The sequence below is a fragment of the Micromonospora marincola genome (assembly GCF_056150385.1).
Map to the genome: position 1 here is coordinate 56,804 of NZ_JAXCFT010000011.1, position 57,671 is coordinate 114,474.

General features: G+C 72.2%; 47 protein-coding genes (2 of these 47 running past the window's edge). 23 read left to right on the forward strand and 24 right to left on the reverse strand.

What is annotated here, in order from left to right:
• The 8 genes from SM450_RS21880 to SM450_RS21915 form a co-directional block, all read left to right on the forward strand.
• Nucleotides 1-135, forward strand: the end of a protein-coding gene (locus SM450_RS21880; protein WP_474621618.1) for an MmgE/PrpD family protein. The gene continues 1,185 nt to the left of window position 1, outside the view; only the last 135 of its 1,320 coding nucleotides appear in the window; its start codon lies off the left edge, out of view; it ends in the stop codon at nt 133-135.
• Entirely contained in the window at nt 132-1,010 is an 879-nt protein-coding gene (locus SM450_RS21885) for a DUF3891 family protein (RefSeq protein ID WP_474621619.1), read from the forward strand. Before SM450_RS21880 ends, SM450_RS21885 begins: the two co-directional genes overlap by 4 nt.
• Complete coding sequence (locus SM450_RS21890; protein WP_474621620.1) at nt 1,010-1,531, forward strand: hypothetical protein; 522 nt, start codon at nt 1,010-1,012, stop codon at nt 1,529-1,531. The genes SM450_RS21885 and SM450_RS21890 overlap by 1 nt, the downstream gene beginning before the upstream one ends.
• Nucleotides 1,528-1,881: an EthD domain-containing protein gene (locus tag SM450_RS21895; RefSeq protein WP_474621621.1), complete on the forward strand. Its 354-nt coding sequence runs from the start codon at nt 1,528-1,530 to the stop codon at nt 1,879-1,881. The genes SM450_RS21890 and SM450_RS21895 overlap by 4 nt, the downstream gene beginning before the upstream one ends.
• Nucleotides 1,878-2,480: a hypothetical protein gene (locus SM450_RS21900; RefSeq protein WP_474621622.1), complete on the forward strand. Its 603-nt coding sequence runs from the start codon at nt 1,878-1,880 to the stop codon at nt 2,478-2,480. Before SM450_RS21895 ends, SM450_RS21900 begins: the two co-directional genes overlap by 4 nt.
• Entirely contained in the window at nt 2,477-3,412 is a 936-nt protein-coding gene (locus SM450_RS21905; RefSeq protein WP_474621623.1) for an LLM class flavin-dependent oxidoreductase, read from the forward strand. Before SM450_RS21900 ends, SM450_RS21905 begins: the two co-directional genes overlap by 4 nt.
• Entirely contained in the window at nt 3,409-4,773 is a 1,365-nt protein-coding gene (locus SM450_RS21910; RefSeq protein ID WP_474621624.1) for an MmgE/PrpD family protein, read from the forward strand. Before SM450_RS21905 ends, SM450_RS21910 begins: the two co-directional genes overlap by 4 nt.
• Nucleotides 4,774-4,852: 79 nt before the next feature.
• Nucleotides 4,853-6,100, forward strand: a complete 1,248-nt coding sequence (locus SM450_RS21915) for a PP2C family protein-serine/threonine phosphatase (RefSeq protein WP_474621625.1) — start codon at nt 4,853-4,855, stop codon at nt 6,098-6,100.
• On the opposite strand, the gene SM450_RS21920 is transcribed toward SM450_RS21915, so the two are convergent.
• Complete coding sequence (locus tag SM450_RS21920; RefSeq protein WP_474621626.1) at nt 6,076-7,149, reverse strand: LacI family DNA-binding transcriptional regulator; 1,074 nt, start codon at nt 7,147-7,149, stop codon at nt 6,076-6,078. The two genes, SM450_RS21915 and SM450_RS21920, sit on opposite strands and share 25 nt — an antisense overlap.
• A 479-nt stretch (nt 7,150-7,628) precedes the next feature.
• On the opposite strand from SM450_RS21920, the gene SM450_RS21925 reads away from it, so the two are divergent.
• The 4 genes from SM450_RS21925 (at nt 7,629) to SM450_RS21940 (ending at nt 13,576) form a co-directional block, all read left to right on the forward strand.
• A complete protein-coding gene (locus SM450_RS21925; protein WP_474621627.1) occupies nt 7,629-9,686 on the forward strand; it encodes a cellulase family glycosylhydrolase in 2,058 nt (685 codons plus the stop codon).
• Between the two features lie 130 nt (nt 9,687-9,816).
• Nucleotides 9,817-11,073, forward strand: coding sequence for an ROK family transcriptional regulator (locus tag SM450_RS21930; RefSeq protein WP_474621628.1), 1,257 nt, complete (start codon nt 9,817-9,819; stop codon nt 11,071-11,073).
• Nucleotides 11,074-11,092: 19 nt separating this feature from the next.
• The gene (locus tag SM450_RS21935; RefSeq protein ID WP_474621629.1) at nt 11,093-11,953 is read left to right on the forward strand and encodes a LacI family DNA-binding transcriptional regulator; all 861 of its coding nucleotides are present in this window, start codon (nt 11,093-11,095) and stop codon (nt 11,951-11,953) included.
• Nucleotides 11,954-12,028: 75 nt separating this feature from the next.
• Nucleotides 12,029-13,576 carry a cellulase family glycosylhydrolase gene (locus tag SM450_RS21940; RefSeq protein WP_474621630.1) on the forward strand — a complete coding sequence of 516 codons (1,548 nt, stop codon included), beginning with the start codon at nt 12,029-12,031 and terminating at the stop codon, nt 13,574-13,576.
• Nucleotides 13,577-13,634: 58 nt separating this feature from the next.
• Here SM450_RS21940 and SM450_RS21945 read toward each other — a convergent pair whose 3' ends face one another.
• Entirely contained in the window at nt 13,635-14,765 is a 1,131-nt protein-coding gene (locus tag SM450_RS21945) for a glycoside hydrolase family 53 protein (RefSeq protein WP_474621631.1), read from the reverse strand.
• Nucleotides 14,766-14,788: 23 nt separating this feature from the next.
• Nucleotides 14,789-15,979 carry a cellulose binding domain-containing protein gene (locus SM450_RS21950; protein ID WP_474621632.1) on the reverse strand — a complete coding sequence of 397 codons (1,191 nt, stop codon included), beginning with the start codon at nt 15,977-15,979 and terminating at the stop codon, nt 14,789-14,791.
• 144 nt (nt 15,980-16,123) lie between these two features.
• Here SM450_RS21950 and SM450_RS21955 point away from each other — a divergent pair, with 144 nt between their 5' ends.
• On the forward strand, nt 16,124-20,350 hold the full coding sequence (locus tag SM450_RS21955; RefSeq protein WP_474621633.1) for an FG-GAP-like repeat-containing protein: 4,227 nt from the start codon (nt 16,124-16,126) through the stop codon (nt 20,348-20,350).
• Between the two features lie 52 nt (nt 20,351-20,402).
• Here SM450_RS21955 and SM450_RS21960 read toward each other — a convergent pair whose 3' ends face one another.
• The 3 genes from SM450_RS21960 to SM450_RS21970 all read right to left on the reverse strand — a co-directional run bounded on the left by SM450_RS21960 (nt 20,403) and on the right by SM450_RS21970 (nt 23,801).
• Nucleotides 20,403-21,176 carry a hypothetical protein gene (locus tag SM450_RS21960; protein ID WP_474621634.1) on the reverse strand — a complete coding sequence of 258 codons (774 nt, stop codon included), beginning with the start codon at nt 21,174-21,176 and terminating at the stop codon, nt 20,403-20,405.
• A gap of 103 nt (nt 21,177-21,279) precedes the next feature.
• Nucleotides 21,280-22,746, reverse strand: a complete 1,467-nt coding sequence (locus SM450_RS21965; RefSeq protein ID WP_474621635.1) for an endo-1,4-beta-xylanase — start codon at nt 22,744-22,746, stop codon at nt 21,280-21,282.
• Nucleotides 22,747-22,934: 188 nt separating this feature from the next.
• Nucleotides 22,935-23,801 (reverse strand): methyltransferase domain-containing protein, encoded by an 867-nt coding sequence (locus SM450_RS21970; protein WP_474621636.1) that lies wholly within the window; start codon nt 23,799-23,801, stop codon nt 22,935-22,937.
• 141 nt (nt 23,802-23,942) lie between these two features.
• Between SM450_RS21970 and SM450_RS21975 the strand changes: the two genes are divergently transcribed.
• A complete protein-coding gene (locus SM450_RS21975; protein WP_281590239.1) occupies nt 23,943-24,572 on the forward strand; it encodes a helix-turn-helix domain-containing protein in 630 nt (209 codons plus the stop codon).
• Between the two features lie 56 nt (nt 24,573-24,628).
• Here SM450_RS21975 and SM450_RS21980 read toward each other — a convergent pair whose 3' ends face one another.
• The 13 genes from SM450_RS21980 to SM450_RS22040 are packed head-to-tail and all read right to left on the reverse strand — an operon-like array spanning nt 24,629 to nt 40,705.
• Nucleotides 24,629-25,720 (reverse strand): alpha/beta hydrolase, encoded by a 1,092-nt coding sequence (locus SM450_RS21980; protein ID WP_474621637.1) that lies wholly within the window; start codon nt 25,718-25,720, stop codon nt 24,629-24,631.
• Nucleotides 25,721-25,725: 5 nt separating this feature from the next.
• A complete protein-coding gene (locus SM450_RS21985; RefSeq protein WP_474621638.1) occupies nt 25,726-26,724 on the reverse strand; it encodes an LLM class flavin-dependent oxidoreductase in 999 nt (332 codons plus the stop codon).
• Nucleotides 26,721-27,050, reverse strand: a complete 330-nt coding sequence (locus tag SM450_RS21990; protein WP_474621639.1) for a TIGR04076 family protein — start codon at nt 27,048-27,050, stop codon at nt 26,721-26,723. The genes SM450_RS21985 and SM450_RS21990 overlap by 4 nt, the downstream gene beginning before the upstream one ends.
• Entirely contained in the window at nt 27,047-28,051 is a 1,005-nt protein-coding gene (locus SM450_RS21995; protein ID WP_474621640.1) for a zinc-binding dehydrogenase, read from the reverse strand. Before SM450_RS21995 ends, SM450_RS21990 begins: the two co-directional genes overlap by 4 nt.
• A complete protein-coding gene (locus tag SM450_RS22000) occupies nt 28,048-28,461 on the reverse strand; it encodes a nuclear transport factor 2 family protein (protein ID WP_474621641.1) in 414 nt (137 codons plus the stop codon). The genes SM450_RS21995 and SM450_RS22000 overlap by 4 nt, the downstream gene beginning before the upstream one ends.
• Nucleotides 28,458-29,723, reverse strand: a complete 1,266-nt coding sequence (locus SM450_RS22005; RefSeq protein WP_474621642.1) for an amidohydrolase family protein — start codon at nt 29,721-29,723, stop codon at nt 28,458-28,460. The genes SM450_RS22000 and SM450_RS22005 overlap by 4 nt, the downstream gene beginning before the upstream one ends.
• Nucleotides 29,720-31,390, reverse strand: a complete 1,671-nt coding sequence (locus SM450_RS22010) for a hydantoinase B/oxoprolinase family protein (RefSeq protein ID WP_474621643.1) — start codon at nt 31,388-31,390, stop codon at nt 29,720-29,722. The genes SM450_RS22005 and SM450_RS22010 overlap by 4 nt, the downstream gene beginning before the upstream one ends.
• Nucleotides 31,383-33,071: a hydantoinase B/oxoprolinase family protein gene (locus SM450_RS22015; RefSeq protein ID WP_474621644.1), complete on the reverse strand. Its 1,689-nt coding sequence runs from the start codon at nt 33,069-33,071 to the stop codon at nt 31,383-31,385. Before SM450_RS22015 ends, SM450_RS22010 begins: the two co-directional genes overlap by 8 nt.
• Nucleotides 33,068-35,119: a hydantoinase/oxoprolinase family protein gene (locus SM450_RS22020; RefSeq protein WP_474621645.1), complete on the reverse strand. Its 2,052-nt coding sequence runs from the start codon at nt 35,117-35,119 to the stop codon at nt 33,068-33,070. Before SM450_RS22020 ends, SM450_RS22015 begins: the two co-directional genes overlap by 4 nt.
• Nucleotides 35,116-37,137, reverse strand: a complete 2,022-nt coding sequence (locus SM450_RS22025) for a dipeptide ABC transporter ATP-binding protein (protein ID WP_474621726.1) — start codon at nt 37,135-37,137, stop codon at nt 35,116-35,118. The genes SM450_RS22020 and SM450_RS22025 overlap by 4 nt, the downstream gene beginning before the upstream one ends.
• Nucleotides 37,138-37,139: 2 nt before the next feature.
• Nucleotides 37,140-38,024 (reverse strand): ABC transporter permease, encoded by an 885-nt coding sequence (locus SM450_RS22030; protein ID WP_474621646.1) that lies wholly within the window; start codon nt 38,022-38,024, stop codon nt 37,140-37,142.
• A complete protein-coding gene (locus tag SM450_RS22035; RefSeq protein WP_474621647.1) occupies nt 38,024-39,034 on the reverse strand; it encodes an ABC transporter permease in 1,011 nt (336 codons plus the stop codon). Before SM450_RS22035 ends, SM450_RS22030 begins: the two co-directional genes overlap by 1 nt.
• Before the next feature lie 15 nt (nt 39,035-39,049).
• Nucleotides 39,050-40,705, reverse strand: a complete 1,656-nt coding sequence (locus SM450_RS22040; protein ID WP_474621648.1) for an ABC transporter substrate-binding protein — start codon at nt 40,703-40,705, stop codon at nt 39,050-39,052.
• 267 nt (nt 40,706-40,972) lie between these two features.
• Here SM450_RS22040 and SM450_RS22045 point away from each other — a divergent pair, with 267 nt between their 5' ends.
• A complete protein-coding gene (locus SM450_RS22045; RefSeq protein ID WP_474621649.1) occupies nt 40,973-42,190 on the forward strand; it encodes a cellulose binding domain-containing protein in 1,218 nt (405 codons plus the stop codon).
• 78 nt (nt 42,191-42,268) lie between these two features.
• Here the strand turns inward: SM450_RS22045 and zwf are convergent, their stop codons facing one another.
• Complete coding sequence (zwf, locus tag SM450_RS22050) at nt 42,269-43,762, reverse strand: glucose-6-phosphate dehydrogenase (protein WP_474621650.1); 1,494 nt, start codon at nt 43,760-43,762, stop codon at nt 42,269-42,271.
• A gap of 259 nt (nt 43,763-44,021) precedes the next feature.
• Between zwf and SM450_RS22055 the strand changes: the two genes are divergently transcribed.
• Nucleotides 44,022-44,861 carry an SAM-dependent methyltransferase gene (locus SM450_RS22055; protein WP_474621651.1) on the forward strand — a complete coding sequence of 280 codons (840 nt, stop codon included), beginning with the start codon at nt 44,022-44,024 and terminating at the stop codon, nt 44,859-44,861.
• Between the two features lie 12 nt (nt 44,862-44,873).
• Here SM450_RS22055 and SM450_RS22060 read toward each other — a convergent pair whose 3' ends face one another.
• On the reverse strand, nt 44,874-45,257 hold the full coding sequence (locus tag SM450_RS22060) for a VOC family protein (protein WP_474621652.1): 384 nt from the start codon (nt 45,255-45,257) through the stop codon (nt 44,874-44,876).
• Between the two features lie 621 nt (nt 45,258-45,878).
• Here SM450_RS22060 and SM450_RS22065 point away from each other — a divergent pair.
• Genes SM450_RS22065 through SM450_RS22095 form a run of 7 tightly spaced genes read left to right on the forward strand, consistent with a single transcriptional unit; the run spans nt 45,879 to nt 53,481 of the window.
• Nucleotides 45,879-47,060 (forward strand): aminotransferase class I/II-fold pyridoxal phosphate-dependent enzyme, encoded by a 1,182-nt coding sequence (locus tag SM450_RS22065; RefSeq protein ID WP_474621653.1) that lies wholly within the window; start codon nt 45,879-45,881, stop codon nt 47,058-47,060.
• Nucleotides 47,057-48,043: a UbiA prenyltransferase family protein gene (locus SM450_RS22070; RefSeq protein ID WP_474621654.1), complete on the forward strand. Its 987-nt coding sequence runs from the start codon at nt 47,057-47,059 to the stop codon at nt 48,041-48,043. The genes SM450_RS22065 and SM450_RS22070 overlap by 4 nt, the downstream gene beginning before the upstream one ends.
• A gap of 1 nt (nt 48,044) precedes the next feature.
• A complete protein-coding gene (locus SM450_RS22075; RefSeq protein ID WP_474621655.1) occupies nt 48,045-49,094 on the forward strand; it encodes a thiamine-phosphate kinase in 1,050 nt (349 codons plus the stop codon).
• Nucleotides 49,094-50,089, forward strand: coding sequence for an NAD-dependent epimerase/dehydratase family protein (locus SM450_RS22080; RefSeq protein ID WP_474621656.1), 996 nt, complete (start codon nt 49,094-49,096; stop codon nt 50,087-50,089). The genes SM450_RS22075 and SM450_RS22080 overlap by 1 nt, the downstream gene beginning before the upstream one ends.
• Entirely contained in the window at nt 50,076-50,996 is a 921-nt protein-coding gene (locus tag SM450_RS22085; protein ID WP_474621657.1) for a diacylglycerol/lipid kinase family protein, read from the forward strand. Before SM450_RS22080 ends, SM450_RS22085 begins: the two co-directional genes overlap by 14 nt.
• A gap of 20 nt (nt 50,997-51,016) precedes the next feature.
• On the forward strand, nt 51,017-52,333 hold the full coding sequence (locus SM450_RS22090) for a glycosyltransferase (RefSeq protein WP_474621658.1): 1,317 nt from the start codon (nt 51,017-51,019) through the stop codon (nt 52,331-52,333).
• Complete coding sequence (locus SM450_RS22095; protein ID WP_474621659.1) at nt 52,330-53,481, forward strand: acyltransferase family protein; 1,152 nt, start codon at nt 52,330-52,332, stop codon at nt 53,479-53,481. The genes SM450_RS22090 and SM450_RS22095 overlap by 4 nt, the downstream gene beginning before the upstream one ends.
• On the opposite strand, the gene SM450_RS22100 is transcribed toward SM450_RS22095, so the two are convergent.
• From SM450_RS22100 to SM450_RS22110, 3 genes are all read right to left on the reverse strand, one after another.
• Nucleotides 53,468-54,805, reverse strand: coding sequence for a cytochrome P450 (locus tag SM450_RS22100; protein ID WP_474621660.1), 1,338 nt, complete (start codon nt 54,803-54,805; stop codon nt 53,468-53,470). The two genes, SM450_RS22095 and SM450_RS22100, sit on opposite strands and share 14 nt — an antisense overlap.
• A 211-nt stretch (nt 54,806-55,016) precedes the next feature.
• Nucleotides 55,017-56,672, reverse strand: coding sequence for a glycoside hydrolase family 43 protein (locus tag SM450_RS22105; RefSeq protein ID WP_474621661.1), 1,656 nt, complete (start codon nt 56,670-56,672; stop codon nt 55,017-55,019).
• 156 nt (nt 56,673-56,828) lie between these two features.
• On the reverse strand, nt 56,829-57,671 hold the 3' portion of the coding sequence (locus tag SM450_RS22110; protein ID WP_474621662.1) for a sensor histidine kinase. 420 nt of this gene lie beyond the right edge of the window; only the last 843 of its 1,263 coding nucleotides appear in the window; its start codon lies off the right edge, out of view; it ends in the stop codon at nt 56,829-56,831.

Below are 57,671 nucleotides of genomic sequence, written 5' to 3' on the forward strand. Positions count from 1 at the left end.
CGGGCCAAGGCCCGGCGGCTGCTCGACCACCGCTTCCCCGGGCACGCCGACGCCGTGCTCGCCGCGGTCGACGGGCTGGCCGCGGGCGGCGACGCCCGGTCGCTCGGCGCCGCGCTGCGGGCGGCGGCCACATGATCGTCACCCGGCGCGACGGCGCGCTGCGCCTGGTCGAGCAGGTCGAACACGGCCGGGTCGCCGGGGAGCTGGCGGCCGTGTGGGGCAACGACAGGTTCGAGCCGCCGACGCCGGGCCCGCCGGTGCGCACCGCGGCCACCCGGCACGACGAGGGCTGGCGGGCGCGGGACGCCCGGGTGCTCTTCCACGAGCTGGACCGCCGGCCGCTGCACTTCCTGGAGATCGACGCGGCCGAACACGTGCGGCTCTACCGCCAGGGCGTCGAACGGGTGGCGCTCGGCGACGTGTACGCGGGCGTCCTGGTCGGGATGCACTGGACCGGCCTCTACCGGGGCCGGTGGTCGACGCCGGGCGCCCGGGGCCGGCTGGACCTCGGCGCCGACGGCCGGGCCGCGCAGGACGCGGCGGTCGACGCCGAGGAGCGGCGGTGGATCGCGGCGAAGCGGCTGGCCTGGGCGGCGAACGAGCCCCGGGCCGCGTTCGAGACCCGGCTCTGGCACAACTACGAGCTGTTGCAGCTGTGGGACCTGCTCTCGCTCTACCTGTGCGTGATGCCGCCGCAGCCGACCGCCGAGCCGGGTCCGGCCCGGCCCTGGGGTCCGCAACTGGCCGCCCTCGACCATCCGGCCGAGGACGCGCTGCTGCCGCCGGTGCGCACGAACCCGTTCGGCCCGACCGAGCGGATCACCGTGGGGGTCCGGGAGCCGGGCGTGCTCCGGCTGGACCCGTACCCGTTCCGCCGCGCCGGCGTGACCGTCGACGTGTGCGGCGTGGTCGTGCCGGACCGGGCGTACACGCACGCCGAACTCGCCGCCCGGGTCGGCCGGACGCCGGCCACCGTGACGACCTGGCGCCTCGCGCCGTGGAGCAGCTGATGGACCTCGCCACCGCCCGCGCCGCCGCGTACGCCTTCGTGTTCGGCGAGGCCGGTTTCGCGCAGGTGACCACGATCGACCCGGACGGCTTCCCGGTGGGCCGCACGATGACCGCGTTCCTCGAACCGGACTGGTCGGTCAGCCTGGTGCAGCGCGCCGGCCACCGGCGGCTCGACCAGTGGCGGCGGGACCCGCACACGCTCGTCTCCTGGGTCGGCGCACCCGCGCCCGGTGCGACGAACGAACGTCCGCACGTCTTCGACATCGGCCGGCTGCCGCCCCGCGCGGTGGCCGTACGCGGGACGGCGTCGGCGATGCCCCCGGAGTGGACGCTCGCGGTCTACCGGCGGGAGGTGGCCCGGCAGCGGGCGGCCGGATGCACCAGGGCACCCGTGCGGACCGACGACGAGGTGGCCGCCGAACTGGCCGGGGTGCGGATCGAGCCGGCGCGGGTGCGGTTGGAGGGGTTCGGCGTGGGCGCCGAGTCCCATCTGTGGACGGTGAGGAGAGGAACCGCATGATCAAGACCATCCTCGGTTACGAGATCGAGGAGGGCGTCAGCCCGCAGGAGTACGAGCGCTGGCTCTTCGAGGTGCACGCGCCGGACCTGCTGGCCAACCCCCACCTCGACCGGATCGTCTTCAACAAGGTGCTGCGCCCGGTGCGGCAGGCCTCCGGCGGCACGGCGCACGTGCCGGAGGGCCTCTCGTTCTATCGGATCGCCGAGATGCACTACGCCGACGAGGAGGCGTACGCGAACTACCTGCGCTGGTTCGAGGAGCACCCGCTGCCGGCGGAGCGCGGCCCGGCCGGCCGCACGAAGTTCGTGTTCTACCTGGTCACCGACAGCACCGAGGTGACTCGGGGATGACCGCCGCCACCGTGCTGGCCGGGTTCGCCGCGCTACCGCCGCCGGAGGGCTCCCTGGCCGCGTGGGCGGCGCGGGTCGGCGTCCCGGACGGGGAGTTCCCGCTGATCGGCGCCGGCACCCGGGCGGAGACGTACGTCGCGTTGCGGTGGAACGGCGAGCGGTGCGCGGCGCTCGGGCCGGCGGTCGGGCCGACGCTCGCCGGTCTCGCGGTCGGCGGGGCGCGGCGGCGGACGGTGGCGGAGCTGTCGGCCGCCGTCGACGCCGGGCTGGCCGCCGCGGTCGGGTGGTCGGCGCCCGCCGTGCCGGTGAGCACCGGCGTGCTGGCCGCCACCGTCTGCGCGGCGCGGCTGGCCGGGGTGCCGGCACGCGACCTGCCGGCGCTGCTGGACCTCGCGGCGAGCCTGATGGTGATCGGTCCGCCCGGGGTCGTGCCCGGGCACGACCCGGCCGCCGCCTGGCTCGCCCTGCGCGCCTGGGACGCGGGCATCACAGGCATGCCCGGCGGGCTGGCCCACACCCTGTCGGTGGTGTCCGACGGGCTTCCCGACCGCGTGCCGGCCGGCCAGGACGTCGCCGGACTCGTCGAGGCGCTGCGATGATCGTGCTGAACGTGGCCCGGCCCGCCGGCGAGGCCGACCCGGTCGACCTGGCCGGCGCCGCGCTCGCGGCGGGGCTCGACGGTGTCGCCCTGGCCGACAGCCCGCGGCTGTTCCCCGACTGCCTGGTGGAGACCGAGCGGGTGCTCGCCGCCACCCCGGCCCGCCTCGCCGGGCCGTGCGTGCTCAGCCTCGGGCTGCGGCACCCGGCCACGGTGGCCGGCGCGGTACGTACCCTGGACGCGCATCATCCCGGCCGGCTGCTCACCGTGGTCGGTCGGGGCGAGAGTTCGGTCCGCAACGAGGGGCTGACGCCGCCGTCGCTGCGCGCGTACGAGTCGGCGCTCGACACGCTGCGCGAGCTGACGCCGGCGTCGGCGCTGCTCCTCGGCGCCGCGTCCGGGCCGCGCACGATCGCGGCCACCGCCGCCCGGCTCGGCGGCGTGCTCGTCGACGCGGGCGCGGACCCGGCGATCGTCGGCAGGGCGGTGGCGCTGGCCCGTTCGGCGCGGGCGGACGTGCCGGTCTGGATGTTCGTCCGCGCGGTGGTGACCGGCGGCGACACCGACGCCGAGGCCGCCGCCGCGCCGGTGCTCGGGTCGTGCGCGGCCCGGCTGGCGCAGGCGCCGGACTGGTTCGACGTGCCGGACGCGATGCGCCCCGGCGTCGCCGCCGTCGCCGAGGCGCACGACTACCGGCGGCACGGCACCGCCGACGCCCGTGCCGGCGGCACGGTGCCGGCCGGGGCGGACCGGTTCGTCCGCGACCGTTTCGTGGTGACCGGGGATCGGCACGCGGTCGCGGACCGGTTCGCCGCGTTCCGCGCGGCAGGCGTCGACGGCGTGGTGCTGGCCGGCGCGCTCGACGGGGTGCTGGAGCGGCTCGACGACCTGGGCCGGGCGGTCCGCGACGGGATGACGGGGGACGGACGATGACCGGGATCGACACCGCGCGGATCGCCGCGTTCGCCCACCACGCCCGGGTCGACGACGTTCCGGGCGAGGTCGTCCGCTTCACCCGCGCGCTGCTGCTCGACACGCTCGGGGCGCTGCTTGGTGGCCTGCGCTACCCGGCCGTGCGGGCGCTCGGCGACGCGCTGCGCCCGTCGGTCGCCACCGACCTCCCGTTCGGCCGGCTGCTCACCCTCGGCACGGCCGCGACCTGGCTGGACGCCGACTCCGGCGGGTCCTTCCATCCGCAGGGCCACCGGCTGCCGCCGGTGGCGACGGCGCACCCCGCGCCGCACTCGCTGCCCGTGCTGCTGCACGCCGCCGGGAACGGGGTCGACGACCGGCGGCTCGTCGAGATCTTCCTGATCGCCAACGAGATCGGCATGCGGTTCGGCGTCGGCACCACCCTCCGGCCCGGACTGCACCCGCACGGCATCCACGGCCCGATCGCCGCGGCGGTCGCCACCGCGCTGCTCGACGGTCTTCCCCCGGCCGCCACCGCCACCGCCGTCGAGCTGGCCGGCTCGGCGCCGATGGCCGCGACTCTGGCCGTGCCGATGCGCGGCGGCACCGTCCGCAACCTGTGGACCGGGCTGGGCGCCTGGCACGGCGCCGCCGCCGCCCGTCGCGCGGGCGACGGCGCCACCGCGTCGGCCGCCCTGCTCGGGGACCTGCTCGACGGCCTGGTCTGCACCGACCTGTCCGCCGCGGAGCTGACCTCGGGCCTGGGCAGCAGGTGGCGACTCGTCGACAGCTACCTCAAGCCCTACGCCTGCGCACGCTGGGTGCACCCGGCTCTGGACGCGTTCCGCGCCGCCGTCGCGGGCGTGCCGGACCCGGTACGCGACCGCGGCGGCCTGGCCTCGATCGAGGTCGACACGTTCGCCTTCGCCGCGTCGCTGTCCGCCGCCGAGGTCTCCTCGGACCTGCACGCGCGGTTCTCGGTGCCGGTCAGCCTGGCCACCCTGGCCCTCGACGGCGAGCTGGCGGCGGCCGGCTTCCTGCCCGACCGGCTGGCCCGCCCCGAGGTCGGCACGCTCGCCGCGCTGGTCCGGCTGCGCGAGGAGCCGACGTTCACCGCCGCCCTGCCGCACGAGCGTCCGGCGACGGTCACGGTCGGGTGGCGGGACGGCGGCACGGCGTCGGCCACCGTACGCAACGCCCGCGGCAATCCGAGTGACCCGCTCACCGTCGACGAGGTGGTCACCAAGTTCCGCCGCAACGCCGAGGACGTGCTCACCCCGGCGACCGCCGACGCGGTGGTCGCCGGGCTCCTCGACGACACGGCCGCCGGCGACACCCTGACCCGGGTGGCCGCCGAGGTCGTCGGCAGGTTCTGCCCCTGACCCCCTGCCTTCCTGTCGGTGCCGTCCTGTCTAATGGCTGAGCCACCCCTGCCCCGGGGTGACGCCGGAGAGGACGCGCGTGAGCAGCCTGGAGTCGCTGCGGCAGTTGCTGCAGCAGTCGCACCACGCCCGCCCGGACGACCTGCCGGAGATGGCGATGCGGGCCGCGCACCTGCTTGACGCGCGCGTGCTGGTGATCTACCTGGTCGATCACCAGCAGCGGCTGCTGTTGCCGCTGCTGGGCGGCAGCGCGCCGGCCCGCGAGCCGATCGACGTCGACGGCACGCTCGCGGGGCGGGCCTTCAGCACGGCGTCGACATACGTCGGCGGCAGCGGTGCGGACGGCGTACGGGCCTGGGTGCCGGTGGTCGACGGCAACGAACGCATGGGCGTGCTGGAGGTCGTCGCCGACGAACCGTTGAGCGACGACAGCCTCGACGACTGCGGCGCGGTCGCGACGCTACTCGCCGAGCTGATCACCACGCGCAGTCTGTACAGCGACCGGATCGAGCTGGTCCGACGCCGGCAACCGATGCGGCTGGCGGCGGAGATGCTGCGCGCGCAACTGCCGCCGCTGACCTTCTCCACCGGGCATCTGATCATCAGCGGCATCCTCGAACCGTGCTACGACGTGGGCGGTGACGCGTTCGACTACGCGGTGAACGGCGACATCGCGCACCTGGCGCTCTTCGACGCCGCCGGCCACGGTTCCAGTGGTGGGATGCGCGCGGTGGTGCTCGTCTCGATCGCCCTGGCCGCCTACCGGAACGCCCGCCGGACCGGCCTGGACCTGACCGACACCTACCACCTCATCGACGACACGGTCCGCGCCCACGACAGGTACGGGATGATCACCGCGGTGCTTGCCGAACTCGACCAGCGCAGCGGCGTCCTGCGGGTCATCTCCGCGGGCCACCCGAGCGGAATCGTGCTGCGCGACGGCCGGGTCGCCAAGATCCTCCCCACCCCGACCGCCCTTCCGGTCACCCTCGGCGACCGCCGCCCGCCGGCGGTCGTCGAGGAGGCTCTTCAGCCCGGCGACCACGTGCTGCTCTACACCGACGGCATCATCGAGGCCCGCACCCCCGACGGCGAGGCGTTCGGGATGGAGCGGCTGGTGGAGTTCACCACCAAGGCCTTCGCCGACCGGCTGCCCCTGCCCGAGACCGCCCGCCGGCTCGTGCACGCCATCCTCGAACATCAGGACGACTGCCTACAGGACGACGCGACAGTGCTGCTCGCCGAGTGGCGCAGCCCGGCGCCCGACCGCTCGGACCTGGAACCGGTCACCTCAGCGGCACGTCACCCGTTGCTGACGGAGTCGTGAGCCGGGGCGGCCGTGCTGCTCCGCATCGTGAGCGTGGTCGCCAACTCGATCCCGGTGCTCGGCGTCCGCTCGCCGCGCCCGAGCGCGAGCGCCAGCTCGGTCGCCGCCACCGCCATCTGGGCCAGCGGCTGGTGGACCGTGGTCAACGGCGGATCGACCAGAGCGGCGATGGGCAGGTCGTCGAAGCCCACCACGCTCAGGTCAGCCGGGATCCGCAGCCCGAGCTGACGCGCGGCGTGGTAGACCCCCACCGCCTGGAGATCGTTGCTGGCGAAGATCGCCGTCGGGCGGTCGGCGCGGCCGAGCAGGCGCAGCGCGGCGACCCGGCCGCCCTCGACGGTCAGATCGGCCCGCTCCACCAGGTCGGCGCCGACCGGCAGCTCGGCCGCCTCCATCGCGGAGCGGTAGCCGTCGAGACGCGCGCGGCAGCACAGGATCCGGTCCCGGCCGACGATCATCGCGATCCGGCGGTGCCTAAGGTGGATCAGGTGCCGGGTGGCCGACCGGCCACCCGCCCAGTTCGTCGCTCCGACGAAGGGAACCCCGTCGGGCAGCTCGCCTGTGGGATCGAAGACGACGAAGGGGATGCCCCGGGCGCGCAACTGGTCGCGTTGCTCGCTCGACAACTGGGCGACCGAGATGACGCAGTCCGGGCGGCGGGCGAGCGTGTCGTCGATCCAGTACCGGACCGCGCTGCGCTCCGGGCCGAACTCGGTGAGCACGACGCCCACCCTGTTCTCGCGGGCGACCTGCTCCACGCCGCGGATGACCTCGACGCCCCACATGTGTTCCAACTGGTCGAAGACGAGCTCGACCAGGTTGCTGCGGGTGGACGCGGTCGGCCTGCGGTATCCGTACCGGTTGATCAGCGCCTCGACGCGGGCCCGCGTCTCCGACGCCACGCCGGAACGCCCGTTGATGACCTTCGAGACGGTCGGTACCGACACCCCGGCGGTCTCCGCGATGTAGGAGATCGTCACCGGCCGGCCGGGAGCGCCGCCCGCGTCGGCCCGCTCGGCGACCACCTCGTCCGACTCGGCGTGCGACAACCTGACTCCCCCCACGCCGGTCCCGACGGTTCGCGCCGCAAGGATATCGCCCTGTCCGGTCCCCGTGTCCGACCGCCGTCCGCGGTGCCGGAAAGTTTCTCGGCGAGGAGGCGGCCTCCCGGCTCGCGCGGCATCTCCGACGCGAACGGAGTAGCCGTGCGATGCATTGACGCTCGTCATGGAGGGGCGTAGCGTTCGGCCCGAAACTTTCCATCGTGTATGGAAAGTTTCCATGGCTTGCGGGAGCCGTGCAGCGTTCGGCGGAGGCAACGGGCAGCCTCCGCGAGAACCCACCCTGCGCGCGTCGCGCGCGTCTCCGCTCGCTTCCGACGTGGAGACCTCTGGCGCACCGCAACCCACGCGGCGCCCCGGGTCGGCGATCGACCCGCGGCGCGCCGCCCACAACGGCAAGAGAGAACGCGATGAGTCTGCAGAGCATACGAAGAACTCGCCTCCGTGTCGGCATGCTCGCCGGCGGCGTGGCAGCGGTGCTGACGGCGTCGATGATGATGCCCGTCGGCGCCCAGGCAGCCGCCGGCTGCCGGGTGGCGTACGCGGTGTCGTCGCAGTGGCCGGGCGGGTTCACCGCCGCGGTGGACGTGACGAACCTCGGCGACCCGGTCAACGGCTGGCGGCTGGCCTGGACGTTCCCGTCCGGCCAGCGGGTGACCCAGGCGTGGAACGCCACGGTCACCTCGTCGGGCAGCCAGGTCACCGCGACGAACGTCAGCTACAACGCCGCCATCGGCACGAACGCCACCGCGTCCTTCGGCTTCAACGGATCCTGGTCGGGCAGCAACACCGCGCCGGCCGCCTTCACCCTCAACGGCGTCGCCTGCACCGGCCCCGGCGGCACGCCGTCGTCGACGACGAGCCCGTCGTCGACGCCCTCCCCCACCCCGACGCCCACCACCTCGCCGTCGACGCCACCGACCACCCCGCCCCCGGCCGGCGACCCGATGGCCACGGTGGCCGCGATGCAACCCGGCTGGAACCTCGGCAACACGCTCGACGCCATCCCGGACGAAACCGCCTGGGGCAATCCCCTGACCACGCAGGCGCTCCTGCGACACGTACGGTCGCAGGGTTACCGCAGCATCCGGTTGCCGATCACGTGGAGCAACCACCACGGCCCGGCGCCCGACTACACCATCGACGCGACGTGGTTGAACCGCGTCCGCCAGATCGTCGACTGGTCCCTCGCCGAGGATCTCTACGTGATGGTCAACCTCCACCACGACTCCTGGCAGTGGCTCAACACCTATCCCGCCGACCGGACGGGCGTGACGAACCGCTACCGGGCGCTCTGGACGCAGCTCGCCACGACGTTCCGTGGCTACTCGTCGAAGCTGGTCTTCGAGAGCATCAACGAGCCGCAGTTCGCCGACATCACCGACGAGCAGGGTGACACCGCGACGCGCGAGCTCAACGCCGAGTTCGTCCGCCTCGTGCGCGCGACCGGCGGCAACAACGCCACCCGGCTGCTGGTCCTGCCCACCCTGCACACAAGCGGCGAGCAGGCCCGGCTGGACGCGCTGGCGGCCGGCATCAGCCAACTGCACGACCCGAACCTCGCCGCCACCGTGCACTTCTACGGGTGGTGGCCGTTCAGCGTGAACATCGCCGGCGGCACCCGCTACGACACCAATGTCGAGCAGGATCTCGTCGGCACGTTCGACCGGGTCCACGACACCTTCGTCGCCCACGGCATCCCGGTCATCATCGGCGAGTGGGCGTTGCTCGCCTGGGACCACACCCGACCCGGCATCATCGAACGGGGTGAGTTCCTGAAATACCTCGAAGCGGTCGGCTACCACGCCCGCACGCGGAACCTCACCACGATGCTGTGGGACGCCGGCCAGTTCCTGAACCGCGCCGAGCTGCGGTGGCGCGACCAGGGCGTGTACGACATGCTCAAGGCGAGCCTGACCACCCGCTCCGGCACCGCCTCCAGCGACCAGGTGTACGTGCCGCGCACCGGCACGATCACCGCCAAATCGCTTACGCTCAACCTCAACGGCCTGACGTTCCGCGGTCTCTGGCAGGGCGGCACGCAGTTGGCGAGCGGCGCCGACTACACCGTCTCCGGCACCACGGTCACGCTCACCTCGGCGGCGCTGACCCGCCTCGCCGGCAACCGGGCGTACGGCGTCAACTCCAGCATCGAGGCCCGCTTCTCCCAGGGCGTGCCCTGGCGGATCGACATCATCAGCTCCGAGCCGCCCACCCAGTCGGCCACCACCGGCACGACCAGCTCCTTCGCCATCCCCACCCAGTTCCGCGGCGACCAGCTCGCCACCATGGAGGCCACCTACGCCGACGGCAGCCCCGCCGGCCCGGCCAACTGGACGCCGTACAAGGAGTTCTGGGGGAACTTCCAACCCGACTACACCGCCGGCACCATCATCCTGAAGCCGGAGTTCTTCGCCGAGGTGAACGACGGCACGGTCACCCTCACCTTCCACTTCTGGAGCGGCACGAAGATCTCGTACCGCATCACCAAGGCCGGCACGTCGGTGACCGGCGCCGCCACCTGATGCCCGGCGGTGCCGCGGAATTGTCCCGCCGCGGCACCGCCGTCGCCGGCTTCGATCGCCGTCGACCCCACGGCATCGGGATCCCTGTATGCTTTGCCACGGCCGACCCACCAGCCGTGGCAGAGAAGCAGTGAGCGGACCAGCAGCGAGCAGCAAGTCAGTCGTTCTCGACGCGATCCGGGCGGCCGGCACGATCAGCCGGGTCGGCCTGATCAAGGCCACCGGCTTCACCGCGCCGACGATCTCCAACCTGGTCCGGAAGCTCATCGACGAGGGCCTGGTGGTCGAGACCGGGCACGCGAAGTCGACCGGGGGCAAGCGGCGGGTCCTGCTCCAGCTCGACCACACGTCCCGGTACGCCGTCGGCGTGCACCTGGACCACGGCGTCATCACGTACGCCCTGACCAACCTCGGCGGCGCCGTGGTGGCCCGGATCTCCCGGCCGGGCGCGGGCGCCGAGGAGCCGGCGGTCGTCGTCGCACGGATCGCCGCCGAGATCGCCACGCTTGTCGACGGCGTCGGCGTGGAACGGGCCCGGATCCTCGGCGTCGGCCTGGTGTTTCCGGGCCCGGTCGACGCCGCTCGGGGCATCGGCGGCCCACCGGACGTGGGCCTCGCCCCGGCCATGCGACAGTGGACCGGGTTTCCGCTGTCCTCGGCGCTGGGGCAGGTGACGGCGCTGCCTGTGGTGCTTGACAACGACTCGACCGCGGCGGCGCTCGGCGAGCACTGGACGGGCGGGTTCGGCGCCGCCACCTCGGCCGCCGCCCTCTACATGGGCACCGGCATCGGCGCCGGCCTGGTCATCGGCGGCGTCACCTACCGGGGGCCGAGCGGCAACGTCGGCGAGTTGGGGCACGTGTGCGTGTCCGCCGACGGCCCGCGGTGCTGGTGCGGCGCCCGGGGGTGCGTGGAGGCGGTGGCCGGGCCGGCCGCGGTGGTCGCCGCCGCACGATCGGACCCGGCGGCGGCCCGCGCGACGGGTCTCGCCGCCGCGGCCAGGCGGCCCTCGGTGGTCGCCGACTTCGCCGCGATCAGCCGCGCCGCGCGGCGGGGCGAGCCGCACGCGCTGGCGTTGCTGGAACGGTCCGCCCGGCACGTCGGCGCAGCCGCCCGGACCCTGGCGAACCTCATGGACCTCGAGGTGCTCGTGTTGACCGGGCCGAGCCTGGCCGCCGCCGGATCGGTGTATCTCCCCATCGTCCGGCACGAGCTGCGGACGTCCTTCTCCCGGGGCACGCACACCGTCGACGTACGCCTCTCCCGGTCCGCCGCCACGGCGTCGGCCGTCGGGGCCGCCGCCCTGGTCCTCGAATCCGAACTCGTCCCGTTGGGTTATGGTCCACGCCCGCCCGAGCGGGCCCGGCTCACCGAGTCGGCCGGCTGACGGAACCGGGAGGAGCGGAATGGACGACGTGTGGCAAACGAGCGCGGTGGGCCTGGTGCTCGCCCGACCGCCCCGCCTGCTCGGCGCCGAGCCGTTCTTCATGGAGTTCATCGCGGGCATCGAGGAACGCCTCGCCGAACACGGGCGATCGGTGCTGCTGCACGTCGTCGCGCACCACGCCGCCGAGGTCGACGCGTACCGCAGGTGGGCACGGCAGCGCCTGGTCGACGCGGTGGTGCTGGTGAACCCGTCGGTCGACGACACCCGGCCGGCGGTGCTGCGGGACCTCCGCCTGCCCGTCGTGGTGGCGGGTGAGCCGACCCCCGGCACCCCGGCGGTACGCCGGGACGACGTCGGATCGATGCGGGCGGCCCTGGCGCACCTGGTCGACCTCGGGCACCGCCGGATCGCCCGGGTCACCGGACCCGGCGCGCTCCTGCACACCCGCACCCGCACGGCCGCCATGCGCTCGGCCGCCGCGGTGGCCGCGGTCGACGTCGTCGTCGTGGAGGGCGACTACTCGGAGGAGTCCGGCGCGACGTTGACCACCAGGTTGATGGACGACCCCGAGCCACCCACCGCGATCATCTACGACAACGACCTGATGGCGGTGGCGGGCCTGCGCGCGGCGACCGAGTCGGGGCGTCAGGTCCCCCGCGACGTCAGCCTCATCGCCTGGGACGACTCCAGCCTCTGCCGCCTGGCCTCGCCGGCGCTCACCACGATGAGCCTGGACGTGCACACGTTCGGCGCGTTCGTGGGCCGGTCGGTGCTGCGGCTCGTCGACGGCGAGGCGGTGCCGGAACGGTGGTGCGACACCGAGACCGTGGTCGCCCGGGAGACGACCGCCGCACCCCGACAGGCACATCGACCAGCTTGACTTAATGAGGTTAATAAACAAAGCTCCGAGACGCGCTCCCATCGACGCTCCCCTCTAGCACTCAGGAGAGCATCAATGACACGTCGTCATGCCCTGCTGGCGTCGGCAGCCGCCGGCACGCTCGTGGCCGCCAGCCTGGTCGCGGTCACCCTGCCCGCCACGGCCGCGACCACCGGTTGCACGGTCGCCTACACCGTGCAGAGCCAGTGGACCGGCGGATTCACCGGCAACGTCGCCATCACCAACCTCGGCTCCGCGCTGACGAGCTGGACCCTGACGTTCGACTTCCCCAACGCCGCCCAGCGGGTCACCCAGGGCTGGAACGCCACCTGGTCCCAGTCCGGCGCGCGGGTGTCGGCGGCCAGCCTGAGCTGGAACGGCGCGCTTGCCACCGGCGGTTCCACCACCATCGGCTTCAACGGATCGTGGAGCGGCGCCAACCCCGTACCCTCCTCGTTCGCGCTCAACGGCACGACCTGCACCGGCTCGGCCAGCCCGTCCCCGACGACGCCCACCGGCCCACCGACCACGACACCGCCCACCACCACCCCGCCCACGACCACCCCGCCGACCACCACTCCCCCGACGACCACCCCACCCGGCGGGGCCGCGCCGAGCCTGCGCGTCTCCGGCAACCGGCTGCTGACGGCCGGCGGCGCCACCTACCGCCTGCTCGGCGTCAACCGGGCCAGCGGTGAGTTCGCCTGCGTACAGGGCAAGGGCATGTGGGACAGCGGCCCGGTCGACCAGGCGTCCGTCAACGCGATGAAGGCGTGGAACATCCGCGCGGTCCGGATCCCGCTCAACGAGGACTGCTGGCTGGGCCTCTCCGGCTCGCCGAGCGGCGCCACCTACCAGCAGGCGGTCAAGGACTACGTGAAGCTGCTCGTCGCCAACGGGATCAACCCGATCCTCGACCTGCACTGGACCCACGGCCAGTACACAGGCAACATCTCGGCCTGCTCCGACGTGAACGCCACCTGCCAGAAGCCGATGCCGAGCCGGCAGTACACGCCGCAGTTCTGGACCGGGGTGGCGAACGCGTTCAAAGGCAACGACGCGGTGCTGTTCGACCTGTTCAACGAGCCCTACCCGGACGCCGCCAACAACTGGTCGGACATGACCGCCGCCTGGAAGTGCCTGCGCGACGGCGGCACCTGCACCGGCATCACCTACCCGGTCGCCGGCATGCAGGAACTGGTCGACGCGGTACGCGCCACCGGCGCCACGAACGTGCTGCTGGTCCCCGGCCTGACCTGGACCAACGACCTGAGCCAGTGGCTGACCTGGAAGCCGACCGACCCGCGCGACAACATCGTGGCCTCGTGGCACTCGTACAACTTCAACGCCTGCGTCACCGAGACCTGCTGGGACAGCCAGATCGGCGCGGTGGCCGCGCAGGTGCCGGTGCACGCCGGTGAGATCGGCCAGGACACCTGCGCGCACGACTACATCGACAAGCTGATGACCTGGCTGGACCGCAACCGGCTGGGTTACACCGCGTGGACCTGGAACCCGTGGGGTTGCAGCGGCGGCAACGTGCTGATCGAGGACTACAACGGCACCCCGACCAAGAGCTACGGCGAGGGCTACCGCGCCCACCTGCTCACCGTGACGCCGTAGCAAGACCTCAACTGTGGGGTGTGGGTGCGGCGGAGCCGCGCCCACACCCCACAGCCGGTCAGGGCGTCCAGCGTACGTTCGGGTTCACCCGGCCGGACCAGTCGAAGACGGCCATGTTGTCCCACTGGTTCCCGGTGCCGTTGATGTTGGCCGGGTCCCAGCCGTTACCCCGCACGGCGTACCAGGTCGGCTCCCAGTAGAAGACACCGATGGCCCCGGCGTTGCGGGCCGTGTTCTGGACCCAGTCGAACTCCTGGGCCTGCCCGGCCCAGGTCGCGCCGATGCCGTCGCATGTCGCGTCGCCGATGGCGTTCGGCTCGCCGTCCGCGTCGGCCCGGGTGAAGGGGTACGCGGTCTCCACGATCACCACCGGCCTGCCGTAGCGACCGCGCAGGTCGACGATGTTGTTGTAGAGGTTGGCCAGGGTGCCGTGCCACATGCAGTAGTACGACAGCGCGGTGATGTCCCACTGCACGCCCTGGGCGCGGATGCCGTCGTAGAACCAGCGGGCGTTGGCGTTGCTGTCGGCGTCGGCGGTGTGGATCATCACCGGGATGCCGCCGCCGCACGCCTTGGTCGCGTTGTAGCCCTGCTTCAGCAGGCTCGCAAGCGGGGCGAAGTCGTTGTTGACGACCTTGCCCTCGTTCCACAGCATCCCGACGTTGATCTCGTTGCCGATCTGCACACTGTCCGGTGGGGTGCCCTGCCCGCTGAGGCTGGCGCAGACGTCGTAGGTGAAGTTGTACACGTCGGTACGGAGCTGGCTCAGGTTGTGGCCGGCCCAGGCGGCCGGCTTGTACTGCTTGCCGGGGTCGGCCCAGGTGTCCGAGTAGTGGAAGTCGACGAGCACCTTCAGGCCCTTCGCCCGGGCCGCCCTCGCCTGGGTCAACACCTTGCTCTTGTTGTTGTAGCCGCTGATCGGGCTGTTCCAGACGCGCAGTCGGACGTAGTTGACGCCGACGGACTTCAGGATGTCCAGCGGGTCACGGGCGACGCCGCCGGCGTCGTAGTACCTCGCGCCGAGATCCAGGCTGCGCTGCAACGAGGAGACGTCGGCGCCCCGCATGCTCAGCGTGTTCGCGGCGGAGACGGGCGCGGGTGTGCCACCGAGCGTGGCGCAGACGGCGAGGACGCCGGCCGTGACGGCCCCGATCAGGACTCTGGGGCGGCGGCGCGGAGGTGTGCTCACGGGACTCCTTCGTTCGGAAGCGCTCAGCCCACGACGCAGGGAGCGCCGTTGAGCGAGAAGGCGGTAGGCGGCACGTCGCTGGCGCTCCACCGCCCCTGGATACCGAAGGTCGTGGAGCCGTTCGGCGCGAGCACGCGGTTCCAGTCGACGTTTCGGGCGGTGACGGCGGCGCCGGTCTGTCCGACCGTGGCGTTCCACGCCGAGACGACCTGCTGGTCACCCGGGAAGCTGAAGGTGACGATCCAGCCGTCGATCGGCGCCGACCCGGTGTTCTCGATCGTCAGCGTGGCCACGAAACCGGTCCACCACTCGGACTGGTTCCGGTAGGTGACCCGGCAGGTCGAGGGCGGCGGGGGCGTCGGGGTGGACGTGGTCGGCAGGGAGACCGTGTTCGTCGCGATCGACACGTTGCCCGCCGCGTCCCGGGCCCGGACGTAGTACAGGTTCCGCAGCGGCGTCGACGGGGGCAGCGACGCCGTGTACGTCGTTCCCGGCACGGTGGCGATCAGCGTGGAGGTGTACCAGCCGTCGAACCGGTAGACGTTGTATCCGAGCACGCCGACGTTGTCCGTCGACGGCGACCAGGACAGCGTGCCGGTCGAGGCGGTCACCTCGCCGACGGTCAGGTTCTGCGGGGCGCTCGGCGGGGTGGTGTCCGGGCCGGTGTCCGTCACCGGGGTGACCACGGTGAGCGTGTCCGACGAGGCCGAGCGGTGTCCCAGGCTGTCCCGGGCGGCCACCCGGAACGAGTACTGCTGGCCCGGCCGAAGGTAGTTGCTGATCGTGGTGGTGGTGACGTTCCCGACGCTGGCGCTGTAGATGACGTCGTCGAACGCCTGGTAGTACGTGATGTCGTAGCCGACGACGGCGCAGCAGCCGGGCATGGAGGCCGTCCAGGTGAGGGTGACGGTTCCGGCCCGTACCTGGCTCGCGGTCAGGTTCGTCGGCACGGTCGGCGGGAACGGCGACGTGTTAGGCGTGCTCGGCGCCGTGGTCGGCGTCGACGGCGGGGGTCCGGTCGGATCCGCGACGGACACCGCGGCCCCGCCGGGCGCCGGGGCGACCCCGGGGTACGCGGTGGACGCCACGGTGCCGGCGGAGGCCGTCGGCACGACGCCCAGGGCGGTGGCGAGCACCGCAGTCGACAGCACGACGGCGGCCAGCGGGCCCGGCCGCAGGCGACGGAACAGTGTGGACGGGGAGACGCCTGTCATACCTCGACGATGCCGGCAGGATATCGATGATCGCCAACGTGTCTCACGCCTCGGTCAGCACGGCGGCTCGACCGTCGAGCAGCGCTGCGGGATTGTTCATCGGGGCGACACGGCTGAAGAACATCCAGGCAGTTGGATACCGCTGTGCAGAAAACACGGATCGCGATATCCATCCTGCTCGCCACGGTGATGGTGGTGGCCGTCGGCGCCGCGCCCGCACGGGCCGCCACCGACCTCACGCTCACCCTCCGGGCGTCCGACATGGGCCTGGACCCGGCGGTCATCCGCCAGGTCGTGCCGCAGATCCAGGCGGAGATCCGCCAGGACGGCGGGCTCGGCGCGTCGATCAAGCAGGACCTGCGGGACCATCCGCCCGGCGGGGTAGCCACCCTCGACATCTCCTCGGTGCCGGACTTCGACGGCGCGCTGACCCTGACCCCGGACGGGGCCGGGATGACGATCACGGTGCCGGCGGCGGAGGTGCAGTCCTCGTCGTGGTGGAGCCAACTCGTCGCGCTGACGGTCGGCGCCCTCGCCGGCTACGGGCTACGGATCCTGTGCATCGGATGGCTTACGGCCTCCGGGGTGGGCGCGGCGACCGTGCCGCTGATCTGCACCCCGATGCAGGGGGCCGTGACCGGTTTCGTCAGCGGCCTGATCGCGCACGCCTTCGCGGGCGACCTGGCGACAAGCGGGGCGTGGGTGGACATCATCATCCGCACGATCGTCGGCCTGGCCGTCGGCTTCGTCTGGGAGAAGTGGGCGTCGGGCTTCGCGAAGAACTATCTGCCGGGCGCGCTGAAGAACATCGGCCAGTGGATCCTCACCAAGGTCCCCGCGCTCCAGGCGGTCTTCGGCGCGCCGACCGCGGTCGCGACCGAGGAGGCCGCCGAGCTGGCGATCGAGCTGGAGGAGCAGCTCGCCTGGGAGATGCGCGGCTGGAACGTCGAAGGTCGGCCGCTTCCGGACATGCTGCCGCCGCCCACCCCGGGGCGGCTGTTCGTCCGGGGTGCCGACCCGAGCGTGATCCGGGTCGGCGACACCTACCATTCGGTGGAGTCCGGTGGCGACGGCCTCTACACGAGGTCGGCGCCGAGCCTGGCCGGGCTGGGCGACGTGCCGCCCCACAGGATCTGGAGCAACCCCGGCCTGGCCGAGCTGTGGGCGCCGCAACTCGTCGCCATCGGTGGCCGCTACTACGTCTACTTCTCCGCCGGGGCGGGCGCCGCCCACCGGATGTACGCCATCAGCTCGTCCTCGCCCACAAGCGGCTACGGCACCCACCAGAAGCTGAACCTGCCCGACGACAGGTGGGCGATCGACGGGGCGCCGTTCACCTTCGACAACCAACTGTGGTTCGTGTGGTCGGGCTGGGAGGGCACCGCGAACATCGAGCAGAACCTCTACCTCGCCCGGATGACCAACCCCACCACGCCGGCCGGGCCGCGGTACCGGATCTCGCAACCGCGGGAGTCGTGGGAACGGGTCGTCGGCGAGCCCTTCGTCAACGAGGCGCCGGAGCCGATCGTCGACCCGAACGGGCAGTTGCACATCGCGTACTCGGCCAACGGCTCGTGGAGCGAGCAGTACTGCCTCGGTGACCTGCGGCTGCGCAAGGGCGGCGACCCGACGTACGTGTGGGACTGGTACAAGTCGAACGGCTGCGTGCTCGGCTCGAACGCGGCGACCATGATGTCCGGGTACCGTGCCGTGCGCAACGTCAACGGGCCCGGCCACCACAGCTTCGCGCTGCCCGGCGGCGACGCGCGCAACGGGGCGCCGGCCGGGTCGAGGGGCCGGTTCCTCTATCACGGCGTGCCGGAGGGCATGACCTACAAGTGGGACAACCGGGTCTGGTACGAAGGCGCCTTCACCTGGTGGAACGCCATCCCGTACGCCCGACGGAACGTGCCGGGAGCCAATGTCGACACCGGCTACAGCTTCGGGATGACCGAGGATCCGGACGGCCCGTTGCCGGCGCCGCCGCCGGTGACGACGCCGGCGCCGGGCAACGTGGACCTGCGCGTGCTTCCACTTGGTGACTCCATCACCTTCGGGGTCGGTGGAACCCCGGCCGGGACCGGTTACCGGGCCCGCCTGTGGGACCAACTGGCGGCCAAGCCCGGTGCGCTGGACTTCGTCGGGTCGGTGGACTCCGGACAACTGCCCGACACCGACCACGAAGGGCACCCGAGGTGGCGGATCAGCCAGATCGACGAGCTCGTCGGCGACTGCACGGTGCGCCGCTACCGGCCCAACGTGGTAACCCTGCACATCGGCACCAACGACATGGCCTACGGCGACGACCTCGCCGCGGCGCCGGCGCGGCTGAAGGCGCTCATCGAACACATCCTCCGGCTGGCTCCGGAGACCACCGTGCTGGTGGCCACGCTCGTGCCGTCGTCGACGAGCGTGACCAACAGCCGGATCCAGCAGTACAACGCCCGCATCCCCGGCATCGTCGACGAACTGCGCGACGAAGGACGGTCGGTACGGCTGGTAAGCATGAACGCGGTGACCACCGCGGACCTGACCGACTCGTTGCACCCGAACAACACCGGCTACCGCAAGATGGCTGACGCGTTCGGCCGGGCCGTCACCGACGCCCTGGCCGAAGGGCTCATCCGGCCCCCGGTCGCCGGCGACTCCGCCCCGTGCGGCAGCCCGGCCGGCAACCCGCCCGAAGGGCCCCGCCCGGCCGGCTGGAACTGGGTCGGTGAGATCGCCGCCGGTACCGGCCCCCGCGAGCAGGTCCGCTTCGCCGACCTCAACGGCGACGGCCGCGACGACTACCTGCTCGTCGGCGACCAGGGACAGGTCCGGTTGTGGCTGAACCGGCGTAGCGGTGACGGCTTCGGCTGGCAGTTCCGGGGCGAGGTCGCCGCGGGCGCCGGCCCCCGCGAGCAGGTCCGGTTCGCCGACCTCGACGGCGACGGCCGCGACGACTACCTGCTCGTCGGCGATCAGGGCCAGGTGCAGGCGTGGCTCAACACCGGCACCGGCGACGCGGTGTCCTGGACGGCCATGGGTACGGTCGCCCCCGGGGTCGGCGGCACCCGCGACCAGGTCCGCTTCGCCGACATCGACGTGGACGGCCGCGCGGACTACCTCGTCGTCGGTGAGCAGGGCCAGGTGCGGGCCTGGCTGAACGCGTACGGCGCAGGCGGCTGGGGGTGGAGTTACCAGGGCGAGGTCGCCTCCGGAGTGAACTCGACCCGGGACCGCGTCCGGTTCGCCGACCTCGACGGCGACGGCCGCGACGACTACCTGACGGTGAGCGACCAGGCGCAGGTCCGTGGCTGGCTGAACAACGTCGGCGGCGAACGGCCGTGGATCTATCAGGGAGACGTCGCCGGCGGTGTCGGCGCGACAAGCGCCGAACTCGTCCTGGCCGACGTCAACGGCGACGGCCGCGCCGACTACCTCGTCGTCGGCGAGCAGGGGCAGGTCCGAGCCTGGCTCAACGACAGGTACGGCCGCCCGGACCCGTGGGACTGGCAGGGCCTGATCGCGACAAGCGGCGTCGGCCGGGAGCAGGTACGCCTGGCCGACCTCAACGGGGACGGCCGCGACGACTACCTCGCGGTGGGCGCGCAGGGCCAGGTTCGGGCCTGGCTCAACGTACGCGACGGTGACCGGGTCGGCTGGGACTGGCGGAACGAGGTCGCCGCCGGCGCCGGCCCGCGCGAGCAGGTACGGTTCGCCGACCTCAACGGCGACGGCCGCGACGACTACCTGCTCGTCGGCGACCAGGGGCAGGTCCGGTTGTGGCTCAACACGGGCACCGGCGACAACGTGGCCTGGACCTCGGCGGGTCAGGTCGCCACCGGCGCCGGCGCCCGCGACCGGGTGCGGTTCGCCGACCTCGACGGCGACGGCCGCGACGACTACCTGGTCCTCGGCGACCTCGGCCAGGTCCAGGGCTGGCTGAACACCGGCACCGGCAACGCCGTGGCCTGGACGGCACAGGGCGAGGTGGCCGCCGGCGTCGGCGCGGCCGGAGACACCGTCACCTTCGCCGACCTCGACGGCGACCGCCGCGACGACTACCTCGTCATCGGTGCGTACGGGCAGATCCGCGCCTGGGTCAACAACCGGGGTGGACCCGGCTCGGCCTGGCTGTCGCTCGGCGAGGTCGCCTCGGGGGCCGGCTACCCGGGTAGCCGGGTGGAACTCGCCGAGATCAACGGCGACCGCCGGGCCGACTACCTCGTCCTCGACGATCAGGGCGGCGTTCGAGCCTGGTTCAACAACGGTGCGGCCGGCGGGCCCGCGCCCGGCAACCCGACACCGCTGCCGGGCGAACCGAGCCCGCCGATCCCCGGCGACGGTACGGACCCGCCGCTCTGCGTCGCCAACCGCTGTTCCTGACCGACCACGTCGTCGGGGCGGGCACGGAGAAGACCCGTGCCCGCCCCGGGACTCAGCAGCCGAGCCGCTTGCTGGAGAGGGCGATGTCGTCGATCCACAGGTCGAACGCGCCGGGCGTCGTGCCGCCCTGGTAGAGCTGCCAGCCGATCTTCACCGTGTCGACGGTCGGCAGGACGAAGGGCACATCGTTGCCGCCGTGCTCGGTCGTGGAGGCGGTCAGCTCCGGGTTCGCGACGCCGTCGATCCACACCGTGACGCGGTTGTCCGCCGCGTCGAACTTCCACTCGACGCACTGCCAGGTGTCCTCGGTGACCGGGGCGGACTCCCGCCAGTTGGTCCAGTCGCCGGTCGGGCCCCCGTCGGCGCCGACCCCCCAGAAGGTTCCGGGGACGGTGGGCGCGTACTGGCCACCGATCGGACGGACGACCTCCGCGCTGCCGGCGCCGGTCGCCTCCACGAGCGTGAAGTGCGCCCAGTCCGGGGCGGTGGGGAAGGCGTCGACGCGCAGACGCATCCGGCCGTAGAAGCGGTTACCCGGCGCGGCGAGGTCGTCGACCCGCAGGAAGGCGCGTCCGTTGTCGACCGTGTGGACGTGCAGCACCTGGTTGCCGTGGCGGGCACGCTCGACGGTGAGCGTGCCGTGACGGGTGTCGACGCCCCACTTCAGCGTGCTGGGCCCGCCGGCCGGCAGTCGCTCGAAGTCCTCACAGAAGAGCACGCCCCGGGGGCAGGAGCGCGGGGAGGCACCTGACGCGCCGGCCGGAACGCTGCCGGCCGCGGTGCCGAGGAGCAGGGCGGCGCTTAACACCGCGAGGAAACTACGCATGTCATCCTCCATGAGTTGACGGCCGGTCGCGCACCCGGGCCCGGAGCCGGTGGCTCCGGGCCCGGTCCGCGTCCCGGCGCGGGGCGCCGGCGCGTGTCGACGGTCAGGGGCTGGTGCAGGAGAGGTTGCCTGGTGCCGCGTTGCTGCTGCCGTTGACCAGGAAGCCGAAGGTGGTCGAGGCGTTCCCGCCGAGGGAACCGTTGTAGTCCGCGTTGCGGACACTCACCGTCCCGCTGGTGCCGGTGTTGATGCCGTTCCAGACGTTGGCGAGGGTCTGCCCACCGGCGAGCGTCAGCCGTACGGTCCAGCCGCTGAGGGTGGCGGAACCGTTGTTGGCCACGGTGACCTCGCCCTGGAAGCCACCGCCCCAGCTGTTGACCATCCGGTAGGTCGCGGTGCAGGCGCCCGGCGGCGTGCTGGTCGGGGTGCTCGTGGGCGGAGTGCTCGTCGGCGGGGTGCTGGTCGGGGGCGTGCTCGTCGGCGGGGCGGTGGTCGGCGGGGGCGTGCTCGTGCCCGGCACCGTGGTGGAGGCGCCGTTCAGCGCGCCGAGGACTGCCGTGTAGGCCGCCTTGGGGTTGCTGTTGCGGTCGAACAGCAGCGGGTTCTCGCTGCCGCGCCACGAGTCGCTGTCGCGGATGCCCCACGTGGTGATGCCGACGCAGCGGGGGACGCTCGCGCAGGCCTGGGCCATGCCCTGGTATTGGCTGGTCGAGGCGTTCGTGACGTCGGCCTCGGTCAACGCCACGTCGACGTCGAGGGCGGCGAAGCTCGACAGCGTCTGCTGGAAGTTGCCCGGCAGCGAGCTGCCGCCGGTGAAGTGGGTCTGCAGACCGACGCAGTCGATCGGGACGCCACGGGCCTTGAAGTCCTTGATCATGTTGTAGACGCCCTGCGTCTTGCCGTACGTCCAGTTCTCGATGTTGTAGTCGTTGTAGCAGAGCTTCACGCTCGGGTCGGCGGCGCGCGCGGTCCGGAACGCCACCTCGATCCAGTCGTTCCCGGTGGACTGCAGGTTCGACGACCGCCGGCTGCCGTTCTCGGCGAACGCCTCGTTCACCACGTCCCAGTAGGCCAACTTGCCCTTGTAGTGGGCCATCACGCCGTTGATGTGGTTGATCATCGCGGTCCGCAGGGCGCTGCCGCTGAGACTGCCCCAGAACCTCGGCTGCTGCGCGTGCCACGCAAGCGTGTGACCACGGACCCGCATGCCGTGCTGGACGGCCCAGTTGTAGATCGCGTCACCGGCGCGGAAGTCGAACTGGCCCTGGTTGGGCTCGGTCGCGTCGGGCTTCATCTCGTTGACGGCCGTCATCATGTCGAACTCGCGGTTGGCGATGGTCAGGAAGCCCGAGTCGTTGAGCCGGTCTCCCCCCATGGCGGCCCCGAAGTACCTGCCGCTGCGTTCGGCGGCGGCCTTCAGCGTGGTCCCGGGCGGTCCGCTGAGATCGGCGCTGGCGAAGGTCGCCACGGCCATCGAGGACACGGTGATCGCCAGGGCGCAGGCCCCGCCCAGAAGCAGCCTGGTGGCGCCCCTGGTGCGGCGTTTCGGTCGAGCGGGTACGTCGTTCATCTGTGCTTTCTCCTCGGTGTGCTGTCCGGTCCGCTACCGCTGGACCAGCAGGCCGCAGGGGACGCCGAGCCGGCGTCAGCCGGGCGCGCCCGAATCGGTGGCCACCGGCCGGCTACCCGGTCCGTCCGGTGGATGGCGAGCACTCCGCGTCGTACGCCCGGGCGGAGTGACGCTGCCCTGCCGCGATGCTATATCGAATCAATTCGATCTGCGACGGGTGTCCCGATCGCGCGGCGCCCCCATGCCGAGATCAGCGGCGCAAGGGTGAGGTCGAGTTCGCCGGCGTCGACGGCGGCCAGGTGCGCGTCGATCTCGGCGTCGTCGGCCAGCCCCGCGGCGAGCAGGTCGGCGCGGACCATGCGCACCGTCGCGGCCTCCAGCCGGTCGCAGGCCACCCCGCCGACCGGGAAGCAGCCGGCCGCCGCGACGTCGACCAGGCCCGCCGCGCGCAACGCCCGGGGCAGCGTCCGGCCGAAGCGCAGGTCGGCGCCCCGGCGGGTCATCAACTCCCGGACCGCGCGCCGCAACCGGTTGGCGCGTCCCTGCGCCGGGCCGACCTCGTCGAGGCAGGCCAGCGGCTGCAACTCGGTGTCGGCGTCCTCCACCAACAGCCAGCCGCCGGGCCGCAACGCCGCCACCATCGTCGCCAACGCCCGGGCCCGGTCGGGCACGTGGACGAGGACGAGCCGCGCGTGCACCAGGTCGAACGTGCCCGGCTGCGGCGGCGGGTCCGCGACGATGTCGTGCCGGCGCACCTCGTACCCGCCGTGCGGGTCCAACCAGGCCGGATTGATGTCCGTGGCCAGCACGTGACCGATCGGTCCGACGGCCGTGGCGAGTGCCTCGGGAATGCTGGGGCCGCCGGCGCCGACCTCCCAGCAGCGCCAGCCCGCCCGCATGCCGAGCCGGTCGACGTGGCCTCGCGTGACACCGTCGAACAGCTCGGCCAGCCAGGTGAACCGATCGCCCGCCTCCACCCGGGCGTTGTCGAGCAGGTAGCGGTGATCCGGGGTCGGGTCCGGCTCGGGGTCGCCGCCGGGCTGCGATGAACTCATGACCGCATTCTCCCGCCGACGGCCGCCGTGCGGGGAACTGCGGGCCGGCTACCCCTCGCACACCCGCGGGCATGTTCGATAGCATCGAACATCTCCGGCGGACTCCCCCGCCACCTGCGACAGGAGGTCCTCGTGCGGTCCATGGACACCCGGCCGCAGCCGGCGGGCGCCGGCGGCGCTGTGGACGAGAGCACCCCGGCCGGCGTGGTCGGGGCCCGGATCCGGCGCTACCGCAAGGAGCGCGGGCTCACCCTGCGCGGCCTCGCCTCCCGCGCCGGCCTGTCGATCGGCTTCCTGTCCCAGGTCGAGCGCGGGATCTCCTCGATCGGCCTGACCGCGCTCGGCAGCGTCGCCAAGGCGCTTGACCGTTCGGTGGCCGACTTCTTCGACGCCGGCACCGGCGCGTCGGACAGCAACGTCTCCCCGCTTCCCCGGCACTTCACGCTGACCAGGGCGGAAACGTCTGCCACGCAGTACGTGTCCGGGCAACAGACCTATCGCATGCTCTCCGACCGGGGGCCGGACCTGGTGCTGGAGCCGATGCTCGTGCACATCGCGCCGGGCGGGCGGCGGGAGAACGCGTACGGGCACCGGGGCGAGGAGTTCGCCTACGTCATCTCCGGCGAGTTGCTCTACGAGGTCGAGGGTGTGGAGCACCGGCTGCGCCCCGGCGACAGCGTGCACCTGCGCTCGTCGGTGCCGCACCAGATGTACAACGACACCGACTCGGTCACCACAGTGGTCTCGGTGGTCACGCCCCGCCTGTTCTGAGGCACGCCGAACTCCATATTTGTTCACGTACGTGAACACGAAGGGCGATTCGGCCGTCAGCGACCCAGGTGGGCGTCCACGGCCGCCATCGTGTCCCGCCAGATGTCCGCGCCGCTGTCGATGACGGCGAAGTGGTCCCCCGGCTGTTCGAGATGGCGGACGTCGTCGCCCGCGTCGGCCGCCGCCACGGCGTAGCGCCGGTTCGCGTCGACCAGGTCGGGGCTGTCCGCGGCCCCCTGCACGAGGAGGGTGGGCACGCCGACGGGCAGCCGCAGCATCGGGTCGCTCTCGGCGTACCGCCGGGGGGCCGTCGCCGATGAGCCGCCCAGGGCCGCGGAGATCGCGCCGTCGCCGAGGTGACGCCGTTCGCCCTCGGTGAGGTCGAGCACCCCGGCGAGCGACACCACCAGGGCGACACGTGGCCCGCCCGCGCGTCCGGCGAGGTCCGCCGCGGCCCGCAGGGCGAGCTGCCCGCCGGCCGAGTGGCCCAGGACCACGACCCGCCCCAGGTCCAGCGGGCGGTCGGCGGCGAGGTCGCGCAGCGCGGTGACGCCGGCCTCGACATCATCCGTGGTCGCGTCCCAGCCGTGCCGGTCCGGACGGCGGTACTCCAGGTTCCAGGACGCGTAGCCACGGTCGGTCAGATCGACGGCGAGGGCGTCCATCAGGTCCGCGCCCCAGACCGACCGCCAGAAGCCGCCGTGCAGCAGCACCGCGACCGGCGCGGGCGCGTCGTGCCGGACCGACGGCATCCGCAGGTCACCCCACTGCTCCGGGTGGGGACCGTAGGCGACCCGGGTCGCGGGCGCGCGGAAGCGGTGCACGGCGTGCCGGATCGCCCACGTCACGCCCCACAGTCCCCGGCCGGCCAGGTGGACCGCGCCGGCGACAGGCGGTTCGACGGTGAGGTCGTACCAGACCGCGTGCGGCGGCTGCGCGCCGATCAACGCGCGGGCCGGTGGGGTGGGGCCGGGCAGCACCACCACCGGCCGGTCCGGCGCGGTGAGCAGTGACCGCAGTTCGTCGGCCGAGGCGGCGCTCACCACCTCGCCTGTGACGTCCAGTTCGGCGCAGGCGCCGGCGACGAGCGACGCCAGCAACCCGGTGTCGGCCACCAGGCCGGGGCCGACCACGACGGTGAGCGGCATCGGGCTCACCTGCGCAGCAGGGGCAGGACGGCGGAGCCGAGCAGGTCCACGCCGCGCTCGTCGGTCAGGCCGTGCGGGGTGCCGAACTCGACCCGGCGGACGCCGGCGTCGATCAGCGCCTGGGCCTGCGCGGCGACCTGCTCCGGGGTGCCGGAGAAGGCGAACCGGTCCAGCACGTCGTCCGGGATCGACCGGCCGGCCGCCTCGTGCCCGCCCGCGTCGACCAGGTCGCCGACCCGCTTCACCAGGTCGTCGGGGAGCGCCACGGTCGGGTCCAGCTCCGCCACGACCGCCAGGTACATCGCCACCTCGGTGCGGGCCTTCGCCCGGGCCGCCTCGCCGTCGGTGTCGACCACTGTCACCGCGCCGAGCACGATGCCCACGTCGGCGACGTCCCGCCCGGCCTTCTCCGCGCCGGCCCGGAGCCGCTCGCGGATCACCGGCACCATGTCGGGGTTGGCGCTGCCGCCCACCTTGATCTCATCGGCGATCCGGCCGGCCAGGGCCGCGCCCTGCGGGCCCCACGCGCCGAGCAGCAGCGGCGGGTCGGGCCGGTGCACGGCGTAGCGCAGGGCGGTGCCGGCCGCAAGCGTGAAGACCCGGCCGCCGAACCCGCTCCGGTCGCCGCGCAGCAGGCGGTAGACCACCTCGACGGCCTCCTCGATCGTGGTAAGCGGTCGCGGCTGCGGCAGGCCGACCGCGCCGAGCCAGGTCCCCCGGGCCAGCCCCAGGTACGCCCGTCCGTGCGAGGCCAGGTCCAGGGCGGCGAGCTGACCGGCGATCTCGTACGGCGCCATCGAGTACGGGTTCAGGCAGGCCGCGCCGAGGCGTACCCGTTCGGTCGCCTGTGCCATCTCCAGCAGCGGGAAGATCGGCGGCTGGTACATCAGGTCGCCGAAGACGGTGAGCACGTCGAAGCCGTGCGACTCGGCGGCGCGGGCCAGCCGGGCGTAGGCGCCTGCGGGTTTGTCGCTCTGCAGGCCGAGTCCGATCTCGACGGTCACGTCAGCTCCGCCGAGTTCATCCGCCGTCGGCACGTCCGTTCCACCTTCATGACGAGCCGCTCCTCCGGGTCGGGGCAGATGAAGTGGGAGTCCTGGTCCAGCCAGTCCCCCGGGGCCAGGTCACGCTGCTTCGCGGCGAGGAAGGGCAGCACCGACGCGAGCGCGTACACGCAGAAGTGCTTCCCCTCGGGGATCCGCAGGTGGGCGCTGTTCGTCAGCTCGAACTGGTCGCCGACGGCCATGCCGCACACCGACCGGCCCTCGATCCGGTCGACTGTCACCCTCAGGTCGTAGATCTCCATGTCGCCGTCCGTGTTGTCGCTCACGGCCCCTCCCCTTCGTCGATCCGCACGATGATCTTGCCGGTGGTCCGGCGTCGGGCCAGCTCGGTGAGCGCCGCGGGCGCCTCGTCAAGCGACACCACGCGGCTGACCGGCGGCCGGACCGCGCCGGAGGCGCACATGTCGAACAGCTCCTGGTAGGCGGCCTCGACCGCGGCCGGGCGCTGCCACGGGTACTGCGAGCCCCAGGAGAGACCGACGAGCGTCGCGTTCGCCGCCATCAGCCGCAGCGGGTCGACGGCCGGCGGCGCGCCGCCGGCCGCGCCGACCGCGACGAGACGGCCCTCGAAGGCGAGGCAGTCCCAGGAGCGGGCGAACACGTCGCCGCCCACCGGGTCGACCACGACGTCCACGCCCCGGCCGCCGGTGGCCTCCCGCACGGCGGCCACGAAGTCCGCCGCCGTGTAGTCGACTGCCACTACGGCGCCGTGGTCGCGGCAGATCGCCGTCTTGGCCGGGCCGCCGGCGGTGGCGAGGACCCGGGCGCCGCGCGCGACCGCGAGCTGGATGACGGCGATGCCGACACCGCCCGCGCCGGCGTGCACCAGGACGGTCTGCCCGGCGGTGACGCCCGCCCGTTCCAGCGCGAACCACGCCGTCTGGTAGGTCACCGGCAGCGCCGCCGCGGTCACCGGATCGACAGTGGACGGTCGCGGCACCACCACGGCGGCGTCCACCGTCACGGTGGTGCCGAGCGCGCCACGCGGCAACGCCGGGCACGCAAGCACCTCCCGGCCCAGCAGGTGTTCGGCCCCGGCCCCCGCGGCGGCGACCCGCCCGGCCACCTCCACCCCGGGCGTCATCGGCGGGTCCGGCCGCACCGGATACTCGCCCCGGCACAGCATCACGTCGAGGAAGTTCAGGCCCACCGTCCGCACGGCGAGCCGTACCTCGCCGGGGCCGGGCGGTGGGTCGTCGGGCAGGTCGGCGACCGACAGCACGTCCGCCGGCTCGCCGGTGCGCTGCGCGACCAGTCGGCGGATCATGCCGCGCCCACCGGGTCCCGCACCAGCTCGGCGTGGTGGTGCACGATCACCCAGCGGCCGTCGATCCGGCGCACCACGTCGGTGACCCGGGTCAGCTCCGGCTCGTCGTCCGGCCCGAGCCGCGAGACCAGCACATACCGCGCGACGCCGGAGTCGCCCCAGACGTCGATGCGCTTGTCCCGCGCGGCGAGCACCGCCAGCCGGGGCCGCTCACCCGCGGCGTCCCGCCGCGCGCGGTAGTCGTCAAGCTCGGCCCGGGTCCGCAGCGGCCCCGGCAGGTGCGTCTCCCAGGTGGTCACCTCGGGATGCAGGTGCGCGTCGAACCGCTGCCGGTCCCCGGCGAGGAACGCGGCGTACATGTCATCGATGCCGGCGGCGATCTCCGCCGCGCCCGCCTCCGCGAACGTCATCGCGTCTCCTCCTGGTTGCGGTCGTCGCGGGCGATCTGCCCGCCCTTCATCACCCACCGCACGTCCCGGAACGCCGACGTGTCGGCAAGCGGGTCGGCATCCGTCGCGATCAGGTCGGCCAGCTTGCCGGCCTCGACCGTGCCGAGGTCGGACTCCACGCCGAGCCACCGGATCGGGCCGAGCGTGCCGGCGTGCAACGCCCGCGCGGCGCCGATCCGCTCGGCCATGAACTCCAGCTCCCGGATCGAGGCGGTGGTGCCCTCGAACTGCCAGAACGGGGGCATGTCGCTGCCGAGCAGCACCTCCACCCCGGCGGCGACGGCCAGGTCGAAGCTCTCCAGGTGCCGGGGACCGGCGCCGAGCGAACGGCACTGCATCCACTCCGGCACGCCCAACTCGTCGAAGAACTCCTTGCAGCGGGTCACCAGCAGCGTCGGTACGAGCGCGGTGCCGCGCTCGGCCATCCGCGCCGCGACCTGCGGGGTGAGCTGGTAGCCGTGCTCCACGCAGTCCAGCCCCAGTTCCACGGCCGCGCCGATCACCTCGGCCGGGCCGGCGTGCGCGGTCACCTTGCGGCCCCACGCGTGCGCGGTCTCGATCACCGCGGTCATCTCGTCGGCGAAGAGCTGCGGCGTGTGGATGCTCTCGTGCTCCCCGGCGATGCCGCCCGAGATCATCACCTTGATCAGGTCGGCGCCGGCCTTGATCTGACTACGGACGCCCTGGCGGAAACCCACCGGGCCGTCGCATTCGAGCGTGTCGTTGCTCTCGTGGCCGTGCCCGCCGGTGCAGACGAGCGCCCGGCCGGCGGTGTGGATGCGCGGGCCCGCGGTGCGGCCGGCGGTGATCGCCCGTCGCAACGCGAAGTCGGCGTGGTCCTTCTCCGCCACGCAGCGCACCGTGGTCACGCCGGAGCGCAGCGTGCGCCGCGCCCCGTCGGCCATGTAGTGGGCCAGGTCGTACGTGCCCATCCCCTTGACGTTGTCGCCACCCGCGCCCGGCAGCGACAACGAGAAGTGGGTGTGCATGTTGACCAGACCCGGCGTCAGGTACGCGCCGTCGAGGTCCACCTCCGTCAGCCGGCCGGCGGTCCGCGCCTCGGCGGCCACCTCGGCGTACGGCCCGACGGCGGCGATCCGGTCGCCGCGGACCCACACCCCGGCCCCGGTCACGGGCGTCATGCCGGCCACCACGCGGGCGTCGAGCACGGTGCAGTTGCCGAGCAGCAGGCTCGACGGCTCGGGGGAAAAGGCGGCACTCACGCGATCACTCCGTAGACGTCTCGGGCGGCCCGCGGGGAGACGTAGCCCTCGGCCACGTCCCGCCGTACCGCCTCCGGATCCCTCGACCCCGGGTCGCCGTGCCCGCCGCCACCGGCGGTCAGCAACGTCACCCGGTCCCCCACCGCCACAGTGGTGCGACTGGTGCTCACCCGGTGCTCCCGGTCCGTGCCGGGGAAGACGATCACCTGGTTCGGCTCCGGCTGCTCGCCGCCGGCCAGGGCCCACGGCGCGCTCCTCGTCTTCTTGACCACCATCAGGAACTCACCCGGCGTCACGAACCGGATGTCCCGCCGCAGGCCGCAACCACCCCGGAACCGGCCGGCGCCGCCGGAGTCGGCGCGGATCTCCACCCGCTCGAAGAACATCCCCGTCTTCGCCTCCAGCACCTCGACGGGCGTGTTGCGCGCCTGGGTCTGACACAGGTGGTTCGCCGGTCCGATCCCGTCGTGCGCGGGCGTGCCGCCCCACCCGACCGGGTCGTTGTTGCTGACGGCGAACATGGCGCCGGTGTCCGGGTGCCGGCCGACCATCATGAACCCGGGCACGTCGCCGCCGGAGGAGGCGGCCAGCCGGTCCGGCATCCCCTGCGCCAGCGCCTTGAGGATCAGCTCCAGCGCGACCGTGCCGGTCCACTGGGTGAACGTGGCAGCCGGATACCGCGCGTGGAACAGCGAGCCGGGTTCGGCGCGTACCCGCAGCGGCGCGAAGTGCCCGGCGTTCGTCTGCTCGTGGGGCGTGGTGACGCCCTTGAACGCGACCCGGCAGGTGGCGATGGTGGCGCCCAGCGGCAGGTTCACCGGGCCGGGCACCGCCGGCGACGAGCCGGCGAAGTCCACGGTGAACTCGCCGTCGGCGATCGTGACGGTGACCCGCATCAGGATCGGGTCGTCGGAGACGCCGTCGTCGTCGAGCCAGTCCTCGGCGGTCCACCTGCCCTGCGGCAGCGCGGCCACCGCCTCGGTGGCGCGCTCGGCGGCGACGCCGATCACCCGGTCGACCACCGCGTCCACCACGGCCGGGCCGTAGTCGCGGTACAGCTCGGTGATCCGCCGCTCACCGGTGCGCAGCGCGGCGATCTGCGCGTTGAGGTCGCCGATGACGAGGTCCGGCATCCGCGAGTTGAAGCGGATCAGCTCGTGGATCTCGGGCACCGGCTCGCCCCGGGCGTACACCTTCGTGCCGGGGAAGACGATCCCCTCCTGGTGCATGTCGGTGGAGTCGAGCACGTAACCGGGATCCTTGGCGCCCAGGTCCATCCAGTGCGCGCGGATGCACAGGAAACCGATCAGCTCCTCGCTTCCGGGCAGCACGACAGGCGCGAACATCGTCGCGTCGTAGGTGTGCGCCGCGTTCCAGTACGGGTAGTTGAGCAGCACCACGTCGCCGCGGTGCAGGTTCTCCCGGCCCACGTACTCCACGCCCTTGCGCAGCGAGTAGTCGTTGGCGCCGAGGAAGCGGGACAGCCCGGTCGACTCCGCGACCAGCCGCAGGTGCCTGTCGTAGACGGAGATGCCGAAGTCGTACACCTCGTAGATGACCGGGTTGAACGCGGTGCGCACGAGCGCGGCCCGCATCTCCTCGGCGGCCGAGACGAGGTGGCTGCGGACGACCTCGACGGTCGCCCCGTCGACAGTCGGCTCACCCATCGACGTCCACCCCGTAGACGTCCCGGGCCGCCTCCGGCGAGACGTAGCCCTCGGCCACGTCCCGCCGTACCGCCTCCGGGTCGCGGTTGCGCCTGTCGCCGTGCCCGCCGCCACCTGCGGTCAGCAACGTCACCCGGTCCCCCACCGCCACCGTGGTGCGCTTGGTGCTCACCAGGTGCTCGCGGTCGGTGCCCGGAAACACGACCACCTGGTTCGGCTCCGGCTGCTCGCCGCCGGCCAGGGCCCACGGCGCGGTCTTCGTCTTCTTGATCACCGTGAGGAACTCGCCCGGCGTCACGAACCGGATGTCCCGCCGCAGGCCGCAGCCGCCCCGGAACCGGCCCGCGCCGCCGGAGTCGGTGCGGATCTCCCAGCGCTCGAAGAACATCCCCGTCTTGGCCTCCATCACCTCGATCGGGGTGCCCCGGCCGGTGCTGCCGGAGACGTGGGTGGCGGCGTCCATCCCGTCGTGCTGCGCGGTGCCGCCCCAGCCCACCAGGTCGTTGTTGCTGACCGCGAACATCTGCCCGGTGTCCGGGTGCACGCCGACCATCATGAACCCGGGCACGTCGCCGCCGGAGGAGGCGGGCAGCCGGTCCGGCATGCCCTGCGCCAACGCCTTGAGGATCAGCTCCACCGCGACGATGCCGGTCCACAGCGTGAACGTGGGCTGCGGATAGACGGCGTGGAACAGGCTGCCCGGCTCGGCCCGCACCTCGAGCGGCGCCACCGTGCCGGCGTTCGACGGCTCGTCGCGCGAGGTGAGCGACTTCAGCACCACCTTGCAGATCGCCTCGGTCGCGCCGAACGGCATGTTGATCGGGCCGCGGGTGGCGGCGGCCGAGCCGGCGAAGTCGACGACGAAGCGCCCGTCGGCGATGGTCACGGTGACGCGCATCTTCACCGGGTCGTCGGTGATGCCGTCGTCGTCCACCCAGTCCTCGGCCGTCCAGGTGCCCTGCGGCAGCGTCGCCAGCGCCGCGCGGGTTCGGGTCTCCCCGTCGGCGATGATGCGGTCGATCGCCTGGTAGACGCTGTCCCGGCCGAACTTCTCGATGATCTCAAGCATCCGGCGCTCACCGGTGCGCAGCGCGGCGATCTGCGCGTGCAGGTCGCCGAGCACCGCGTCGGGCATCCGCGAGTTGAAGCGGATCAGCTCGTGGATCTCCCGCACCGGGCGCCCCCGGGAGACGACCTTGGTGCCCGGGAAGATGAGCCCCTCCTGGTGCATGTCGGTCGAGTCGAGCACGTAACCCGGGTCCTTGGCGCCCAGGTCCATCCAGTGCGCGCGGACGCAGAGGAAGCCGACCAGGTCGCCGTCCGCGTCCGGGTCGGCCGCGTCGGGCCGGAACACCGGGGCGAACAGCGTCGCGTCGTACGCGTGCGCCGCGTTCCAGTACGGGTAGTTGAGCAGCACCACGTCGCCGCGGTGCAGGTTCTCCCGACCCACGTACTCCACGCCCTTGCGCAGCGAGAAGTCGTTCGCGCCGAGGAAGAACGTCAGCCCGGTGGCCTCCGCGACCAGCCGCAGGTCGGCGTCGTACATCGACAGGCCGAAGTCGTGCACCTCGTAGATGACCGGGTTGAACGAGGTGCGGATGAGGGTGGCCCGCATCTCCTCGGCGGCCGACAACAGATAGCTGCGGACGACCTCGACCTGGGCTCCGTCAAGCGTGGTCATGCGGCCTCCTCCAGGGTGACGAGCAGGTATCCGTGGTCGTCGACGGTGACCCGCTGGCCGCTCGGCACCACCGTGGTGGAGGTGCCCTCGTCGATGAGCGCCGGCCCGCCGAAGGTGTCGCCCGGCTCCAGACCGGCCCGGTCGTAGACCGCGAACGGCACCACCGCGTGCCGCCCGAAGTCGTAGGCGTCCCGGTGGGTCAGCAGCGCCTGCGACGGGTCGCCGTCCCCGCGCGGACGGGTCGGCAGCTCGGGCCGGTCGGTGCGGCCGATGCCGCGCACCCGCAGGTTGAGGATCTGCAGCGGGTTGCCCATGGTGTGGCCGTATCGGGCGCGGTGCGTCTCGTCGAACGCGGCGCGGACCGCGTCGCGGTCCAGCTCGCGCCCGACGGTGACCATCAGGCTGTGTTCCTGGCCGAGGTAGCGCAGCTCGAACTGCCGCTCCAGCACCGCCTCGCCGGCCGGCACGCCCTGCGCCCCGAGCGACGCGACCGCCTCGGCCTCGACCGCCTTGAAGAGCTGCTCCAGCTCCGTCAGGTCCGCGTCGTCGAGCGTGGCCATCACGGTACGGCTGAAGTCGTTGACGATGTCGGCCGAGAGCATGCCCCACGCGGAGAAGCCCGACGGCGCGAACGGCACGATCACCTCGCCGATGCCCATCTCCCGGGCCAGCAGCGGGGCCAGCAGCGGCCCGGCGCCACCGAACGCGAGCAACGCGAACCGCCGGGGGTCGTGGCCCCGCTCGACGGTGATCTGCCGGACCGCGCCGACGGTGCGGGCCAGCAGCACGTCGAACACGCCTGCCGCCGCGTTCTCCACGGTCAGGCCGAGCGGCTCGGCGAGCTGCTCGGCGATGGCGGCGCGCGCCTCGGCGTCCCGCAGCCCCATCGTGCCGGCGAGGAAGCGCTCCGGGTCGACGTAGCCGAGCACCACCGCCGCGTCGGTGACTGTCGGCTTCGTGCCGCCGCGGCCGTAGCAGACCGGACCGGGGTCGGCCCCGGCGCTCTGCGGGCCGACCTTGAGCAGCCCGTGGTCGAGCCAGGCGATCGAGCCGCCACCGGCGCCGATGGTCCGGATGTCGTACGTGGGGATGAGCAGCGGGTAGTGCTCCAGCTGGGCCTCGTACGCGGCCACCGGGCTGCCGCGCTCGATCACGCAGGCATCGAGTGAGGTGCCGCCGATGTCGAACGTGAGCACGTTGTCCCGGCCCAGTTCGGAGGCGACGTAGGCGGCGCCGACGATGCCGCCGGCCGGGCCGGAGAGCACGGTGTGGGTGGGTGCGGTCTTGGCCACCGCGCTCGTCATCGAGCCGCCGCCGGACCGCATGATCAGGAAGCGTCCGGCGAAGCCGCGCCCGGCCAGCCCGGCCTCCAGCTCGTCCACGTACCGCTCGAAGATCGGCCGGATGTACGCCTCCAGCACTGTGGTGCTGGTGCGCTCGTACTCCCGGTACTCGCGCACGATGTCCGTCGACAGCGACAGGCTGACCTCGGGGAACTCCTCGTGGATGAGACGTGCCGCCGCCCGCTCGTGGCTGGGGTCGAGGAACGAGTGCAGGAAGCAGATGGCGATCGAGGTGACCTGCTGGTCCACCACGAGCGTGCGGGCGGCGGCCCGGACGCTCTCCGGGTCCAGCGGCTCCACCTCCTGTCCCCGGTGGTCGAGCCGGCCCGGCACGCCGGCGGTGAAGCGGCGCCGCACCAGGCTCTCCGGCCGCTGGTACTGGAAGTCGTACATGTGCTCGGACGGCACGTTGCCGCGACCGATCAGGAAGATGTCCCGGAAACCCTCGTTGGTGATGATGCCGGTGCGCCCGCCCCGGCGCTCAAGCACCGCGTTGAGCCCGAGCGTGGTGCCGTGGATGAACAGCTCCACCTCGGACAGGTCGGTGCCGAGCGCGGTGATGGCGGCGAGCACGCCGTCCGCGGGCCGGGCCGGGGTCGTCGCCGCCTTGCGGAAGCGGACCCGGTTGGTGCGCGTGTCGAGTTCCATGGCGTCCACGAACGTCCCGCCGATGTCGACGGCGAGCCGGATGGGGCGACGGGTCATGGCGTGCGGGCCTGCCTTCCGATGAGGGCGGGAAGCTCGGGTACGCGCCAGCAGGCGGCCCGGCTCTCGCCGTACGACTGAAGCTCCTGCCGCTCCGATCGGCACCTGTCGGTGGCGAACGGGCACCGGGCCGCGAGCGGGCACCCGGCGTCGGCGTCGGCTTCCTCCAGGTCCTTGACCAGTTCCACGGCGGCGCCGTCGCCGGCCGTCCCGCCGAGGCGGGGGGCGCTGCTGAGCAGTGCCCGGGTGTACGGGTGCCGGGGCGTTTCGAAGACGACGTCCACCGGCCCCTCCTCGACGACCCGGCCGAGGTAGAGCACCACGACGCGGTCGGCGAAGCCCCGCACTGTCGCCAGGTCGTGGGAGATGAACACCGAGGCGCGGTCCGCGTCGGCGGCCACGTCGGCGATCACGTCGAGGATCTGCGCCTGGACGGTGACGTCCAGGGCCGAGGTCGGCTCGTCGAAGACGATCAGGTCCGGCTCCCCGACCAGGGCGCGGGCGATGCCGATCCGCTGGGCCTGGCCGCCGGACAGCTCGTGCGGATACCGCTGGAGGACCGCGCGGTCCAGCTCCATCCGGTCCAGCACGGCGTCGACCCGCGCGGTGCGCTCCGCCGGGGACAGGCCCGCGGCGCGCAGCGGCTCGGCGATGGAGTCGCCGACGGTACGGCGCGGGCTCAGCGAGCCGATCGGGTCCTGGAACACGAGCTGGGCCCGGGTACGCGCCCGGCGCAGCGCCCGGCCGCGCGGCCGGGGCCGGCCGGGCTGCTTGACCAGGGCCTGCCCGGCGACGGTGACCGTGCCGGTCGTGGGCGCGACCAGGCCCATGACGAGCTTCGCGAGCGTGCTCTTGCCGCAGCCGCTCTCGCCCACCACGCCGAGCGTCTCGCCCGGGCCGAGCCGCAGCGTGACGCCGCGCAGCGCGTGGTGCCCGCCGGAGCCGAACCGGCTGCGGTAGACCACGTGCGCGTCCTCGATCTCCAGCACGGCGGGCTTCGGGTCCGGCCCGGCCGGCTCCGTGCCGGCCACCGGCGCGACCGACGCCGACGGCGGGTCCGCGTCGAGCGGCCGGGTCTGCGGGTGGAAGCACGCAAGCGACCAGTCACCGGCGAGCGGCCGGGTGGCCGGACGCTCGGACGAGCAGGTGCCGTCGGCGTGCGCGCAGCGGGCGACGAACGGGCAGTTCTCCGGCGGCCGGGTCAGCAGGGGCATGGCACCGGGGGTGGCGACGACCGGCCGCCCGCCGACGTCCGGCACCGAGCGCAGCAGGGCCCGGGTGTACGGGTGCGCGGGCTCCCGCAGCACCTGCGCGGCCGGTCCGCTCTCCACCACCGTGCCGGCGTAGAGCACCACCACCCGGTCGCAGACCTCGGCGATCGAGGCGAGGTCGTGGGAGATCAGCAGCACGCCCCGGCCGTCGGTGTCCGCCGCGTGCCGGAACTGGCGCAGGATCTCCCGGGTCAGCGTCACGTCCAGGCCGGTGGTCGGCTCGTCGGCGATCAGCAGGTCCGGGGCGCAGCCGGTGGCCAGCGAGATCATCACCCGCTGGGCCATGCCGCCGGACAGCTCGTGGGCGTACGCGTCGAGCCGCCGCTTGGCGCTGCGGATGCCTACCGACTCGAACAGCTCGCGCGCCGCCTCCCGGGCCCGGTCGCCGGACATCTCCTGGTGGGTGGCGAGCCGGTCGACGAGCTGCTTGCCGACGGTGCGGGTGGGGCTGAGCGCGCCGCGCGGGTTCTGGAAGCAGATCGCCGCCCCCCGCCCGCGGTGGGCGGCGAGCGCGGTGTCGTCCATCCGCAGCACGTCCGCGTCGCCGACGAGCACCCGGCCGGTGGCGTGCGAGCCGCCGGGCAGCAGTCCCACGACGGCGCGGGCCACCATGCTCTTGCCGCCGCCGCTCTCGCCGACCAGGCCGACGACCTCGCCGGGGCGCACGGCGAAGGTCACGCCGCTGAGCGCGGCGACCTGCCGGCCGGGTCGCCTGATGGTCACGGAGACGTTCTCGATCGACAGCATGGTCACCGCCGCTTCGCGTTGGCGCGGTCCTGCAGGCCTTCGCCGAGCAGGCTGAACCCGAGGACGCAGACGAACAGGGCCAGGCCGGGTGGGACCGAGGTCCACCACCGGCCGCCGACCACGTCCGCGGCGCCCAGGCTGATCATCGCGCCCCACTCCGCCTCGGGGATGCTCACGCCCAGGCCGAGGAAGGAGAGCCCGGCCAGGGTGAGCATCGCCCAGCCGCAGTTCAGCGGCGCGATCACCCGCACCGGGGTGAGGCTGTTGGGGAGCAGGTGCCGCCAGAGCACACCCACAGGCGAGGCCCCGGAGGTGATCGCGGCGTCCACGAACGGCAGTTCCCGCAGCGACCGCACCTCGGCGCGGACCAGCCGGGCGTACGCCGGCGCGTTCACCGCCGCGATCGTGATGATCAGGTTGATCGTGCCGTTGCCGAGCAGGGCGGCCACCGCAAGCGCCAGGATGAACGTGGGGAACGACTGGAAGATGTCGACCACCCGCATCAGCACGTCGTCGAGCCAGCCGCCGACGTAGCCGGCGACCAGGCCGAGCAGGGTGCCCACGACCACGGCGAGCGCGACCGCGGCCAGCGCGATGCCCAGGTCGAGCCGGGCGGCGTAGAGCACCCGGCTCCAGATGTCCATGCCGTTGCCGTCGGTGCCGAGCAGGTGGTCGCCGCCCGGGGCGACCAGGGTGTTCGCCGGGTCGATCTCGGTCTCGCCCCACGGGCTCAACAGCGGCGCGAGCACCGCCACCAGCGCGACCACGGTCAGGATGGTCGCACCGACGATGATCAGGCGGCGGGCGAACCGGCTGTCCCGTTCACCGCCGGCGACGACCGTCGGCGTGGCTGCGGAGTCGTCCGCGACGGTGCGCGACTCGGCCATCAGAGCCTCACTCTCGGGTCGAGGATCGCGTGGACCACGTCGGCGATGAGGAACACCAGCACGTAGCACAACGCGATGACCAGCACCGACGCCTGCACCACCGGGTAGTCCCGGTAGAGCAGGCCGCGCAGGGCCCACTGGCCGAAGCCCTGCCACGAGAACACGTACTCGACGAGCACGGTGGAGCCGATCGCCGTGCCGAAGACAAGCGCCGCCAGCGACGGCAACCGGACCAGCGTCGCCCGCAGCAGGTAGCCGCGGTGCAGCGTCCGGTCGCGCAGCCCGTGCGCCTTCGCCGCGGTGTACGACTCGGAGTGCAGCACCTCAAGCGCGGAGGCCCGGACGCTGCGCAGCAGCGGCGCGACCACGCCGACGACGAGGGTCAGCACCGGCAGCGCCAGGTACGCCGCGGCGGAGGCGATCGCCGGCCCGTTGGCGGTGAGGACGGCGTCGACGAGGTCGGCGCCGGTGAGCGGGGTGAGGCCGGTGTCCGGATCAACCCGCCCGTTCGGCGCCGGGAACCAGCCGAGGACGCTGTAGCCGACAAGCACAAGCACCAGGCCGAGCCAGAACTCCGGGACGGAGTTGCCGGCAAGCGCGAACATCCGGACGCTGTGGTCGCCGACCCGGTTGGCCCGCTTCGCCGACCAGATGCCCAGCACGGTGGCCACCACGAGCGCGATGCTCACCGAGATGACGACGAGTTCCAGGGTCGGCCCCACCCGCAGCGCCATCTCCGAGCCCACGGAGCCGCCGCTCTGGATCGAGGTGCCGAAGTCACCTGTGAGCAGTCCCCGCAGGTAGTCGAGGAACTGCTGCCACAGCGACTGGTCCAGCCCGAAGCGGACGCGGGCCGCCGCGGCGTCCTCCTCGGTGGCGTTCGGCCCGAGGATGCTGCGGACCGGGTCGCCCGGCAGCACCCGGACCAGGAGGAACGCCAGGACGACCACGCCGAGGAGGACGGGGATCAACTGGAGCAGTCGCCTGGCGACAAACCGGAAGATTCGCATGGAGGGGTGAGGTTCCTAGGCCGATGCGCTCAGGTAGCGCAGGCGGGCGAGGCCGTCCATCGGCTGCACCCAGCCGGCGACGGACTCCCGGACGGGCAGGTTGAAGTTGGGCTGGCAGATGACCACCCACGGCACGTCGGCGGCGAGGATCTCCTGGACCCGCTTCCAGAGCGCGTTGCGGGCGCCCGCCTCGACCGTGGTGTGCGACTTCTCGTAGATCTGCTCGATCTCCGGGTTGCTGTAGTTGGAGTAGTTGAGGTTGGCGCCCTTGACGAAGCTCGTGGCGAGCATGTATTCGACGTCGTCCACCCAGAGCTGCCCGGAGGTGAGCTGAAGCGGGATGTTCTTCTTCGTCCGCCGCTCGCCGAGGGTGGCCGGGTCCAGCGGGGTCAGCTTGAGCCGGATGCCCGCCTTCGCCGCCTCGCCCTGCACCTGGACGGCGATCTTCTGCTGCTCCTCGTTGTCGGCCTCGAAGACCAGCTCGGAGTCGAGTGACGCCCGGCCGGCGGCGACCATCGCGGCCTTCGCCTTGTCCAGGTCGTGGGTGAACGGGTAGCCGACCTCGTCGTGCCCGGGCATGTCGAGCGGCACCGGGCTCTTGGCCGCGCGGGCGTCGCCGCCGTACACGTTTGTGATGATCTGCTCGTACGGCACCGCCCAGGCGAGCGCCTTGCGCACGTTCACGTCGTCGAACGGCGCCGAGGTGACCGACATCTGGACGGCGACCTGGCGGTTGCTCGCCGCCGAGATGACCTTGATGCCCGACGTCTTCTTCAGGTCCTGGATGTCGCGCTGGCTGATGCCGAGCGCGATGTCGACGTCGCCGGCCTGCAACTGGAGCCGCTGGTTGGACGCGGCCGGCACGACCGAGATCCGGATGGTCGACGTCTTGGCCGGGTCGGGGCCGGGGTAGCCGGTGTTCGCGCTGAGTTCGATCTCCTGGCCCTGGGTGGCCTTGGCGACGTTGAAGTAGCCGCCGGTGGGCGGGTTCTTCGCGAACCACTCCTTGGCCCAGGGGTCGCTGGCGCTGGCACGCTTCTTGGCCTCGACGGAGTCGAAGACGTACAGCGAGATCGCCTGGATCTGCCGGGTGAGGGCGCTCGGGAACGCCTGGTGGAACTCGACCGTGTAGTCGTCGACGACCTTGACCTGGTCGGCCTCGGTCAGGCCGATGGTGCGGTAGACGCCGGCGACGTTGGCCTGGGCGGCGAACGCGCGGTCCTTCGACCACTTCACGTCGGCGGCCTTCATCTCGTTGCCGCTTGCGAACTTCACGCCGCGACGCAGCTTGAGCGTCCAGACCTTCTGCTCGGCGTCGGGCTCGAACGACTCGGCGAACGTCGGGGTGACGTTCTGGGTGTCGAGGATCTTGCTGCCGCCGGCGTCGGTGACCCCGTAGTCGATGAGGTAGGGAAAGACGTTCTTGTAGAGCATCAGCGCGGTCAGGTCGAAGCCGACGAAGTCCTGGTCCCAGCTCGACAGGTAGCTGGAGACGGCGATGCGCAGGGTCTTGGCGGCGGCGCCGCCGGACTTGCCGTCGCTTGACTTGTCGCCGCTGTCCGCGGCGCAGGCGCCGGTGGCGAAGAGAAGCGCGACGCCGCCACCCAACTGCAGGACACCGCGGCGGGAGAGCGCGGGCGAGGAGGCGCCCGGACGAGGGGAACGAGCCATGAGTAGTCCTCCCGGAAGCACGAGGCAGACGGCCCGAGCTGCGGACCTTCCTGGTGTTCTACCGGATTTAGCAGAAGTGAACAAGAGGGTGAACGGCGTTCACCGAAACCTCCGCCGAATCGACACCTCAACCCTCTCGAACTGCGGGATGACTCCTGCGACCCGCGTTCACACAGGTTCACCCAATCGTTACCCTCCACCGCCGCGCGTCCCGCCAGCCGGACAAAATATTGACAGTCTTCATTATCCTGGTGATAGGGAGGGCGCATGAGACTGACATCGAAGATCTGGGCGGGGCTGGCGGCGGTCGTCCTGCCGGTCACCGCCGTGGTCATGGTGCTCGGCGGGACACCTGCCGATGCCGCGGTCGGCGGCTCCGGCCCCTATCCCGCCGACTACGAGACCTCGACCACCCTGGCCAACCACACCATCTTCCGACCACAGACGCTCCCGTCCGAGCGCCTTCCCATCCTCGCGTGGGGCAACGGAGGCTGTTCGGCCAACGGGCTCTCCCAGGGCAACTTCCTCCGCGAGATCGCCTCCCACGGCTTCCTCGCCATCGCCAACGGCGCGCCGAACGGGTCCGGCTCCACCACCTCGCAGATGCTCACCCAGTCCATCGACTGGGCCGTCGCGGAGAACTCCCGGGCCGGCAGCAAGTACTACAACCGGCTCGACACGTCCAAGATCGCGGTCGCGGGCTTCTCCTGTGGCGGGCTGGAGGCGTACGCCGTCTCCGCCGACCCGCGGGTCACCACGACCGGCATCTTCAGCAGCGGGCTGTTGAACGACGCCGATGACTACCAGCTCCGGCGGTTGACCAAGCCGATCGCCTACTTCATGGGCGGGCCCAGCGACATCGCCTACCCGAACGGCATGGACGACTGGGGCAAGCTGCCGGCCGGGCTGCCCGCGTTCATGGGCAACCTCAACGTCGGCCACGGCGGCACCTACGACCAGCCCAACGGTGGCGAGTTCGGCCGGGTGGCCGTGCTCTACCTCAAGTGGCGCCTCAAGGGCGACACCACCGCCGGGCGCAACTTCGTCGGCGCCGACTGCGGCCTGTGCCACAGCCAGTGGACCGTCCAACAGAAGAACCTGACGCTCGACGACGGCCCGGCGCCCACCACCCCGCCGCCCACCACCGCCCCGCCCACCACCCCGCCGCCCACCACTCCCCCGCCCAGCGGTGGGTCCTGCACCGCGGTCTACGCCGTCCAGGACCAGTGGAACGGCGGATTCGTCGCCAACGTCACCGTCACCGCCGGCGCCGCCGCGCTCACCGGCTGGCGGGTGACGCTCACTCTGCCCAGCGGGGCGTCGATCACCTCGGTGTGGAACGGCGTCGCCAGCGGCACCAGCGGGACGGTCACCGTCAGCAACCAGTCCTACAACGGACGACTCGCCGCCGGCCAGTCCGCAAGCTTCGGGTTCCAGGGCACCGGAACCGGCGGCGGCGCCACCGCCACCTGCGTCGGAAGCTGACGCCGGACGACACCTACCACCTGACGCCGTACCGGTCCGGACGAACGCCCGGGCCGGTACGGACCCGGCACGGCAGGGTCACGCGGAATTGCGCCACTTGCGGCCGTGCCGGCCGATGAGCCGATCGGCGTCGGTCGGACCCCAGGAGGCGGCCTCGTAGGTGGGGATCGGCGAGTGGTCCTTCTCCCAGTTGTCGATGATCGGGTCGACGATCCGCCAGCACTGCTGCACCTCGTCGCTGCGGATGAAGAGCGACGCGTCCCCGACAAGCGAGTCCAGGAGCAGCCGCTCGTACGCCTCCGGCGACTCCTCGACGAACGTCTGGTCGTACGAGAACTCCATCGTGGCGGTGCGGACCCGGAAGGAGTGACCCGGCACCTTGGCGCCGAAGCGCAGCGAAATGCCCTCGTTCGGCTGGATCCGCAGGATCAGCGCGTCCGCGTCGAGGCCGGTGAGCTGGTCGGTCGGGATCGGCAGGTGCGGCGGACGCTGGAACTGCAACGCCACCTCGGTGAGCCGGGCCGGCAGGCGCTTGCCGGTGCGCACATAGAACGGCACCCCGGCCCACCGCCAGTTGTCCACGTTGAGCCGCATCGCGGCGTAGGTCTCGGTCCGCGACAGCGGGTCGACGCCTGCTTCCTCCCGGTAGCCCGCCATCAGCTCCTCGCGGGTGCCGCCCCGGGTGTACTGCCCACGGACCGCGGCCTCGGCGATGTCCCGGTCGGTGGGGAGCCGGATGGCCTGGAGCAGCTTCACCTTCTCGTTGCGCAGGCCCTCCGCCTCGAACGAGGCCGGCGGCTCCATCAGTGCCAGCGCGAGGACCTGGAGCACGTGGTTCTGCACGATGTCCCGCATGGCGCCGGCGTCCTCGTAGAAGCCGCCGCGGGCGCCGACGCCGAGGGTCTCGGCGACGGTGATCTGCACGTGGTCGACCCACGAGCGGTCCCAGATGGGCTGGAAGATCGAGTTCGCGAAGCGCAGCGCCAGCACGTTCTGGACGGTGTCCTTGCCCAGATAGTGATCGATCCGAAAGACCTGGTGCTCGCCGAACGCGCTGTGCACGACGCCGTCGAGCTCGCGGGCGGTGGCCAGGTCGCGCCCGTACGGCTTCTCGATGACCAGGCGGGAGAAGGAGCCCTCGCGCGGCTGGTTGAGCCCGACACCGGCCAGCCCGTTGATCACCGGCTCGAAGGCCCCGGCCGGGGTCGACAGGTAGAAGAGCCGGTTGCCGGACGTGCCCCGCTGCGCGTCCAGCTCGTCGAGGGTCTCCACGAGCCGCTTGTAGGTCTCCGGGTCGTCGTAGCCGCCGGCCACGTACCGTACGCCGCCCCGGAGCTGGCGCCTGTCGGCGAGGGTGCGCCCGCCGAGGGCGCTCTCGGCGAACTGCTCGTCGGTCATCGGCGTGCGCGCGACGCCGACGAGCGCGAACTGGTCCGGGAGCCGCTCGTGCCGGGCCAGGCTCTCGACCGCGGGCAGCAGCTTGCGCCGGGTCAGGTCACCGGAGGCGCCGAAGATCACCAGCGTGGCCGGCGGGGCACTCCGCTCCTGGATGAGCTGAGATGCGTGGTCCATGGTCTGCGTTCCTCCGGGCACTAGGGGTGTCGGGTCGGGTGGTGCTGCGCTCCGCCGCGCCCACGCGGGCCCGGGGTGTTGCGTCCAGCCTGACACGCCCGTCGGCGCGCTTCGGCGTGGTGCGGTGTGCTTGCTGGTGGCGGGGCCGGCGCGGTGGGAGCGGTACCAGCGGGGCGTCGGTCCACATCGTCTGGTCGGTACACTCTCGGGGCAGAGTCCGGAACCGCCCACCGCACGCCGGCGCGCTGATGAGAATCGGATGGAGATACCGTTGACCCGCGACAAGGCCGCACCCCCCGGAGTCGACCGCACCGTTCCCAGCGTGGCCCGGGTCTATGACTACTTTCTGGGCGGTAAGGACAACTTCGAGGTCGACCGGCAGGTCGCCGAGCACGCCCTGCGGATCACTCCGGACGGGCCGGCCGCCGGTCAGGCGAACCGGGCCTTCCTGCGTCGGGTGATCCGTTTCCTCGTCACCGAGGCTGGCATCGATCAGTTCCTCGACCTGGGGTCGGGGCTGCCCACGCAGGGCAACGTGCACGAGGTCGCCACCGAGCACAACCCGGACGCCCGGGTGGTATACGTGGACAACGACCCGATCGTCCTGTCGCACGGGCGGGCGCTGCTGGCCGCGGAGGGCACCGCGACGGTGATCCAGGCCGACATCCGGCGACCGCAGGAGATCCTCGACGACCCGGACGTCCGCCGGTTCCTGGACTTCGACCGGCCGATCGGGTTGTTGCTCTTCGCGATCCTGCACCACCTCGGCGACGACGAGGCACCCCGAGCGGTGTCGGCAGAGTTGATCGACGCGCTGCCGTCGGGCAGTTACGTGGCGATCTCACACTTCCGTGATCCCGGTGAGCGGGACCCGGAGGGCTCCCGTAAGGCCCGCGAGGTCGAGCGGGTCTTCAACGAGTCGCTCGGCACCGGCCGCTGGCGCACCGACGAGGAGATCCTCTCCTTCGCCGACGGGCTGACGCTGCTGGAGCCGGGCCTGGTGCCGTTGGCCGAGTGGCGACCCGATCCCGGCGCCCCCGCGCCGAAGCAGACCGACACCTACCACACCTTCGTCGGGCTCCTCGCCCGCAAACCGTAAGCCGCAGCGACGTCACTCCCACGCCTGGGAGAGCGACTCGAAGGTCTCCGGATCGCTGTGCGTCGGAATGACGCACACGAGGTGGCCGCCCGGCGCCCGTAAGGTCACGCACTCCAGCCAACGGCCGACCTCGACGGCGCCGAGGGCGATCAGCCGGCGCGTTTCGGCCTCGACGTCGTCAGTCTCGATATCGACGTGATATCGAGACTGGTCGTCGACGGCCTGCACCGCCAGCACCAGCCCGGGCAATGCGTTGTGCAGCGAGGTGAACTGCTGTTCGTCGGGGACCGGGCGTGCCGGAACGCCAAGTGCGTCCGACCAGAAGGCGGTAGCTGCGGGTGCCTCACCGCTCGGCACGTCAATCAGGATCGTCGAGAGTCTGCTGCGATGCGCCACGATCAACCATTATCCACAGCCGGCGAAGATCCGCCGGCCGGATCATGACCACGTGCTGAGACTGGGCTGGTCGAACGTACCGATCCACCGACGACTATTTCTTGATCTTGTCGAAATGATCGGGATCCCGCGACCGGAGTGGGGTGGACGTGCGCAACAGATCCGGCGTAACATCCCATCCCAGAGAGATCGTCAAGCGATTGCCGCTGGTAAATACCACAGCGGAACGGGGGAGGCGTCGATCTATGCGTTACCACCGAAATATGTTACTCGCGCGGCGATAGCAGCGCACACTCCGGTTCAGGCCGTGGTTCCTCGATGAGAGGTTCGCCGGCACTCCCCTGCGGTCCATCCGGGACACGCGCGCCCGGCTGTCCCGCCGCCGGGGCCCGGGACCACTTCGAAGGGCAACTGCCGGCAGCACGCCCGTACGCCGTCCGCGTCCGGGCCTGACCGGGCCCTCGCGATACCCAACTCCCTCCGCACCACGGCGACGTGCCGGCCGGCCCCGACCGCCGGGACGCCGCCGTCTGAGCGATTTCGCCGACAACTGGGGCGGCAGGTCCGCCGGGCGGCCTGACGCACACGGGGCACCAGACGAGAGGGGATACGCGAACTGTGGTGACAGCGGACATCTTCGATCGCTGCCGGTCGTACACCGAGAGCAGGGAGGCACGCGCGGCCAGGCTCTACCCGTACTTCACGCCGTTCGAGGGGCAGGACGCGACCGTCGCGCAGACCGTGGACGGCGAGATCCTGATGTGCGGCTCGAACAACTACCTCGGGCTGACCTCCGACCCCCGGGTGAAAGCCGCGGCGCAGGCGGCGATCGAGGAATACGGCTCGTCACGTACGGGCTCACGACTGCTCAACGGCAACACACCGTTGCACGAGGAGCTGGAGCACGAGCTGGCCGACTTCCTCGGCATGCCTGCCGCACTCGTGTTTCCGACCGGCTACCAGGCAAACGTCGGAGTGATCGCGTCGCTGCTGTCGCGGCACGACGTGGTCATCCTCGACCGCGAGGCGCACGCCTCGGTCTACGACGGCTGCGGCATGAGCCGGGCGAGGACCCGCCGGTTCGCCCACAACGACATGGACGACCTGGAGCGGCAGTTGGCGGCCAGCCCCTCGGAGGCCGGCCGACTGGTCGTGGTGGACGGGGTGTACTCGATGGCCGGCGATCTGTGTCCGCTGCCCGAGGTGGTACGGCTGTGCCGGCGGTACGGCGCCCGCCTGCTCGTCGACGACGCGCACGGCATCGGCGTGCTGGCCGACGGCCGGGGCACCGGCGCGCACTTCGGCGTCACCGATCAGGTCGACCTCGTCACGATCACCTTCAGCAAGTCACTGGCGTCGGTCGGGGGCGCGGTGCTCGGGCCGGAGGACGTCATCGAGTACCTGCGCCACCACGCGCGCAGCCTCATCTTCAGCGCCGCCGCGCCACCGGCCAACCTGGCCGCCGCGTACGCCGCGTTGCGCATCCTGCGGGCGCAACCGTGGCTGTGCCGCCAGGCGGCGGAGAACGCGTCGTACGTGCGTCGCGAGCTCACCGCCCTGGGGTACGACCCGATCCCGAGCGACACCCCGATCGTGTCCGTGCGGCTCGACGGCGTGCCGCAGACCCTGCTCGCGTGGCGCAGCCTGCTTGACCGCGGCGTGTACGTCAACGCGGTGATCCCCCCGGCGGCGTCGCCCCGGCTGCGGGCGAGCTTCTCCACCACGCACACCTCGGAGCAGCTCAAGCGCGTCGTCGCCGCGTTCGCCGAAGTCCGCGACCTGATGCTCCGGGAGGACCGATGACAGTCAGCCAGCTCGAACCCGCGATCAGAACCCGGGATCTGGTGGGCGCCTGGGCGCGGATGTGGCGGCTCCACTTCGTGCCCTTCTCGCTGTCGGCCGGCCTGGTCGGCATGACGGCGCCGCCGCTCGGCGCCAGCGTCGCGAGCATCGTGGTCGGGTTGCTGTTCTGCACCCTGGGATACGGCGTCGGCGTGGTCATCAACGACTGGTTCGACCGCAGGGCCGACGCGGTCAACGCTCCGGGCCGCCCGTTCGTCACCGGGCTGATCAACCCCCACGTCGGCCTGGGGCTGACACTCACGCTGTCCACAGCCCTGATGGTGGTGGCCGTCGTGGTCGCGCCGACGCTTGCGTTGTGGAGTGTCATCGCGATCGGCGGCCATCTCGTCTACTCCTGGACCAAGCGCATCCCTATGCTCGGCAACCTCGTCAACGGCGTCGACATGGCGCTGTTCACCGTGCTCGGCGCCGTGGCCGTCCGTCCCGACGCGGGATGGCTCGACATCCCGGCGGTCACCTGGTTCCAGACGGCGCTCGTCGCGGTCGTGTTCAGCGGCTTCTGCCTGGTCGGATACTTCAAGGACATCGAGGGCGACCGGGTCGCGGGCTACCGCACGCTGCCGGTGGCCATCGGCACCGGGACGTCCAGCCGGATCGCTGTGGTGTTTCCGGTCGTGGCGGTGGTCGCCGCGGGCGCCGCCGCCGTGGCGGGCGCCGGCCGCGCTGGCACCTACGCGGAGGTGGTGTTCTGGGCGCTGCTCGTCGCGTCCGCGCTGGGGTTCACGCAGAGTCTCGTGACGCTCATCCGGGCGCCGGAGACCCGGGCGTACGAGGCGCTCGTCTGGTTCATCCGGGCGACCACGCTGTTCTTCCTGTCGCTCGGCGCGCTGCACCGGCCGACGCTCTTCCTCGTCGTCGCCGCTCCGATGATGGCCTACCTGGAGTTGACGTTGCGCGCGACCCGGTCCTCCCGGCAGGCGTGACATGACCGCCACCGCCTGGAACCGGCTGTCCCTGAACGCGGCCGAGGGCGGCCTGATCGTCGCCATGCGCGAGTGCATGGCCCGGTCGCCGCGGCAACTCAACGACGCCTTCGAAGCCGATGCCGAACTACTCGATCTGGGCGCCGCCGGACTCCTGGCGGTCACCGTCGACACGCTCAACGACGGCGCCGAACTGGCCACCGCCGGCACCCCGTACGCGAAGGGATGGTTGACCACGACCGTCAGCGTGAGCGACCTCGCCGCGGTGGCCGCCGACCCGGTCGCCGTGCTTGTCTCCTGCTCGTTGCGCCGGGACCTGTGGACGCTCGACGACGCCCGCGAGTTCGGGCGCGGCGCGTCCGAAGCCGCCGAACGGTACGGCTGCCACGTCGTGGGCGGCGACACCAACTGGGCCAACGAGGAGAGCTTCACCTCGTGCGCCCTCGGAACCGTCCGACGCGGATCCGTGCTCAGTCGGCTCGGCGCCCGGCCCGGCGACGCGCTGTATGTGACGGGCCCGATCGGCGCCGGCAACGCGGTCGGATTCCGTGCCCTGGCCCTGGACGGCGCGGCGGCGGGCGAGCCGTGGCTGCCCGAGGCGCGGGTGGCCGCGGGCGAGCCGCTGCGCCGGTACGCCCGGGCCTGCATCGACACCAGCGACGGGCTGGTGAGCGCGGCGGTCAGCCTCGCCGAGCTCAACGGCCTGGGGGTCGAGGTGGTGCTGCGCGACGAGGTGTACGCGCCGATCGTCTCCGCCGTCGCCGACGCGGCCCACCTGCCCAGGTGGTGTTCGGCCGCCGCGGAGTGGGGCGAGTTCGAGCTGTTGTACGCGGTCGATCCGGCCGAGGCCGAGCGATGCTCCCGGGCGCTGTCGGAGCGCGGTCTGCGTCCCACCCGAGTCGGACAGCTCGTCGCCGGCCCGGAGCTGCTGCTGGTCGACGAGTCGGGCCGGCGTCGGGAGCTGCGGGACCTGCTGCTGCGCATGCGGGCACTCGACCCGGCCGGGTCGTTGCTCGCCGACCTGCGTGCCCTGCTCGCGGGAGGCGCGTGATGGGTGCCGGTGTCGCGCTGGTGACGGGGGTCAGCGGCTGCGTCGGGCGCGCGGTCGCCGCCGCCCTCGTGGCGGAGGGCTGGTCGGTACGGGGGCTGGTGCGGGCGCCCGCGCCGGGCCACGCCGGGTACGCGGCGCACCTCGGTGACCTGACCGACCCGGCGTCGCTGCGCGGCTCCTGCGCGGGCGTCGATCTCGTGGTGCACGCGGCTGCCGATCTGACCGACTGGCGACCCGGCCCTCGGATCTGGCGGGTGAACCGGGACGGCACCCGGGCGATGCTTGACGAGGCGCGGCGCTGCGGCGTCTCCCGCTTCGTCTACCTGAGCACCGTCGACGTCTTCGGTTTCCGCGCCGCGAAGGTCATCGACGAGGCATCGCCGCGGCGGGTGCCGCGATACCCGTACCCGCGGTCGAAAGCCGCCGGGGAGGACCTGGCGTGGTCCTACCACGGGAACGGTCTGGAGGTCACCGTGGTGTACCCCGCCTGGGTCTTCGGCCCCGGCGACCGCACCTTCCTGCCCGAGCTCGTGCGCGGGCTGCGTGCCGACAAGCTCGTCCAGTTCGACCGTGGCACACCCCCGATCGAGTTGACGTACAGCGCGAACCTCGCCGACGCGATCGTGCTGGCCGGCACCGATCCCGGCGGCGCCGGTGGCCGGTTCATCGTCGGCGACTCCTACGGCCTGACCGTGGGGCAACTGTTCGCCGCGGTGGCCGAGCGGATCGGGGCGAGGCCGCCGACCTCCTCGATCCCCTTCGGCGCGGCGCTCGCCGCGGGAGCCCTGTCCGAACTCGCCGGGATGGCCGGCATCGGCGTCAGCTCCGGCCGGCCACTGCTCACCCGCTACGCGGTCCGGTCCGTCGCCGGCGGAATGCGGTACGACGTCGGCCGGATCCGGTCGATCGGCCACGCGCCCCGGATCGGCTTCGCGGAGGCGCTGAGCCGGGCCCTGGTGGAACTGGAGAGGGAGCAGCCGCATGGCAACCGATGAGCACGGCCGGGTCGTCTGCATCGTCAACCCCGCGTCCGGGATCCGGCGCGGGCAGACGATCGTACGGCGGATCGCCGCGGAACTGCCCGGGGCGGAGTGCTGGTCCACCCGCCATCCCGGGCACGGCATCGCCCTCGGCCGGCAGGCGGTCGAGCAGGGGTACGGCACCGTGGTGGCCGTCGGCGGCGACGGCACGCTGTCCGAGGTCGCCAACGGGGTGCTGGGGGCCGGCGGGGAGAACGTCCGGCTGGCGTACGTGCCGGCCGGCACCTGCAACGACTTCGCTCGCGGCCGGCAACCTGTCACCGACCTCGGTGGCCTGCTCGACCGCACCCGCGACCGGCGGACAGACGTCGGTACGGCCACCTTCACCCGGCCCGACGGCACGCGGGACCGCAGATTCTTCCTGGTCGGCTGCACGGTCGGGCTGATCAGCGTGATCGGCCAGCGGTTCACCGAGAAGACACCGGCCAACCGGGTGCTCCAGCGGCTCAATCTCCAACTCGCCGAGGCGGCGACGAGCGTCCGGACGCTTACCCGCTGGCGGCCCGTCGCGGTGCGGCTGGACCTCGACGGCGAAACGTCCCACCAGATCATCGACAATCTCGCCGTGCTCAAGGTGCCGTACTTCGCCGGTGGGCTGACCTTCGGCAGCGAACAGCCCCCGCCGCCGGGGCGCCTGGACGCGGTGCGGGTGGCGGGTCTCGGCCGCATCAGGGCGGCCGGGCTGATGTGGCAGGTGTTCCGCGGCGCCGCCGCCGGGCACCCGGCGATCCACCGGCAGGAGGTCCGCACCGTCGGCGTCGACGCGGACCGCCCGCTGCCGGTGGAGGTCGACGGCGAGATCGTCGGATGCACCCCGGCGGAGTTCTCGATACATCAGTCGTGCCTGACGACGGTGGTGTGAACCCAGCGAGGGAGCGACACGTGCCTGCTTCGAAAACGTTCCACATCGGACTCGTGGTGCCGGACTACACCGGCCAGCTCAGCCCGATGGCCACGCTCGGCCGGGAACTGCTGCGGCGCGGCCACCGGGTCACCCTGGTCTCCCTGCCGGACGCCGGAACGAAGTCGTTCACGGCCATGTTCGCCTTCGCGCCGATCGGCGAGCGCGAGTTCCCGGTCGGTTCGCTCGCGCGCTTCGCCGAGCAGCAGGGCCGGCTGACCGGCCTGGCCGCGATCCGCTTCATCGTCCGCGGGTACGTGCGCGAGGTCGAGCTTCTCCTGCGGGACCTGCCGCTCCTGGTGGAGAAGCACGGCATGGACGCGCTGCTTGTGGACCAGGTCTACGGCGCGGGCAACTCCGTCGCGGAGCACCTCGACATTCCGGTCGTGAACGTGTGCAACGCGCTGGCGCTGAACACCGAGCCCGGGGTGCCGCCGTTCATGACGGCGTGGCCGTACCATCCCTCGCTGCTCGCGCGGGTGCGCAACATGCTCGGTGACCAGGTGGTCGCCTGGGTCATCCGGCCGGTGCTGCGACGGATCAACGAGCGGCGTGCGGCGTGGGGTCTGCCACCCGTGAACGGGGTGAACGACGGCTCGGACCTCGCCCAGATCACCCAGCAGCCGCCATTCTTCGACTTCCCGCGTACCCGGCTGCCGGACTCGTTCCACTACACCGGGCCGTTCCACGACGAGGACAGCACCGAGCCGGTCCCGTTCCCGTGGGAGAGACTCGACGACAGACCGTTGATCTACGCGTCGATGGGCACCCTCCAGAACCGCCTCCCCCACGTCTTCGAGACGATCGCCGAGGCGTGCGCCGGCCTCGACGCGCAACTGGTCATCTCCCTCGGCAGCACCGACGTCGAACCGCCGACCGGCCTCGCCGGCGATCCGGTCGTGGTCCGGTACGCGCCACAGCTCGATCTGCTGGCGCGGGCGTCCCTCGTCATCACGCACGCCGGAATCAACACCGCGCTGGAATCGCTCGCCCACGGCGTACCGATGGTCGCGCTGCCCGTGGGGAACGACCAGCCGGGCGTGGCCGCCCGGCTCAGGTACCTCGGCGTGGGTGAGTTCATCCCGGTGCACCGGGTGACTCCGGCGCGGCTGCGGGCGGCCATCGACAAGGTACGCGGCGACCCCGCCTACCGGGCGAGGGCGCAGCGCTACGGACGCCGGATCGCCGAGTTGGACGGCGTGCGGCGCGCGGCCGACATCGCGGAGGAGGCGTTCCGGACCCGCCGGCCGGTACGCAGGCAGGAGACGCCCGAGACGACGGAGGGTGGCCGCCGATGACAGCGCAGACGGGACGCATGGCCCGGCAGTTGCCGACGCTCAACGGGTTGCGGGGGGTCGCCGCGATCACGGTCTTCTTCTCGCACACGACGCTGCTGGGCTTCTTCGCCGACGAGCGGGTCGACGACGTGTGGTTCGCCGTCCTCAGCCGCACCGGATCCGCCGCCCTCGGCTTCTTCTTCATCCTCAGCGGTTTCGTCCTGACCTGGTCGGCTCCCGACCACGAGCCGAAACGCCGGTTCTGGCGTCGCCGGGCCGCCCGGATCCTGCCGAACCACCTGGTGGTCTGCGCCGTGGTCATCGTGCTGATGGTCCTGGTCCGCGGGGGCGCGCCGCTGTGGCCGACGCTTGCGAACGTCGCGCTCGTGCAGAGCTGGATCCCGGACGAGTTCGTCTTCAACGGCATCAATCCGCCGAGCTGGTCGCTGAGCTGCGAGATCCTCTTCTACGCGTCGTTCCCGTGGCTGCTCGGCGGCGTCCGCAGGCTCTCCGCGACCTGGCTCTGGTGGATCGCGGGCGGCACTGTCGCCGCGATGCTCGTGGCGCCCGCCGTCTCCACGGCGTTCCTTCCGGCGGAGCCGACGTACACCTACGCGGACGCGGCATTTCCGCAGTTCTGGTTCGTCCAACAGTTTCCGCTGACCCGGATGCTGGACTTCGTCCTCGGGATCGTCATCGCCCAACTCGTCATGCGGGGCCTGTGGTTCAGGCTGAGCCTGCCCGCCGCCGCACTCGTCACGCTCGCCTTCTACGGCGTCTCCGAGGTCGTGCCGCTGCTCTACTCGGTGGTCGCGGCGATGGTCGTCCCGCTCGCGCTGCTTGTGGCCGCCGCGGCGCGGGCGGACGTCGAGGGGCGCCGCTCACCGCTGCGCGGGCGGGTCGCCGGCTGGCTGGGCGACACTTCCTTCGCCTTCTACCTCATTCACATCCTGGTGCTCTACGGCGCCAGCAACATGTCCCCGAGCGGCTTCGGGGTGGCCGCGGCGCTGGCGGTGATGGTCGGCGCCTACCTGGTGACGCTCGGCCTCGCGTCGCTGCTCCACATCGGTGTGGAACGGCCGATGATGCGCCGGTTCGCCAGATCCCGATCCCGGCGGCGGGCCGCCGATCCTCAGCCCGCCGCGGTCCGGCTGTTCAGCGGACGGTGAGCGTGGCCCGGACCGCACCGGCGGGACGCAGCGTGACCCTCGGTACGACCTCCAGCCGCTCGTCGCCCGTGTCGACACGGTAGCGGGCGAGCAACGCGCTCAGCAGCACGGTCATCTCCAGCAGCGCGAAGTGTTCCCCGATGCAACTGCGCGGGCCGCCACCGAACGGAAAGTAGGCGTAGCGCGGGCGCTCCTGCCGTCCGAGGAACCGGTCGGGCTCGAAGCGCTCCGGGTCGGGCCAGAACTCCGGATGCCGGTGCGTGACCCAGGGGGCGAGGACCACCTTGGTGTTGGCCGGGATCCGGTGGCCGGACACGACGACGTCGGACTCGGCCATCCGCTCCAGGCTGTACACGGGCGGGTACAACCGCATGCCTTCCATGGCCGCGGCTCGCACCAGTTCGCCGTCGTCCGCGCCGATCCCGGCCACGACCCGTTCCTGCACCTCGGGATGCCGGCCCAGCAGGTGCAGGGTGAAGGCCAGCCCGGCCGAGGTCGTCTCGTGCCCGGCGAGCAGGAACACGAGCATCTGATCCCGGATCTCCGCCGGGGAGAGCGCCTGCCCGGTCTCCGGATCCTCGGCCGTGGACAACCGGCTGAGCATGTCCTCGTTCTCCTCGCCACCCGATCGCCGGCGGTCGGCGATGATGCGGTCGACGATCTCGTACTGGGTCGCCCGTACGTGTGCGATCCGGCGCGATCGCGGAGTCGGCCAGCTCAGCGGCAGCTTGACGACCTGGAGGGCGCGCGCCAGCGCGAGGTCACCCAGGACGGGCATGAGCTTCTGCAGACGGGGGACCACCTCGTCGATGTCGTCGCCGAACAGCGCCCGGCCGACCACCCGCATCGTGTAGCGCTGCATGACCTGGTACAGGTCCAGGACGGAGCCCGTGGTGACCGCCATGTCGTCGACGACGCGGGCCGCCTCGTCGGCCATCAGCTCGGCGTAGCGGGCCACCCGGCGCGGCGTGAACAGCGGCTGGAGCGTCCGGCGCTGTCGCAGCCAGCGGTCTCCGTCGCTGGTCAGCAGTCCCTCGCCGATGAACTCGCGAAGGATGTCGTACGCGCTCGCGCGGCGGCTGAAGACCTGGGGTGTGGTGAGGACCTGGTGGATGCCGTCGGGGTGGTGCACGTTCACCACGTCGACGCTGACGGCGCGTGGCCCCCGAGGCAGCCCGACGTGGTATGCCACCACATCGCCGTACGTGTGGAAGCCGTCCAGGATCGATCCCAGCAGATCGTGGCGGAGCGCCGGCAGCATGCCGAGGAGCGGATGCCCGGCCGGACCCGGTACGGCAGCGGCCCCGGACAACTGAGTCGTCATAGTGATCCCCCGTTCGATCAATCGACGTACATCGACTATGTTTCCACGTTCCGCACCCCTTTATCAGCCCCCGGCAGATCGCAACACGCAGTGACGTCCGTCATTGTCACTTGGTTGGCGGTGAACAGTTCACCGCCGCTCGGCGGAGAAACGGCAGCCGGGCGTGACGCCGCTGAACGGCGCACGCCCGGCTGCGCGGGTGGACGACTGCTCACCAGGGGCGGTACGAGGCCCAGTCGAAGTCCGCGTATCCGCGCTCGGCGCCGAGGTCCTGCACCCACAGGCCGACGAACGCGCCGGTGAAGCCCCAGCCCTCAGGCTCGCCGTCGACGAGGGTCGCGGCGTACTCGTCGGACAGGATGGTGGCGTCCAGCTCCGCCGGCAGGTCGACCCAGCCCGTCGCTTCGGTCAGTTGGTAGGCGAACCTGACACGCGGACCGTCGAAGGTGACCCGGAGCGTGATGGCATCCGTTCCCGGCAGTTCGACGCGGCACGCGTCGTGCATGGCACGCCGACCGTTGTCGGACGACATCACCTCGAGTACCGGCCGGCCGTCATCGTCGGCGGTCACGTAGGCGTAGTGCCAGTTGCGGGTGTTGTAGTAGGCGGTGACGCCGGCGAGCTGGCGGTAGTTGGCGGGCTCGAAGCGCATCTCGGCGGTCAGCTCGCACTGCTTCGCGGTCACGCGGCGCGCGACCAGGCTCGGGCGCTGCCGGCCGACCGGCGACTGCCCGCCGTGGATCCGCAGGAACGAGGGGCGCGACGTGAGATCAAGCCAGTCCGGGGTCGCGGGGCGGCGCAGCGTCGCCCACTCCGGGCCGAGCACCGGCTCGGTGAAGTCGTCGCGCTCCTCCGCCGGCTCCTCCGCCGGCTCCGCTTCGCCCGGCACGGGTACGACCATCGCCGGTATCCCGCCCTCGATGCGCGGCCACTCCCCCTCCGGCCACTGCACCGCCTGGATCGCGGTCTCCCGGCCGAGCACGCACCGGCCGAGGGGGGTGTACGGCCGGGCCGCCAGGTGTGCCAGGTACCAGTGCCCGTCCGGCGTGGACACGAGGCTGCCGTGGCCGGCCTTCTGCAACTCCAGCTCGGGACGGCCGTGCGAGGTGAGCAACGGACCGGCCGGATCGGCCTCGTACGGCCCGAACAGGCTGCGGGAGCGGGCCACCGTCACCTGGTGCTCCCAGGAGGTGCCGCCCTCCGCGGTCACCAGGTAGTACCAGCCGTCCTTCTGGTGCAGGTGCGGACCCTCGGTGACGCCGACGGCGGTGCCGTGGAAGATGACCCGCTCGGTGCCGACGAGGCGACGGGCCCCGCGGTCGTACTGCTGGATCTGGATGCCCGCGAACCGGTCCCGGCCCGGCCGCCAGTCGGCGGTCATCGACAGCATCCAGGTGGTGCCGTCCTCGTCGTGGAACAGCGCCGCGTCGAACCCGCGCCCGTGCAGCACCACCGGATCCGACCAGGGCCCGGCCAGGTCGCGCGCGGTCACCAGATAGTTCTGCGGATCCCAGTAGCCGCTGGCGAAGCTTGCCACGTCGGAGTACAGAAGGTGGAACTCGCCATCCACATAGGACAGATCTGGCGCCCACACGCCGGAGGAGTCACCCGCTCCGGTGAGGTCGAGAAGCCGCCGTTCGGTGAGCACGCCGCCGAGCGGGCGCCAGTGCACCAGGTCGGTCGAGTGGTGCAGCCGGACGCCTGGGTACCACTCGAAGGTCGACGTGGCGATGTAGTAATCGGTGCCGACGCGCAAGATCGACGGGTCGGGGTTGAAGCCGGGAAGGACCGGGTTTCGGATCACCCGGCCGGGCACCTCGCCGCCGTGGGGCCCGGCCACCGCCGAGCTCTTTGTTGCGGTCGTCATGTCGCTTCTCCGTAACGGTAGCCTCGTCGAAAGTTTCGGCGAAGTTTGATCGCCGGATCGGCACAGACTACCCGCTGGAATACCGTGGTGACAATCTCGATGGCCTGTATCGGGCCGTGTTCCACACTGCTTGTTTCCGGAAATTGTTCCGATAGTTCATCCCCATCGCCATCGCGGCTGCCCCCGTAATGACGGCCGGGTGATCGGCGATCGCGTCCGGGGAAGACGCACCGTGAAGCGGGCTCCCCGGCCCGAACGGCCCTCGGCCTCGATCGTGCCGTGGTGGCTCGTGACGACCTCCTGGAGCAGGGCCAGTCCCAGGCCGAAGCGGCGGTCCCCGGAGCCCGCGCCGCGGTGGAACCGGTCGAAGATCCGCCGGGCGTCCGCCTGGTCGAAACCGTCCCCGGTGTCGGCGATCACCAGCTCGGCACAGGTGTCGACGGCCCGGAGCGTCACGGTGATCCGACCTCCCGCGGGGGTGTGCGCAAGCGCGTTGGCGAGCAGTTCGCCGGCGACCCGGCGCAGGGCCGACTCGACACCCGGCACCGGCAGTGGGTCGCCGGGGGTGTGCAGGGTGAGGGTGACCTGGCGCTCGGCGGCGCGTTCGGTCTCGGCGGCGACAGTCGTCCGGAGCAGCGAGGTGAGATCGACAGGCGGATCCGGTGCCCGGTCGGCGGGCGCGGCGGCCAGCCGGGCCGAGAGCAGCAGGTCGTCGACGATCTCGCCGAGTCGGCGGGTGGTGCCGACCAGTCGTTCCAGGTCGTCCAGGTTCGTGGCGGCGGCGTCGTCGCGTGCCCGCCGGGCGATCAACTGGGCTCGGGTGTGCACCTGGGCGATCGGGGTTCGCAGTTCGTGGCTGGCGTCCGCGACGAAGCGGCGCTGTCGGGTAAGCGCCTCCGCGAGTGGCGCGACGGCTCGACGGCCGACGAGCACACCGGTGAGCATCGCGGCGAGCAGCCCGACCGCCGCCGCGAGGCTGAACGCGAGCAGGAGGTGCCG

Excerpts from the sequence above, each read along its gene's own strand:
- SM450_RS21885 (WP_474621619.1), top strand. The coding sequence starts at position 132 with ATGATCGTCACCCGGCGCGACGGCGCGCTGCGCCTGGTCGAGCAGGTC.
- SM450_RS21890 (WP_474621620.1), top strand. The coding sequence starts at position 1,010 with ATGGACCTCGCCACCGCCCGCGCCGCCGCGTACGCCTTCGTGTTCGGC.
- SM450_RS21895 (WP_474621621.1), top strand. The coding sequence starts at position 1,528 with ATGATCAAGACCATCCTCGGTTACGAGATCGAGGAGGGCGTCAGCCCG.
- SM450_RS21900 (WP_474621622.1), top strand. The coding sequence starts at position 1,878 with ATGACCGCCGCCACCGTGCTGGCCGGGTTCGCCGCGCTACCGCCGCCG.
- SM450_RS21905 (WP_474621623.1), top strand. The coding sequence starts at position 2,477 with ATGATCGTGCTGAACGTGGCCCGGCCCGCCGGCGAGGCCGACCCGGTC.
- SM450_RS21910 (WP_474621624.1), top strand. The coding sequence starts at position 3,409 with ATGACCGGGATCGACACCGCGCGGATCGCCGCGTTCGCCCACCACGCC.
- SM450_RS21935 (WP_474621629.1), top strand. The coding sequence starts at position 11,093 with ATGGACGACGTGTGGCAAACGAGCGCGGTGGGCCTGGTGCTCGCCCGA.
- SM450_RS21940 (WP_474621630.1), top strand. The coding sequence starts at position 12,029 with ATGACACGTCGTCATGCCCTGCTGGCGTCGGCAGCCGCCGGCACGCTC.
- SM450_RS21950 (WP_474621632.1), bottom strand. The coding sequence starts at position 15,979 with ATGACAGGCGTCTCCCCGTCCACACTGTTCCGTCGCCTGCGGCCGGGC.
- SM450_RS21960 (WP_474621634.1), bottom strand. The coding sequence starts at position 21,176 with ATGCGTAGTTTCCTCGCGGTGTTAAGCGCCGCCCTGCTCCTCGGCACC.
- SM450_RS21965 (WP_474621635.1), bottom strand. The coding sequence starts at position 22,746 with ATGAACGACGTACCCGCTCGACCGAAACGCCGCACCAGGGGCGCCACC.
- SM450_RS21970 (WP_474621636.1), bottom strand. The coding sequence starts at position 23,801 with ATGAGTTCATCGCAGCCCGGCGGCGACCCCGAGCCGGACCCGACCCCG.
- SM450_RS21975 (WP_281590239.1), top strand. The coding sequence starts at position 23,943 with ATGGACACCCGGCCGCAGCCGGCGGGCGCCGGCGGCGCTGTGGACGAG.
- SM450_RS21980 (WP_474621637.1), bottom strand. The coding sequence starts at position 25,720 with ATGCCGCTCACCGTCGTGGTCGGCCCCGGCCTGGTGGCCGACACCGGG.
- SM450_RS21995 (WP_474621640.1), bottom strand. The coding sequence starts at position 28,051 with ATGATCCGCCGACTGGTCGCGCAGCGCACCGGCGAGCCGGCGGACGTG.
- SM450_RS22000 (WP_474621641.1), bottom strand. The coding sequence starts at position 28,461 with ATGACGTTCGCGGAGGCGGGCGCGGCGGAGATCGCCGCCGGCATCGAT.
- SM450_RS22010 (WP_474621643.1), bottom strand. The coding sequence starts at position 31,390 with ATGGGTGAGCCGACTGTCGACGGGGCGACCGTCGAGGTCGTCCGCAGC.
- SM450_RS22015 (WP_474621644.1), bottom strand. The coding sequence starts at position 33,071 with ATGACCACGCTTGACGGAGCCCAGGTCGAGGTCGTCCGCAGCTATCTG.
- SM450_RS22020 (WP_474621645.1), bottom strand. The coding sequence starts at position 35,119 with ATGACCCGTCGCCCCATCCGGCTCGCCGTCGACATCGGCGGGACGTTC.
- SM450_RS22025 (WP_474621726.1), bottom strand. The coding sequence starts at position 37,137 with ATGCTGTCGATCGAGAACGTCTCCGTGACCATCAGGCGACCCGGCCGG.
- SM450_RS22030 (WP_474621646.1), bottom strand. The coding sequence starts at position 38,024 with ATGGCCGAGTCGCGCACCGTCGCGGACGACTCCGCAGCCACGCCGACG.
- SM450_RS22035 (WP_474621647.1), bottom strand. The coding sequence starts at position 39,034 with ATGCGAATCTTCCGGTTTGTCGCCAGGCGACTGCTCCAGTTGATCCCC.
- SM450_RS22040 (WP_474621648.1), bottom strand. The coding sequence starts at position 40,705 with ATGGCTCGTTCCCCTCGTCCGGGCGCCTCCTCGCCCGCGCTCTCCCGC.
- SM450_RS22045 (WP_474621649.1), top strand. The coding sequence starts at position 40,973 with ATGAGACTGACATCGAAGATCTGGGCGGGGCTGGCGGCGGTCGTCCTG.
- zwf (WP_474621650.1), bottom strand. The coding sequence starts at position 43,762 with ATGGACCACGCATCTCAGCTCATCCAGGAGCGGAGTGCCCCGCCGGCC.
- SM450_RS22055 (WP_474621651.1), top strand. The coding sequence starts at position 44,022 with ATGGAGATACCGTTGACCCGCGACAAGGCCGCACCCCCCGGAGTCGAC.
- SM450_RS22070 (WP_474621654.1), top strand. The coding sequence starts at position 47,057 with ATGACAGTCAGCCAGCTCGAACCCGCGATCAGAACCCGGGATCTGGTG.
- SM450_RS22075 (WP_474621655.1), top strand. The coding sequence starts at position 48,045 with ATGACCGCCACCGCCTGGAACCGGCTGTCCCTGAACGCGGCCGAGGGC.
- SM450_RS22080 (WP_474621656.1), top strand. The coding sequence starts at position 49,094 with ATGGGTGCCGGTGTCGCGCTGGTGACGGGGGTCAGCGGCTGCGTCGGG.
- SM450_RS22085 (WP_474621657.1), top strand. The coding sequence starts at position 50,076 with ATGGCAACCGATGAGCACGGCCGGGTCGTCTGCATCGTCAACCCCGCG.
- SM450_RS22095 (WP_474621659.1), top strand. The coding sequence starts at position 52,330 with ATGACAGCGCAGACGGGACGCATGGCCCGGCAGTTGCCGACGCTCAAC.
- SM450_RS22100 (WP_474621660.1), bottom strand. The coding sequence starts at position 54,805 with ATGACGACTCAGTTGTCCGGGGCCGCTGCCGTACCGGGTCCGGCCGGG.
- SM450_RS22105 (WP_474621661.1), bottom strand. The coding sequence starts at position 56,672 with ATGACGACCGCAACAAAGAGCTCGGCGGTGGCCGGGCCCCACGGCGGC.